Raw genomic sequence first — 57,671 nt, forward strand, 5'->3', positions numbered from 1 at the left:
TCGTTGAAAGGACTCGAGAGCCGTTTTTCTTCGACCCTGTCACGTCTTTCGCGTTGCCGCTGTGCCGTGTCAGTGGGAGCGCATTATAGGGAGCCTGAACTTTTGTGCAAGGGCTTTTTATAAGAAAACTGCTGTTTTTGGCTTATTTGCCGAGAATTTGTCCTGACCTGCCACTTTTTAATCTTTATAATGGCGAAAACCATTCATATAAGGACTTTTTATGGCCAATTCTCTCAGATCTTACCAAGGTACCAAGCCAAAGTTGGCCGAAGGCGTCTATGTTGATGAAGCTGCGGTTCTGGTAGGTGACATCTTTTTGGATCAGGACGCCAGCGTTTGGCCTATGGTGGCTGCCCGGGGTGACGTCAATCATATTCGCATAGGCAAACGCAGCAGTGTTCAGGATGGCACTGTCCTGCATGTTACCCGTAAGTCGCCGGCCAACCCAGAGGGACACCCGCTGCTCATCGGCGATGATGTCACCATAGGGCACAAAGCCATGCTTCATGGTTGCAAGGTAGGTAATCGTGTATTGGTTGGCATGGGAGCCATTATTTTGGATGGCGTCATCATCGAAGACGATGTGATTTTAGGTGCAGGTTCGTTGGTGCCTCCCGGCAAGGTGCTAAAGAGTGGCTTTCTCTATATAGGCAGCCCGGCCAAGCAGGCGCGCCCCTTGACCGAGGCTGAACGCCAATTTCTGCCACAATCGGCAGACAACTATGTCCGCCTTAAAGATGAGTACCTGGCCGAGCAAAGTAGTACTGACTAAGGTAACTCTATCTCACCGGCTCCATTGAAGCACTCCTGCTCAATCAGCGCCTCGGCTTCATCTTCGAAGTCGAAGCGCCACTGTTCAAACATGCTCAGGATCTCTTGCTCTTCAAGAACAACCTTGCCACTTAGTTGCTGCATACGTTGTAAGCCAACATAACAAGGAATATTGACCCCTTGCTGCTGTGCCATAAACATGAGCCTGTTTGATTCGGCTTGCCACTGACACAAGTCGCTGAAGATGATCCCCTGATTCATGAGGCCTCTCCTTTTAATTCTTGTCGCAAACTCTCGAGTACAGGCTCAACTTTGGGCATGACACCTCGCCATAAATAGAAACTTCTAGCCGCCTGCCCCACTAACATTCCTAAGCCATCCAGTGTTTTTGCCGCCCCTTGCTCGGCAGCCCAGCGATTGAACGCAGTTGTATGTGCCGAATACATCATGTCGTAGCAATAGCTATGATTGGCAACCACGGTTACGGGAATATCCGGTAGCTCACCATGCAAACTGGCAGAGGTGGAATTGATAATGAGATCATAACCCTCATAGAGCTCATTTCGCCTCAACGCCTGCAATTGCTGTGGCGCAATAGCCGCCAACACTTCGGCCTTACTGTATGTTCTGTTGTAGATATCAATATGGCCGACACCGGCCGCCAGCAGAGAAAGCAGCCCCCCCCTGGCAGCCCCACCAGCGCCGAGCAGCAAGACCTTTTTATCTTGCAGCGCCAGGTAACGACTGAGATCGGCCACCAAGCCGTAGCCATCGGTATTGTCGCCCCGAATTCTGCCATCATCCAGTTTAATCAGGGTATTCACCGCGGCGGCGGTTTCGGCTTCCTGGCTCAACTCATCACAGAGTTTAAAGGCTTGTTCCTTGAAAGGCACAGTGACATTGGCGCCCTTCCCCCCGGCAGCAAAAAAAGCCGTGACACTGCCGCTGAAGTCATCGATTGGTGCCAGAATCGCTTGATAGCTTAGGGCTTGCCCAGTCTGAGCGGCAAAGGCTGCATGGATAGCGGGTGATTTACTGTGATGAATGGGATTGCCAAAGACGGCATAGCGGTCGGTCATCTGTGCTCCAGAGCAATGGAAGAGATATCAGTCTACTCAGCGGCCCAAGGCCAGGCAAGGCTGCCGACCTATGGGGCTTTCAGTGTATACTGACACCAAAATCGACAACAAGATTCAACACAAAAATGAACTGGCTAAAGAAAATTATCAATCGCAAACCCGAGGCCGAACGGGACCCCACCCAGTCCAACGCCTATGATCTGATTGGTGGCGACGAGACGATACGCGCCATAGCCAAGAGCTTTTATCAGCAAATGCAAACGCGGCCGGATACTCAGGAACTCCTGTCCATACATCAGGCTCCGCTGGCACAATCGGAACAGAAACTATATGAATTTCTCAGCGGTTGGTTGGGAGGGCCTCAGCTGTATCAAGCCAAATATGGCCACCCGGCGCTGAGAGCCAGACACATGCCGTTTGCCGTTGATGAAAGAATGCGCGATCAGTGGCTGTTATGCATGAGGGCCTCGCTGGAGGCCAATCTGAAGGATCCTGAACACAGGAAGGTGATTTTCAATGCTATCGCTCAGTTAGCTGACCATATGCGTAACCAATAAGCCAAAGAAAGGCTTATTGGTTACGCTCACTAACTATTCAGTGAGCCAATCCCTGGGGTGCAAAAAGTCACTGTATAGCTTGGCTTCGGCAGAGCCGGCTTCAGGTTCATAGGCATATTGCCAGCGAACCAAGGGCGGCATCGACATGAGTATTGACTCGGTTCGGCCGCCGGTTTGCAGCCCAAACAGCGTTCCTCTGTCATAGACCAGGTTGAACTCTACATAGCGACCTCGGCGATACAGTTGGAACTCGCGCTCACGCTCGCCATATTCGGTATCCTTACGCCGCTCAACAATGGGGGCATAGGCAGGTAAGAAGCCATTTCCGACAGCTTGCATGAAAGCAAAGCAGTGCTCAAAGCCACCTTCATTGAGGTCATCGAAGAAAAGGCCGCCGACACCTCGGGTTTCGTTTCTGTGTGGCAGGAAGAAATACTCATCGCACCATTTTTTGTACTCGGGATAAACCGCTTCGCCGAAGGGCTCACAAATCGCTTTGGCTTGCTGATGCCATTCGCGCACATCCTCGAGGAAAGGGTAATAGGGGGTCAGGTCGAAGCCACCACCAAACCACCAGACGGGATCGGCACCTTCTTTACGGGCGATAAAGAAGCGCACATTGGCATGGGTGGTTGGGATATAGGGATTAAGCGGGTGGATAACCAGTGAAACCCCCATAGCTTCAAAGCTTCGTCCGGCCAGCTCAGGCCTGTGTGCCGTAGCCGAGGCCGGCATGGCTGCGCCTTCTACATGGGAGAAGTTCACCCCGGCCTGTTCAAACACGCCACCGCCGTTAAGTACCTTACTGATCCCGCCACCGCCCTCGGCCCGTTTCCAGGAATCGGTAGCAAACTCAGCTTTGCCATCCAGTCGTTCCAGTCCTTCACAAATCTGTTGTTGCAGTTGCATCAAGAATGCTTTTACCTGGTGGGAATCAGGTGCCGTCATGCTCGCTCCTTCTTGCTTGGAATTATTAGCCATTACGCAGGATCTGGCCGCTGCGAATATCTATGATGGTGGAAGGCTGGCGCTGCTGCCCCAACTCCCCTTCGATAAGGGCATCTATCTGCCCGGCAAAAGTTGTTTCAATATCATTCACAGTCAGTGCCGGCGGCTCACCCGCCAAATTGGCACTGGTGGATACCAACGGCTTACCCAAGGTATCACACAATTCCCTGACAACCGGATGGGCCGACACCCTGACGGCTATAGAGTCAAAATGGCCACAAAGCAGTTGGCTCATTCCCTGACGCACCGGCATGACAAAGGTAAAAGGTCCGGGCCATTTGGCAAAAGCCTGCTGCAGTTGCTCATCACTCAGTTGAGACTCGTCCAGATAGGGTTGCAACTGCCGATAGTCACTGGCGACCATGATAAGCCCCTTGTGCCAGGGGCGCTGTTTGATGTCGAGAATTCGGGAAACGGCGGCTTCATTATCGGGATCGCATCCCAAACCATAAACAGCTTCGGTGGGATACGCTATGACCCCTCCATCCAGAAGCAGTTGCTTACTCCCGGCGGCGAGCAAGTGCAGCATTGAGTGTACCTTTTATAGAGACAAAGACGGCTGGGCGCCCTCGGCGACAGCGGAGGTGATTATAGTCACATATTGAGCCGGATCACAGAGTTCGCTTGTACTTACATTCCTTACGGGGACATTCCAGTCTGTCGCCTGCAGCGCCCTTACGTTCTACCAGAATACCGAAACCGCATTCAGGACAAGCCTCTGCCCGAGGAGGAAAATTCACCAGAAACTTGCACTTGGGGTAGTTGCTGCAAGCATAAAAGCTCTTGCCGAACTTGCTGGTCCTATGCTCAAGCACTCCGCTATTACACTGAGGACAAGGCACTTTTTCAGCCTCTTCCTGCTGATCGTGTCGCTCGATATGAGTGCATTGTGGATACTGGGTACAACCAATAAAAATACCAAAGCGCCCCGACTTGACCGCTAACTCGTGGCCGCACTGGGGACACTCGGAGCCGGGAATAGGCTGAGAGTCGATGGATTCGTGCTGCACCAAAGGCCGGGTGTAATCGCACGCTGGATAATTATTACAGCCAATGAAGCCACCATGCTTACTGTGGCGTACGGAGAGCTCACTGCCGCACTTGGGACAAAGTTCATATTCTTTTTCGAGCGCGTGCGCCCGAGCATTGAACAACTGCTGGTCTATCTTGGCCATGACACATCTCGCTATTAAAAGAGTTAGGCGAACATTTTACCAGCGCCACACGGATAAAGGGAGCCTGCAACTGGAGTCATCAAACAGCAAAGGCAAATGGGGCTGGGATCTCAGCACGGATGAAGATATATTGTATCCAAAATAACAAAAAGGACCCTCTCTATGCCTCTGCTCACAACTCCAGGAAAATCTCTCGCTTCCATACTGATGACGCTAATGATCAGCGCCTGCGCTGGCCACACACAGACCACGAATCTGTCCCCCGCCATAGCGACAGCTTCCCATGAACAATTACTGCAACACTCGGATGCCCTCTATAACCCAGTGCAATTGCAGCATGTGCTCGCGTCACTACAAAACACAACGGATATGACACAGTGGCAGCAAGGGCTGTTTTATTTGAGGGGATACAGTTATTTCGGTCCCTTCGATAAATTGACCGATACAGATTTTCAGGCCATAGCCGACGCGTTGGCAAGGTTGCCGCAACAGGCAAACTTTTCTATGGATGAGCAGTTTGCCGTAACCCTCTATCTCTATTTCACCAGCGACCAGCAAGCCGGAAAACTTGCACCACTACTGCCGAGGCTCGCCCGCCAGCTGTCTCGATTGGGTAAACAAACTGCCAGTGACGCCAGAGACTATGCATTATGGGAGACAATTCGAGCCTATGGATTTCTACTTAATCAGAGCCGACAGCGGCTCGATGGCCAGTTGAACAAGCTGCTGTTGCAACAGCGCCTCGACGCAGATCTTTTGGGTTTTGTAGCTGGCGACAGATCACCATGGGAGCGGGAAAACGCATATTGGGCCCTGGCCATGTATCGCCTGGCACTGACCCCCAGCAAAGGCAAACAAGCTGACGATGCCCCGACTCCAGAACAACTGGCTCTGGATAAACAGCTCGAAGTCCTGGCACTCAAAGATATTGCCACCAGAGGTGATGCCGGTAAAGACAGCTACACCTTGGGATACCATGTAAACCACTTTGGTGGTCAACTGAGTTGCCAAGAGAAGACTCAGCTTTGCCGCATACCGGACTTACTCTCTGTACTACCGCAAAGACATAAATGTTCAGAGTCTCTATTTATCGTCGCCCAGGATCTCAGCACCGCTGAATTTGCCGAGAGCTGCCAGCGACTAACGTCCCAGGAAAGCCATTTCCACTCTTTGCTCAAAACAGAGCAACAACCTACAACCAACGATCACAACCAGGCGCTGCAAGTCGTAGCTTTCAAAAACTGGAGCCAGTACAACGCCTATGGGCAGTTGCTGTTTGATATAGGTACAGACAACGGCGGCATGTATATAGAAGGTACACCACAGCAACCGGGCAACCAAGCCAGCTTCTTTGCCTTTCGCCAATTCTGGATCGCTCCCGAGTTCGCCATTTGGAACCTGAACCATGAGTACGTCCACTATCTGGACGGACGTTTCGTCAAATATGGTGGCTTTGGCCATTTTCCAGGCAAAATGGTGTGGTGGGCCGAAGGCTTGGCGGAATATATCTCCAAGGGAGAAACCAACCCCAAGGCTATTGATTTGGCCACTGAAGCCCTGGAACAGAAAAAGGCTTTGGACTTGGCGAGTATTTTTGCCACCGAGTACCAGGACGGCCAAGATCGTACTTACCGCTGGAGCTACTTGGCTATCCGCTTCCTGGCTGAGCAAGAACCTCAGGCGCTCGTTCGCCTGAGCCAAGCCTTGAAAATGGATTATTTTGCCGGTTATGAGCAGGAATTGACGGCCTTAACATCAAAGGAGCCTGCTTTCCAGCAATGGCTGCAACAACTGGCCCAAACAGCCAAAAACAATGACGCGGATACTACCCCATCAATACGCAAGCTCAATAGGTACAGCTATCGTGACTACCTGCAGCCGGCACACTTGAGCAGCAGCGGCCGTCATCAACACTACTGACAATGTCGTAATCGGATGCTTGATTCAGATAAGAAAGTGTTTGGGAAGGTGCCGGCAAGTCTGGCGCCTGTATTGCCAAAACATAAGAATATGAACAAAAACCGGCTTAGTTGCGGAATGGTAGAAATAAAAAGGGTCGCTTAATGAAAGCCAAACCGGGCAGCTAAATCCGGAAATTAAGCTGCTGCGGCATAGCTAAAACAAATCAGGAGTGTAATCGACCTTCTTCGGGTTGCTCGAAGATAAGATCTTCCATCTGCTCATAGGCAGACTCATTACCGGGAGCATTGAACAATACCATCAGAATCACCCACTTGAGGTCTTCCAACACCATGGCTGGCTCGTCCAATTCCATCACCCTATCAATAACCATCTCCCGGGTTTGCACATTCAGCACCCGAATCTGCTCCAGGAACAACAGGAAACCACGGCACTCGACGTCCAGTTTGTCCATTTCATCTTTGGTGTAGATGCGGAAGGAATGTTGAGTATGCCCTCTAAGGTAAGGAGTATCACTCTCTTGCAGTTCGGCCAACCGCTCAAGCCAGGAAAGCGCCTTGATGATTTCGGACTGATGGAAACCGGCACGGGTGAGTTCTTTGGTCAACTCATCTTCGTCGACCAGCATTTCAACTTCACTATGAACATAGTTTTCAAACAGATACATGAGGATATCAAACATGGCTATTTCCTCTTAAGTCTAACGTAACCACCGGGTACTGCGGCAACCCAACCTTGCAACTCAAGTTCAAGCAATTGTTCCAACACCAGATCCAACGTTATTCCACTATGCTCAACCACAACATCCAAAGGTGTGGTCTCATAATCTACACTAGCTAACAGCGTTTTAAATGGCAACTCAGAGTTATCACTTGGTTTTATATGGTGACTCTTGTGCAAGTCTTCAAGGTGGCAGCTACATAAAGGCGCCAACTCTTCCACTATATCGGCCACAGACTCCACAAGTTTTGCCCCATTGCGAATTAAATCGTGGCATCCCTGGTGTTCATCGCCCATAACGGAACCCGGAACCGCAAAGACTTCTCTGCCTTGTTCTGCCGCCAAACGAGCGCTGATCAGTGAACCACTGCGCCGACGAGCTTCTACCACCAAGGTTCCCATTGCAAGGCCGCTGATTATACGGTTTCGTTTGGGGAAATTCCCGGAAAATACACCGACAGAAGGCCAAAGTTCACTGATAACAGCGCCATGTACTTGAATATCATCATAAAGGGCTCTATGCCTTCGAGGGTAAATTTCGTCAATTCCGGTTCCCAGTACTGCGATAGTCTTGCCGGTTGACGATAAGGCTCCCCGGTGAGCAGCGCCATCTATGCCGGCAGCCATACCACTGCATACGCTGATGTTCAAGGCATCCAGTTCGGCGCCCCACTGCCAGGCGAGCGACAAACCGGCGCGGCTGGCATCGCGGCTGCCGACCATGGCCAGCGCGGGTTGCAGCAGGGTTTCAACCTGTCCTTTGACGAACAAAATCGGAGGAAAATCTGGGATATGTTTCAACAATGGCGGGTAAAAGGGATCATCGGGGCAGATTAGATATCTGCCCTCTGCACCCTGCTGCCATTGCAAGGCTTGGTCAACTTTTTCAGGAGCCAACTCCAAGCGTTGGAGCTGTGTCTGGTTTATTGGCAAAGACTGGGGTTCATGTTCCAGCCTCTGTCTCAACTCAGCCACATCCATGTGCAAGAGTAATTGCCTTATCCGGAGGGGTCCCAGTCCAGATACCGCAGCGACAACCAGCCAATCAACCAGACTATTATGCGTCATTCACCTTTCAGTAATATGTCAGGCTTGACCAAAAGGTCATCAACCCTGACAGGGCTCTCGTTCACCATGATGAGCCCGAGAGCTGTCTTGTCGAATACCTTGAACACCATTACCTGACCGCGATAGAGGTCGGGCAGTTTAACGGCATTGTCTGAGCCCATCTTGGCCATCAGGTTGTCGTAAGCAGAGCGTTCGGTCGGCGGCACGGGGATACCATCGCCGTTGATCACCACTTCGGCACCGTCCTTGTAGATAGAGAACACATCGCCAGGCTCTACGCCTTCACGGCTGCCCCGATCCAGATAAAACACATCCAGTTTCCCCATGGCGCGAATTTTACGTTCAGATGCCAACACCTTGGCGCCCTCGGTATCGCTGGCCTTGGGAATAAAGTAGGCAGACAACAAGGAGTCATCTTCTATCGCCAACACTCTGAAACCGGCTTTGGTTTCGCGGAAATTGTTGAGCAGCTTCACCTTGGAAACCTCACCCGACTCCACCACTCGGCCGCTGGCACTGAGGATCACTTCCTGACCCAGCAACTCACCGGTTTCCTTATTGGTAAATTCGCGCCCGGGCTGATACATCCCGACTTTATCGCCTTGTGGCAGATTGGCCTGGATATAGATGATGTCGTCCATCACATGGTGACGGGAATCTCTTTCTCCCCCCAGCACCATAGGTTGTTCCTTGAACCACTCGGGGTCGACCACCCGGTTTTGCACCAGGTAGGGTTGAATCAAGGCCAAATCGACCGCGGGAATGGCACCGCCTTTGGGTTGAACCCTTCCGGCCGGGCTCTTGCGAACATGAGGTTTATTGACCAGCCGGGGTTCTCCGTCGATAAACACCAGTGTTAATCGATCGCCGGGATAAATAAGGTGTGGATTGGCTATCTGGGGATTGGCGCCCCAGAGTTTGGGCCAACGCCATGGGTCTTTGAGAAACAATGCTGATATATCCCAAAGGGTATCGCCTTTCTTGACCACATAAGTATCAGGATGACCGGGTTTTAATGTCAGGGTATCTGCTGCAACGAAGGCGCAATTAAATGTCAGTAACGCGAGTAAAATTAACCGTTTCATGGGGGCTTCCATGTTGTCTGGCTCATTAGTGAGAGCTTTTGCTGTTATTGATAGCCGCTAAGGATTAAAATTAACGCAATAGCACAAGTCAGTATAACCAACTGGCACGGATTTGACAGACTTGTTAAGAGTTTATCTATGGCCCTGTTAAAAGTATTACGATTCCCAGACGAGAGATTACGCACGATTGCCCAGCCCGTGACAGAATTTGATTCTGCACTGCAGACGCAAATCGATAATATGTTCGAGACCATGTACGAAGAAAAGGGTATTGGTCTGGCTGCAACTCAAGTCGATTTTCATAAGCAATTGATTGTGATGGACTTGCAGGACGATGTCGAACGTCCAAAAGTCTTTATCAACCCCCAAATTATCAGCGCAAGTGGCGACTTCTGTAATGAAGAGGGTTGTCTGTCTGTACCCGGTATTTATGCCAAGGTGGATAGAGCCGAATTTATTACCGTGACGGCGCTCGACCGTGATGGCAATGAATTTACTATTGAAGCAGACGGTTTATTTGCCATCTGTATTCAGCACGAGATGGATCATCTAAAGGGCAAGCTTTTCGTTGATTATCTGTCACCACTGAAACGTCAGCGGATCAGACAAAAGCTGGAAAAAGCGGCACGTCAGGAAGCTAAAGCCTGAATTAATCCCGAATAATTAGGATCTATTTTGAAACCACTGAAGATCATTTTTGCCGGTACTCCGGACTTTGCAGCGCGCCACCTGCAGGCGCTGCTGGACTCAGAGCATCAAGTCATTGCCGTCTATACCCGAGTGGACAAGCCAGCAGGACGAGGCCACAAGTTAACCCCCAGCCCGGTCAAGGCACTGGCGTTGGAACACGATATTCCCGTCTATCAACCCAAGTCGCTGCGCCACGAAGAAGCCCAGCAGGAGCTGGCAGCTCTGGGAGCCGATATCATGGTGGTGGTCGCCTATGGCCTGATCCTGCCATTGGCAGTGTTGCAGGCTCCCCGCCTGGGATGCATCAATGTTCACGGCTCTATTCTGCCGCGCTGGCGCGGTGCGGCGCCTATCCAAAGGGCATTGTGGGCCGGGGACAAAGAAACCGGGGTCACCATAATGCAGATGGATGTCGGTTTGGATACCGGAGACATGCTGCTCAAGACCTCGCTGCCGATAGCCGATGACGACACTTCAGCAACCCTGTATGAAAAACTGGCCCAACAGGGACCGGTGGCACTGATCCAAGCTCTGCAAGGTCTGTCCGAAGGCAAACTCACCGCCGAGCCACAGGATGAATCACTGGCCAACTACGCCGAAAAACTCAGTAAAGAGGAAGCCCGTATCGACTGGCATAAGGCTGCCCGCAATCTGTGGCAGGAGATCCGCGCCTTTAACCCATGGCCGGTGAGCTACTTTGAATGCCAAGGGCAAAATATCAAGGTCTGGCAGGCCGAAGTGGAAGAGTCAGCCGAGCAGTTTGAGCCGGGCACAGTGGTGCGCGCCGACAAGCGAGGGTTAGCCATTGCCACTGCCGATGGCTTATTAGTGTTGAAAAAGGCGCAACTGCCAGGGAAAAAACCGCTGGATATCGCCGATATTCTCAACGCCAGGGGCGAATGGTTCCAGCCCGGTAAGAATTTGGCTCAAGCATCATGAGGCAGAATCTCAGAGCCCTTGCCGCCAAGGCCATCTTTCAGGTACTGGAACGGGGCATGTCCCTCTCGGTTGCCCTGCCCGAACAACAGCAGCAGCTTCACAGCGGCAAAGACAAGGCGCTTTTGGCCGAGCTTTGCTATGGCGTAATGCGCACCCTGCCACAACTGGACAAGAGAGTCAGCGACTGCCTCAGTAAACAATTCAAAGGGAAACAGCGTATCGTCCACCAACTGCTTCTTGTGGGTTGTTACCAATTGTATTTTACCCGGATACCGGCCCATGCAGCCATTTCGGAAACTGCCGAAGCCTGTCGTCAGCTGAAGTTTGAAAACCTGGTCAAGGTAGTCAACGGCGTTTTACGCAATATCCAGCGAGACAATAGCCCACTGGCCACAGATAACCCTGTGCTGGAACACAATACGCCCAACTGGATCCTCAAGGCGCTCACTTCAGCCTATCCGGAAAACTGGCAACAAGTGGTGCAGCAGAGTCACCAGCGGCCGCCACTGTGGCTGCGCAACAACCGTTTATCCCAAAGCCGTGAGCAATATCTGCAACACTTGGCAGAAGCCGAAATTGTCGCCACTCCAGGTCAGGGGGAAGACAGTATATTGCTCGAGCAAGCCTGCGATGTCACCACTCTGCCCGGCTTTGGCGAGGGCTCAGTGTCTGTGCAGGATGGTGCTGCTCAATGGGCCGCCGCCCTGCTGGCACCTCAAGCGGGCGAAACCATTCTCGATGCCTGCGCCGCTCCGGGAGGCAAGAGTTGCCATCTGCTGGAGCTGTGTCCGGACATAGAACTGGTGGCGGTCGACAACGACAACAAACGGCTGCAGAGAGTTGCCGAGAACCTGCAAAGGTTGCAACTGAATGCCAAGTTGGTGCACGGCGATGCCGCAAATATTGCTTCATGGTGGCAGGGTGGCAAGTTTGATCGCATATTACTGGATGCTCCCTGCTCGGCTACCGGCGTTATTCGGCGCCATCCGGATATCATGTGGCTGCGTAAGCCGCAGGATATTGAGGAGTTGGCCAAGGTGCAGCAACAGATATTGGATCACTGCTGGCAGTGGTTGAAGCCAGGCGGTGTACTGTTATACGCCACCTGCTCTATCCTGCCACAGGAAAACCGCGATCAAGTTGTCGCCTTCCTGGAGCGTACGCCGGATGCCCGGTTGGAAGCTATCACTCAGGCAGACCAGCCAGATGCGATAGGCTGGCAAATCTTGCCCGGACAGGACAATATGGACGGGTTTTATTACGCGCGAATCGTTAAGTCGAAACTTCAGGGATAAGACGAGGCCATGAAAATAATCATCTTGGGCGCAGGTCAGGTCGGTGGCACCCTTGCAGAAAACCTGGTGGGTGAAAACAACGATATCACCATAGTCGACAGTGACAGAAACCGCCTTAGGGCACTGCAAGACAAATATGACTTGCGGGTGGTTGTCGGTCACGGAGCCCACCCCGGCGTCTTGAAAGAAGCCGGCGCCGAAGATGCCGATATGCTGATCGCTGTAACCAACAGCGACGAATGCAACATGGCCGCCTGTCAAATTGCCTATACCCTGTTTGGCACACCAACCAAGATAGCCCGTATTCGCTCAGAGCAGTACTTGGGGATGCAGGATAAGCTGTTTATCGACAGTGAAACCAAGAGTAATGAGCCTCGGACACGGGGTGGTTTCATCATAGATGAGCTGATTGCCCCCGAACAGTTAGTAACCGCTTACATACAACGCCTGGTAGATTACCCAGGGGCTTTACAGGTTCTGGAGTTCGCCGAAGGAAAGCTGAGCCTGGTGGCTGTTCGTGCCTATTATGGCGGCCCCTTGGTGGGTAACGCGCTGGCCGCGCTGCGCGAACACATGCCGAATATTGATACCCGGGTAGCGGCGATTTTCCGTCAGGGACGACCGATTATGCCTAGGGGAACCACTATCATAGAAGCCGATGATGAAGTGTTCTTTGTCGCCGACAGTCGCCATGTGCGGGCAGTAATGAGTGAGATGCAGAAGCTGGATAACAGTTACCGCAATATCATGATCGCCGGTGGCGGTAACATAGGTTTGGGACTGGCCAAGAAGCTACAGCGTAATCACTCGGTCAAGTTGATAGAACATCGTCAGGACAGAGCCGAGGCGCTGTCGGAAAAGCTGGAAAATACTACGGTATTCTGCGGTGATGCTTCCGATCAGGAACTCCTGATGGAAGAGCACATAGATCAAACCGATGTGTTTATCGCCGTCACCAACGACGACGAGGCCAATATCATGTCGGCACTGTTGGCCAAACGTATGGGTGCCAAGAAAGTGATGGTGCTTATTCAGCGTGAAGCCTATGTCGATATTGTTCAGGAAGCCAATATCGATATCGCCATTTCGCCGCAGCAAGCCACCATCTCGGCCTTGCTGACCCATATCCGCCAGGGAGATATCTGCAACGTATATTCACTGCGCCGAGGCGCTGCCGAGGCGATTGAAGCCATTGCCCACGGTGATTCCAGCACCAGCAAAGTCGTCGGCAAACAGATAGGCGAAATCAAGCTACCACCGGGTACCACCATAGGCGCCATAGTCCGCGATGATGAAGTCTTGATGGCCCACGATAAGACAGTTATCGAACAGGGAGACCATGTCATTCTCTTCCTGGTGAACAAGAAGTTTATCGGCGAAGTGGAAAAACTGTTCCAGCCGAGCGCTTTCTTCTTCTAAGGCTCTGGCCATGCTGAATTTTCGCCCGCTACTATTCATCCTAGGCCTGTTTTTGTCCATGCTGACGGCCTTTATGTTTATTCCACTCTTCTTCGCCCTGTTTTACGGCGAAGAAACAGTGGCAGCCTTCATGGCATCGGCGCTGGTCACAGGTACTGTCTCCAGTATCTGTATGCACAGGGGCCAAGGGCAGCAGCTTAATCTGAATATCCGCGACATGTTCCTGCTGACCAGTCTCACCTGGTTTATTGTCAGCTTGTTCGCCGCCATGCCCTTTACCCTGTATCACGGTATTGGCTATACCGATGCCTTCTTTGAAACCATGTCGGGGATCACCACCACAGGCTCCACTGTACTATCCGGGCTGGACGGCATGGATCACAGCATTCTTGTCTGGCGTTCGCTGTTGCAGTGGCTCGGTGGCATAGGCTTTATTGTGATGGCGGTGGCCATTCTGCCGTTTCTCAACGTAGGGGGGATGCGGCTGTTCAGAACAGAATCCTCAGATTGGTCCGAGAAGGCCATCCCCCGCACCCAGAGCCTGGCCAAATACCTGTTTCTGGTGTATCTGGGGCTGACAGTATGCTGCGGTTTGGCTTATCACCTGGCGGGGATGAACTGGTTTCAAGCGCTCAACCATGCCATGACCACGCTCTCCACTGGGGGCTACTCGACTTCGGACAGTTCCATGGCAGCCTTTCCCAAGGCGGCGCACTGGGTCGGGGTGGTATTTATGGCGGCCGGTGGCCTGCCGCTGCTGATGTTTGTTCAGAGTCTGCAGCAACGTAGTATCAAGGTCTGGAATGATGCCCAAGTGAAAGGCTTTATTCTTTTTCTGCTGCTGGTGTCTTTCTCTCTGGCTTATTGGCTCTACAGTTCGCGTGAAATAGCCTTTATTGACGCCCTGCGGCTCTCGAGTTTCAACGTGGTTTCCGTGGTCACTACCACAGGCTATGGCCTGACCGACTATGGCAGTTGGGGGGCGCTGGCAAATATCGCTTTTCTGTTCCTGATGTTTGTCGGCAGCTGTTCAGGTTCAACCTCCGGCGGAATCAAGATATTCCGCTTCCAGATCGCCGGCGCCATCATGCGCGAACAGTTGAAGCAGCAGTTTCATCCCAACGGCATTTTCCGCGAGCGCTACAACAACCGACCTATCAATGAAGAGATTGTGCGCTCCTTGGTGACCTTCGCACTGCTGTTTATGTTGGTTATCGTGATGCTGACGCTGGTGTTGGTGCTTTGTGGTCTTGACCCTGTCACCAGCCTGTCCGGCGCAGTCACGGCAGTGACCAACGTCGGCCCAGGGCTTGGCCCTGTTATCGGCCCAGCAGGCAACTTTTCCAGCCTGCCGGACTTGGCCAAATGGGCACTGTCGATAGGCATGTTACTGGGCCGCTTGGAGATCCTGACTGTCGCCGTCTTGTTCCATCCCAGCTTCTGGAAATACTGATATTATCTATGGGTGAATTTTATTCAGCTGTAGATAATCGGCCTGCAGGACATACATGCGTTTGACATCCGAGTATTGGCCGTTGATAAAGATCTCCTGCACCAGATGGCCTTCCTCTTTAAAGCCGCACTTCTGATAGAGTTGTAACGCCTTGTCATTCTCCAAGGCCACATGCAGATAAACCTTGTATAGGTTCAGTATGGTAAAGGCATAGTTTAGCGCCTTGTTAACCATGGCCCTGGCGTAGCCTCGCCCCTGAAACTCAGGCGCTATGATTATCTGAAACTCGGCATTGCGATGAATGTCATTGATCTCCACCAGCTCAACCAGACCTATGGTCTGCTGCTGAGCATTTTCTGCGATAAAGCGCCGCTCTGTCTTGTCGTGGATATGCTTGTTGTAGAGCTCTTCAAGCTCATCGAACGATTCATAGGGCTCTTCAAACCAGTAAGCCATAATGATGCGGTTGTTATTCAGCTGATGAATAAATCTCAGGTCTGTTCTTTCCAGCGCCCGTAGGCGAATCTCACCGTCATTCATGACACCTCCTAAAGTCGTGCCAATAAAGCCAGCCATATTAAGCGGACAACAGGCACACAGATAGTGAAAGTTAGTTTACCTTGCAGCCCTTTTCCACACATACAAAAAAGCGCAGTACCAGGACTGCGCTTTGAAAACATTGCCTCTATCAGGAAGCCAAGTCACTCAGGTACTCGGCATAGTGCTTTACGTCTTCCCAGTCCGTGTAGTCGATAACCGTCTTGGGATCGGTTGGCCCCCCCGTCATCTTCATGATCAGCCGGATCATAAAGCTGTCCAGCCAGCCCCAAGAGGGGTAATCCACCTTACCGGCGATAATCTTCACATCCTTGGGCTTCCAATCCGACAGGGCAATAAACTTCTGCAGATACTTGTTGTTTTCCGGGATCCGTTTCTCCGGCTTGCGAGCCACCACATTGACGGAAAAGAAACTGAGTCCTTTCTCTGCCAGCACCTGTTGGTGTTTGCTGCAAAAAGCGAACACGCTCTTGTCGTAGGTACCATAAAGCACACAAGCACCGAGGACCACGACATCATATTTTTGCCAGTCGATGTTTTCCGCCTCAGCCGCAGCCAAATCCATGCTGTCACACTCATGGCCCAACTGCTGTAGCCTTTCGGCAATACAGCGACTGATCTTGGCAGTGTGGCCACCACGGGAGAAGTAGAGCACAAGAATGGATTTCATAAGTTCGCCTATTGAGTGTCTGTAACTTAAATTGTGTGGCTTATCGCCCGGATTGAACAAGTTGAAAGATCACATAATCGGCTTCAACCCGTGAGAATATTGCCGCAAATTGCGCTGTATCGGTATTTTTCAGGCTAGAATTGCGATCCAGATAAAAGACTGATGATTGTGCTCATCTCCCCATTCAATTAGAATAACCTAATCAAAAGGCGAAGAGGTTCCAAGCTGATGCAAAAAGATATTGATGTCGCAGCCATGCTTTCCAATGCGGAAAACGCTGCCAAATGGCTCAAGGCCATCGCCAACCCTTACCGCCTGATGATCCTCTGCCTTCTGCTGGATCAAGAGCTGAGCGTCACTCAGCTGAATGAAACCGTGCCTCTGAGCCAGTCCGCTCTGTCACAACATCTGGCGGTACTGCGTGCCGAAGATCTGGTGGCGACCCGCAAGAGTTCGCAGGTTGTTTACTACTCGCTCAAGAACCAGCAGGTCACTGAGGTCATCTCTATTCTGCACCGCAAGTACTGCGCTTAGGGAAGGTGCGAATAAGTCCCATGTGTGCTCTGCGTCGGCTTACGGGCCTGGATGCAAGGCGTGGTTCGCAGCAAATGGCCCTAGTCCTTTGCAAGAAGCACAACACAGCAGGCAGGCTTGTAAGCCACGCCCTTAGGGGCTTGCACAGCAACCGGCTTTCTGCGTTATCCAACCTCGACAGGCCCCGGCATGCCTTCAGTCAGATGCCTTGAACGCCAATTGCTGTGCAAGCCACTCTCTACAAAAGAGAGGGCCACGAGGACTTATTCGCACCTTCCTTATTAAAGCTCGGCAAACTCGGCAGCAAATGTCTTCACCCGCTGCCAATCGGTGAATTCATAAGTACCGCTGGTATCTGTTGGCCCCTTGGTTATCCACATAATCAGCCGAATCATGCTACGGTCAAATAAACCGTAGTTGGGATAGGCTATCTTGCCGGCAAACACGCCTTGCAACTGTGGCTGCCACAGGGATAACTGCAAGAACTTCTGCATATAAGGGTTGGTTTCCGGTGTATTCTTTTCCGGCTTGCGGGCCACAACATTCACGGTAAAGAAGGCGTTCTTCTTGGCGTTCAGCAGCGCATGATGGTTATTGACGAAACGATACAGCTCAGGCCTGTGCTTACCATAACGTATGCTGGCACCCACCAAGATTTTATCGAATGTCGGTAACGTATCGGTTTCCACCTCAGCCAGCGATACCATAGAGACTATCTCACCCGCTTGGCTCAATTCATCGGCCATGATCTGGCATATTGTCTTGGTCTGGCCATCAACGGTCGAGTAAATAATCAGAGTCTTGCTCATCAGTTCTTCCAGAAAGTCGGGGTAAACAACACCAATAAGGTAAAGATTTCCAAGCGCCCAAACAACATGGCAACCACAAGCACGTATTTGGCTCCGTCACCTATGCTGGCGTAGTTGCTGGCAACTTCGCCAAGGCCTGGCCCCAGGTTGTTGAGGCAAGCTGCAGTGGCGCTGAAGGCCGTAATAGCATCCATCCCCATGGCCATCAGAACCAGCATACAGATGACAAACACCAGAGCATAGGCGGAGAAGAAGCCCCAAACAGCGTCTATCACCCTATCCGGCAACGCCTTGGAACCGATACGAATGGAGAACATGGCCCTGGGATGAATTAGACGCTTAAGCTCGCGCGAGCCCTGCAGTAACAGTAGCACCACGCGGATAACCTTGATCCCGCCGGCAGTAGAACCACCGCTGCCGCCAATAAAGCTGGAAAACATCAACAAAATAGGCAGAAACAGCGGCCAAACATGGAAGCTCTCGGTACCAAAACCGGCTGTGGTGGAAATGGATACCGCCTGAAACAGCGCATGATCCAGAGTTTGTTCCGGTGAGTCGTAGATACCCGAGTGATACAAGGTGGCGAAACAGATAGCGGTCAGCAGTAACTGAATACCGATAAGCGCCTTGAATTCGGCATCACGAAAGTAAACCTTGAAGTTGATCCCCCGGCGGGAAAACGCCGCAAAGTGCAGGCTGAAGTTCACGGCCGCAATCAGTAGAAATACCACACAAATTAAATTGATGGTCGGGCTTTGAAAGTAGCCCATGCTGGCATCATGGGTGGAGAAGCCGCCAATGGCGATAGTAGAAAATGAGTGGCTGATCGCATCGAAGGCACTCATACCGGCGAGCCAGTAAGCACCGGCACAGGCCAGGGTCAACATCAGATAGATATACCAGAGCGTCTTGGCAGTTTCAGCAATCCTGGGGGTCATCTTGGAATCTTTTACGGGCCCGGGGATCTCAGCCCGGTAAAGCTGCATCCCCCCGATCCCCAACACCGGCAGAATAGCCACCGCCAGCACAATGATTCCCATGCCACCAAGCCATTGCAGCAAGTGACGATAAAAGAGTATCGCCTTTGGCAGGTTATCCAGGCCGACAATCACAGTGGCCCCTGTGGTTGTCAGTGCCGAAAAAGATTCAAAAATACTGTCGGCCAGCGACAAGTCCGGCTGTTTCGATAGCAAAAAGGGCAAGGTACCTATGGCACCAAGTACGGTCCAGAACAGCACAACAATCAAAAAACCCTCTCGGGTCTTGAGTTCTGCCTTATGGTGGCGATTGGGATACCAGAGCCAGAAACCGATAAATAGACTGATAAAGAAGGCCTTGATAAAGGCTGTACCACCGCCGTCTTCATAGATAAGGGCCACCAATGCCGGAGGCAGCATAGTGATGGAGAAGAGCCCTATCAGTAACCCGGTAATACGGGTAATTGTTCGGTAATGCATGCCGTTTTTCAATCAGTCCATTGGCCAATAAAACCCAGCATTGTCGCACAAGTTATCAGAGTGTTCACTGTGAAAAATCTATCTTTAACTGGCCTTGGCTCATGGGAGCCAGCTCTTTATTGATGCTTCCGGTAACAGATAAGGGCACGGCCAGTGTCAGCCGAATCTGCTCTGAAAACTCCCGCTCCTCTATCAACACATCAAGCCTCTGCAGCAGATGTTCGACATCGGCCAATTGGTCGTAACGGCAAACCAGATAGCCTTTTTCCCTGAGCATTTTGGTCTTGGTCGCCAGCTTGGGCAACATCTGCTTGAGCCCACTACTGTAGGCACGAACCAGCCCACCCACGCCCAACTTGGTGCCGCCATAGTAACGCACGACAACCGCGCCAATCTCGCCTATGCCAGCCCCCTGCAATACCGCCAACATGGGGCGACCGGCACTACCACCCGGCTCGCCATCATCACTCGAACCCATGGCCGACTGCCCCATGGGCGCACCACAAATAAATGCCTGGCAATAATGACTGGCACCGGGATAACGCTGCTTTATCTGTTGTAGTTGCTGTTTAAACTCTTCCGGCGAATGACAGGGAAATACCAGAGAGAGAAAGCGGCTGTGCTTTATCTCCTCTTCATATTCCAACTCCTCGGCCGCAATGGGATAACTTTCAATCAATGAGACCAGACTCTCGAGTCATATTTTCGTTGCCATGGGCGTGAATTATGACATTGTCTTCGATGCGGATCCCACCAAACGGGCGCAAACTGGCGACCATGTCCCAATCCACTAACGCCTTGCGGCCATCTTGTTTGAGTGGCGCCAACAGGCTGTCGATGAAGTAGAGCCCGGGTTCTATGGTTACTACATGCCCGGGCGCCATAGTCCTGGTGCAGCGCAGAAACGGGTGCTCTTCCGGAGGGGCCACATGAGTGCCGCGTTCGTCATTGAAGAAACCACCTACATCATGCACCTGCAATCCCAACATATGCCCCAGCCCGTGAGGGAAAAACGCCCGGGTAATGCCCTGCTCCAGCAGCGTCTCTTGTGAGCCTTTGGCCAGGCCGGCTTCAAGTAACAGAGTCGCCAGCTGTTGATGAGCCAGCAGATGCAGCTCGGTATAACGTTTGCCGGGTCGCAAGTGCTCAATCAGTTGAAGCTGCAGTTGATTCATCGCCTGGATAAGATCGTGGAACCGATTTTTTTCAAAAGCATAGGTACGGCTGATATCGGCGGCATAGCCGTGGAAAGAAGCACCTGCATCGATCAGAAAAGACAACCTCTGCTGTGGGCTTTCATGCTCCAACGCAGTGTAATGCAAAATGGCAGCATTTTGGTTGAGGGCTATGATGTTGCCATAAGGAACCTGATTCTCCCCTTGTGCTATGGCACTTAGATATTGCTGCTGGATTTCAAACTCACTGGCACCACTGTAGAAGGCGTTCTTGGCCGCGCGATGGCCCTTGACCGCAATGCGGTTAGCCTGACGCATACATTCCAACTCGTAATCGGTCTTACAGGCACGATAAAAGTGCATGTAACTCATTACGGCTTCGGGATTACAGTTGTTAAACCCGAGCACAGAAGCCACTTCCAGGTGTTCACCTACATAGGCCCAGCGACCTTCGGCCACAGGCAGGAGGTCCGCCACCTTATCGGCCTTGGTCAAAATACGGATATCAAAACTGTCACACCAAAAACTTTGCGGCAGATCTGTCACCTTATGCCAGAAGTCTTCGGGACGGTAGAAGATCAGTACAGGCTTGTCACGACCATTGACCAGCAGCCAACAGTGAGGTGTTTCCAGTAAAGGCACCCAGGCCTTGAAATGGGGATTCACCTTGAAGGGGTAATCGATATCGTCCAGAAACTGCCTGTGTGGTTGACCCGAATGAATTGCCAATCCAGACAGTCCCTCACGGGCACAAATCTCGGCAACCCTTTGATTAAGAGTGTTTATATGTGATTGATAATGCTGAGCCAGTTGCATAATAAGCCGTTCCTGTTATCTGAAATCAAGGTTCCCCTTGCTATTGGAAGCTGTTCACAGTTACAACAAAAGCCAGTGTGCAGTGTATCACAAAGCTGAAATTTGCAGCTAACCGGTAAGCAATTAAACGATCGTTTAAATTGGGTGTTGTATTTTTCCTTTTTTCGAAGCACACTGAGCAACAACTGGTCAAATGATGGCCTGAGCTGCCCTACTCCTAAGCAATAAGGATGCAAGCAATGATCTACCAAAATTCGATGATTCAGGTTGAGTTACTCGAGAATAATATCGCCCGCCTTTGCTTCAATGCCGAAGGATCGGTAAACAAATTCGACCGCGCCACCCTGACCTCTCTGGATGAGGCACTGGACGCCATCAAAGCAGAATCCAGCGTTAAGGCACTGCTGCTGACATCGGCCAAAGATGCCTTTATTGTCGGTGCCGACATTACTGAGTTCCTTGGGTTGTTCGCCCAGGAAGATGAAGTACTCGTGTCATGGTTGCAGCAAGCCAATGCGATATTCAACAAGCTGGAAGACATGCCTTTCCCAACTGCTTCTGCTATCAATGGTTTTGCCCTGGGCGGTGGTTGCGAAACCATTTTGGCCACAGACTTCCGCATTGCCGACACCAGTGCCCGAATCGGCCTGCCGGAAACCAAGCTGGGGATCATCCCGGGATTCGGTGGCACAGTGCGCCTACCCAGAGTGATAGGTGCAGACAATGCACTGGAGTGGATCACTACAGGCAAAGACCAACGCCCGGAAGCCGCTCTCAAAGTAGGCGCTGTAGACGCAGTAGTGGCTCCAGAGCAGCTCCAGGCCGCAGCACTACAGATGCTACAGGACGCGCTGGCTGGCAAACTTGACTGGCAGAGCCGCCGTCAACGTAAACAGTCGCCACTGACACTGCCCAAGCTGGAAGCCATGATGTCGTTCACCACAGCCAAGGGCATGGTGTTTTCCGTTGCCGGCAAGCACTATCCGGCACCAATGGCGGCGGTTAACGTTGTGGAAAAGGCAGCCGGTCTGGGGCGCGAAGAAGCCTTATTGGTAGAGCATCAAGCCTTTATTCAACTGGCCAAAACTGATGTGGCCAAGGCGCTGATCGGCATCTTCCTCAATGACCAACTGGTCAAAGGCAAAGCCAAGAAGGCCGCCAAACAAGCCAAAAACATTGAACAAGCTGCAGTATTGGGCGCAGGCATTATGGGCGGCGGTATCGCCTACCAAAGTGCCAGCAAGGGTACGCCGATTGTTATGAAGGACATAGCGCAGAAGGCGCTGGATCTCGGCCTTAACGAAGCAGCCAAGCTACTGACGGCCCAGGTAGAGCGTGGTCGCTCCACCCCGGCCAAGATGGCCAAAGTGCTCAACAACATCACCCCATCGCTCGACTACAGCGCCGTCAAAGACGCCAACATAGTAGTAGAAGCGGTAGTAGAACATCCCAAGGTTAAGGCGACTGTGCTGGCCGAAGTAGAGCAGCAGCTGGCTGCCGATGCCATCATAGCGTCCAACACCTCAACCATCTCGATTAACCTGCTTGCCAAGAGTCTGAAAGACCCTTCCCGCTTCTGCGGTATGCACTTCTTCAACCCCGTGCACAAGATGCCACTGGTGGAAGTGATCCGTGGCGAACATAGCTCGGAAGAAACCATCTCCTCTGTAGTGGCCTATGCCAGCAAGATGGGTAAGACGCCGATAGTGGTCAACGACTGCCCCGGCTTCTTCGTTAACCGGGTACTCTTCCCCTATTTCGCCGGTTTTAACGGCCTGCTGGCCGATGGTGCAGACTTTATCGCCGTCGACAAGGTGATGGAGAAACAGTTTGGTTGGCCTATGGGCCCGGCTTATCTGCTGGATGTAGTCGGTTTGGATACCGGCCATCACGCCCAGGCCGTCATGGCCGAAGGCTTCCCGGACCGTATGGGCAAAACAGGTAAAGACGCCATAGATATCATGTTTGGCCATGAGCGCCTGGGGCAGAAGAACGGTAAAGGTTTCTACCAGTATTCTGTGGATAAGCGTGGTAAGCCGAAGAAAGACAAGGATCCTGTCAGCTACGAATTACTGCAGACCGAATTCGGTGAACTCAAAGAGTTCAGCAGCGATGAAATCATCGCCCGCACCATGATCCCCATGATTATTGAAACCGTACGCTGCCTGGAAGAAGGCATAGTAGCCACCCCGGCCGAAGCCGACATGGGTCTGGTATATGGTCTTGGCTTCCCACCATTCAGAGGCGGTGTGTTCCGTTATCTGGATACCATGGGCGTTGCCAACTTTGTCGCCCTGGCTGACAAATACGCCCACTTGGGGGGACTCTACCAGGTGACCGATGGCATGCGTGAACTGGCAGCCAACAACGGTTCTTACTATCAGGCCTAATTTGCGGAAAGGATTTTAACCATGAAACAAGCAGTTATCGTAGATTGCATTCGTACACCCATGGGCCGTTCCAAGGCCGGTGTATTTAGAAATGTTCGTGCAGAGACACTCTCTGCCGAGTTGATGAAAGCCCTGCTGGTACGTAATCCCCAGTTGGATCCCGGCACCATAGAAGACGTTATCTGGGGCTGTGTGCAGCAGACTCTAGAGCAAGGTTTCAATATCGCCCGTAATGCCTCTCTGCTCGCGGGTATCCCCAAGCAGGTTGGTGCTGTTACCGTAAACCGTCTCTGCGGCTCCTCCATGGAAGCCATTCACCAGGCAGCCAGGGCCATCATGACTGGCATGGGTGACACCTTCATCATTGGTGGTGTTGAACATATGGGTCATGTTCCCATGAGTCATGGGGTCGACTTCCACCCTGGCCTGGCAACCCGGGTTGCCAAGGCAGCCGGTATGATGGGACTGACGGCGGAAATGCTCGGTCGCATGCACGGTATCAGCCGTGAAATGCAGGATGAGTTTGCCGTGCGCTCGCACAAACGTGCGCATGCAGCCACAGTTGAAGGCCGTTTTGCCAGAGAGATCCAGGCTATCGAAGGCCATGATGCCAATGGGGCCTTGATCAAAATCGATTATGACGAAGTGATCCGCCCTGAAACCAGTATGGAATCACTGGCGGGCCTGCGTCCCGTGTTTGACCCGGCCAACGGCACTGTTACCGCTGGTACCTCATCGGCCCTGTCCGATGGCGCATCTGCCATGCTGGTGATGGAAGAAGAGAAAGCCAAGGCGCTGGGACTGCCTATCCGAGCTCGTATCAAGTCGATGGCGGTTGCCGGTTGTGACCCATCAATCATGGGCTATGGCCCGGTTCCAGCCACACAAAAGGCGTTGACTCGCGCAGGCCTCAGCATAGCGGATATCGATCTGGTTGAGCTGAATGAAGCCTTTGCCGCGCAATCTCTGCCTTGTGTGAAAGACCTAGGTCTTATGGAGTTGGTCGATGAGAAGGTTAACCTCAATGGTGGAGCCATCGCTTTGGGTCACCCTCTGGGTTGCTCGGGAGCCCGAATCTCTACCACTTTGATCAATCTGATGGAGAGTAAAGACGCGACTTTGGGTCTGGCAACCATGTGTATTGGTCTCGGCCAAGGTATTGCCACTGTGTTTGAGCGTGTCTGAGTAAATATCGCCAAGGCTGAGGGCGTATAAAGCAGCCCCTTTCAAGCGAACTCAAACGAAAACCGCTGCCTGGTCAGTTAAAGCCAAGCGGCGGTTTTTTATTGCCGTCAAATACTCAAGATTCCCCTCGTGATAGTTTGCTCTTAGTCCATTCTTCATCTTTACTTTCAGTAACTAATAACGGTGAAGAGAACATCATGCTCCAGACTGAACAGACACTGTTCGAGCAGATGCGGATCACTGAGCTGGAAATTGACTTCCGCAAATCCCTTTTTAATCTCGGCAGTCAGGACATCAAGGCTCTGCTTTCCTGCAAACCCATTATCGAACACAACATAGACAGGGTCGTAGACAGTTTTTATCAATTACAGACCAGTGTTTCCGAAATAGCCCTTCTAATTGGCGACTCAGACACTCTCGCTCGGTTGCGTACGGCACAAAGAAGGTATGTTATTGATTTATTTAGTGGTGTTTATGACCTTGAGTATGTTAACAACCGTCTGCGTATTGGTTTGGTACATAAACGTATCGGTGTGGAGCCCAAACTCTACTTGTCGGCGGTTCATACTCTAAAGTCGCTGCTCTACGAAGTATTGGCTACATCCATGACTAAGGAGCAAGAGTTTCAGGAAGCGAGAGTCGCCCTGGACAAGTTAATGTTGTTTGATGTGACCCTGGTATTCGATACCTACATTCGCAGCCTGGTTTCCGAAATAGAGAATGCTAAGTACAAGGCGGAGCAATACGCTCTCAGCATGGAGACCAAGGTAAAGCAGAGAACACAACAGTTGGAGGAGCTTTCGCGAACCGATCCCCTAACTGGGCTACTGAACGTGCGCCATCTGCAGGAAATAGCCACCAGAATCCTCCGAGCGGCACAAAGGAGAGCCGAGCCGGTCTCCGCCATCTATATGGATATAGATGACTTCAAAAACTTCAATGACACCCAAGGCCATAGACTAGGGGATGAAGTTCTCTGCACCGTCGCCAATGCGATAAAAAATACAGCCAGATTGGAGGACTGCTGCTTCCGTTATGGCGGAGATGAGTTCTGTATCATACTGCCCAACTGCCGCGAAGATCAGGCCAGAGAAGTATTTATCGACCGACTCAGGCAGTATCTACAACAATCACTCAAAGAGGTTTCTCTTAGTGTCGGTATTGCCGAAACCGGTCCCTATGAATATATGGAGCCCATGGCATTAATCCATCTGGCCGACGAGCGCATGTATGCCTATAAGCGTTCCCGCAAGCAGAATACGACAGCAGAAACCGGCGGAGATCCGGAGACCGAAGATACAGTTAAGAGCTCAGAGTTGGATTAAGCACAGAACTATGTTCCACGTGGAACAATGCGGTAGAGCACAAAAAATAGCTGCCAACTTGGTTTGACCGCTGCCTTGGAGTAATATTAGCCACTTCTGTTGTTCTCGTTGTAAGAGGTTATATGAGTCAGGTCTTCGCCAGTGCCCAACATCAACTGGATGCTTTAGGTTTGAGGTGTCCGGAACCTGTCATGATGGTTCGTAAAAAAGTCCGTCATATGGCCGAAGGAGAAACGCTACTCATCATCGCCGATGATCCGGCTACCACTAGAGATATTCCCAGCTTTTGCCAGTTTATGGACCACACCTTGGTGGCCAGCCAAACGGATAGCCTGCCTTATCAATATTTGATTAAGAAGGGTCTCTAATTAACTCCATCAGGAAGGAACCTATGATTACCCTACTCGCTATCGCCCATAAAAAGCAAAGAAATGCCCCGATGGATTTATTGCCTTATGCCGAAGTCAGTTTGGCCCAGGGTGTAGAGGGCGACGTTTTCGGTAAACCGGGAAAGCGTCAGGTGACGCTGTTGTCTCAACAACAGTGGCAACAAGCCTGTGCTCAATTGCAGACAGAGCTTCCCTGGACGAGCCGCAGAGCCAACTTGCTGCTGGATGGTCTGGAGTTTGCACCTGAGTTGGTGGGTAAATACCTGAAGATTGGTGAGCAACTGGTACTTGAACTTACCGGAGAAACTGACCCTTGCGGCAAAATGGAGCAAGCACACCCTGGGTTGGAAGCAGCATTAATGCCTGGTTGGCGTGGTGGCTGTACCGCCAAAGTGATCAATCCGGGGAAAATCAGGCCTCAAGACCCGGCTCAGTTACTCGATAGCTGGCCAAATCGCAACTTAGACTTATAAAACATGGAAAACCAATTGATACAGTATTGAGGTTTTACTGTTAACAAATTTGTGAGATAACAGACAGTCGGTAACCGATAACTAAAATAAGGCCGCTGTCATGTTGAGACCTAAACTAACCCCTCTGTACACAGCTGTTTCATTGCTCTTTTCAGCTTCGGCATTCAGTGACGATCAAGCCCCCAAGTGGGATGTCAATGCCCCGCTGAACGCTCCTCTTGAACAAGCCAAAATTCAGGTATCTGAAGGTACCTGGATGAATCTGAGCCTGAGTCCGGATGGCAAATATCTGGTTTTTGATCTGCTGGGTGACATCTACAGAATTCCCGCTCAGGGCGGCGAAGCCAAACCTCTGGCACAAGGCATAGCCTGGCAGATGCAACCTGTCTATAGCCCAGATGGAAAATACATTGCCTTTACATCGGATCAAGATGGCGGCGACAACATCTGGGTAATGAATGCTGACGGCAGTAATCCGCGTCCGGTAACCAATGAAACATTCCGCCTACTCAACAGCCCGGCCTGGAGCCCAGACTCCCAGTATCTGGTGGCGCGAAAGCACTTCACAGCCAGTCGCAGTCTAGGAGCCGGGGAAGTCTGGCTTTATCATATTGCCGGTGGCGAAGGAGTTAAACTCACCGAGCGGCCAAATGATCAGAAAGATTTGGGTGAACCCGCCTATTCCCCTGACGGCCGATATATCTACTTCAGCCAAGATGCCACCCCAGGCAAGACCTTTCACTACTCCAAAGACTCGGTCAAAGGCATATACAAGATAAAGCGCTACGATACCCAAACCGGGGATATCGAAGTGCTTATCGAAGGCACAGGTGGTGCTATCAGGCCTACTCCGAGCCCGGATGGTAAACAGTTGGCCTATATCAAACGCGACGGTTTTCAGTCAACCTTATACCTGTTGGATCTGGCTTCCGGTAAAGAGCAAAAGCTCTATGGCAACCTTGACAGAGACATGCAGGAAACCTGGGCGATACACGGTGTCTATCCCACTATGGCCTGGAGTCCAGATAGTGCAGAGATCTATTTCTGGGCAAAAGGCAAAATCCACAAACTCGAATTGGCTTCCAAGCAAACGGCAGAGATCCCATTCAATGTCACCACAGAGCTTGCTGTGCAACCGGCGGTGCGCTTTAAGCAGGATATAGATCAGCAACAACTGGATGTCAAAATGCTGCGCATGGCTCAGGTGTCGCCAGATGGAACCAAAGTCATCTACGAAGCTCTAGGAAAAATCTGGATAAAACAGCTGCCGGACGGCAAACCGAAACGCCTGACCCGTTTGGATGAACAGTTGGAAGAGTTATTCCCTCAATGGTCCCGTGACGGTAAGCGAGTGGTGTTTACCACATGGAATGATCAGCAACAAGGCAGCGTTAGAACCATCAGTGCCCGAGGAGGAAAAACCACAACACTTACCCAAGAGCCGGGGAAATATATCGAGCCAACCTTCTCTCCCGATGGCAAACAGGTGGTGTTTCGTAAAATTGCCGGCGGCTATATTACCCCAAAAACCTGGAGTCAGGATCCCGGCCTCTACTTGGTTGACAGCAATGGTAAAGAACTAAAGAAACTCTCAGCTCAGGGCTTCCAACCACAGTTTGGTGCCGACAATGACAGAGTCTACTTTATGGAGAGTGGTGAAACGCCGCAGCTAGCCTCGATATCACTTAGTGGTTTCGATAAACGGGTACACTACTCCGGCAAACACGCCACAGAATTCAGGGTATCTCCCGATGGTAAACAGCTCGCGTTTGCCGAGCGTTTCCGGGTTTGGGTCACCCCATTCGCCAAGCATGGTGAAACCGTTGATATCGGGCCTAAGGCGACTAATTTACCGGTAACACAGCTCAGTACCCGCGCCGGTGAGAGTATCAGTTGGGGCGCCAACAGCGATCAACTCTATTGGACCCTTGGCCCAGAACTCTATCAAGTGAGCCTGGATAACGACTATCGAGAGAAGAATGCTAAGGACAAGGTCCAAGTTACTGAGATTGGTTTTCAGACAGAGATGGATGTTCCACGTGGAACAATCGCTTTCGTCGGCGGTAAGATCATCACAATGGAGAATGATAGGGTCATAGATAAGGGTGTGGTGTTGGTGAAAGATAACCATATCCAAGCCGTGGGTGAAGCCGGCATGGCTATTCCGGATGATGCCATGCTAGTGGATATCTCAGGTAAGACACTGATGCCGGGTCTGTTTGACGCCCATGCACATGGCGCTCAAGGAGAAAACGAAATCATCCCCCAGCAGAACTGGCAGCTATATGCCGGCTTGGCCTTGGGGGTTACCAGCATCCATGATCCCTCCAATGACACTACAGAAATTTTTGCTGCCAGCGAGCAACAAAAAGCCGGAAAGATTGTTGGTCCGCGGATCTTCTCTACCGGCACCATACTCTATGGTGCCAACTTACCTGGCTACACCAGCCACATAGACTCATTGGATGATGCCAAATTCCACCTCGAACGACTTAAAAAAGTCGGCGCTTTCAGCGTCAAGAGCTATAACCAACCCAGACGCAATCAGCGTCAACAAGTCATAGCCGCCGCCAGAGAACTGGAGATGATGGTGGTTCCAGAGGGAGGAAGCCTGCTGCAGCATAATCTCACCATGATTGCCGATGGCCACACCACAGTGGAACACTCCCTGCCGGCTGCAGCAATCTACGACGACATTAAGCAGTTCTGGAGCCAAACCCAAGTTGGTTACACCCCCACCCTGGTAGTGGCCTATGGTGGCATTTCGGGTGAAAACTATTGGTACGACAAGACTGATGTCTGGGCTCATCCACGATTGTCAAAATATGTTCCAGCCGATCTGTTGCGGGCTCGCTCCATGAGAAGGCCTACTGCACCGGATGAACATTACAACCACTTCAATGTAGCCAGAGTCGCCAATGAGGTGAATCAATTGGGGATTCATCCCAACATTGGTGCCCATGGTCAACGCGAAGGCTTGGCTGCTCATTGGGAGATGTGGATGTTTGCCCAGGGCGGTATGAGCAATATGGAAGTGCTGAAGACAGCAACGCTTTATCCCGCCAAGACCTTCGCTATGGACCATCAACTTGGTTCGATAACGCCGGGCAAATTAGCCGACCTTATTGTTATCGACGGTAACCCACTGGAGGATATTAGGGTCACAGACAGGGTCACTCATACTATGGTCAATGGCAAACTCTATGATGCCGAAACCATGAATCAACTCAATGGTGATAAGAAGCAGCGTCAGCCCTTCTTCTTTGAAGAGATTAAAAAAAAGATTAAGCCCGACGTAAATACGGAAGGATGTTCCACGTGGAACATCCTTTTATTTTATAAGCAGTAGCAGTACCAAAGATAACAGTAGGTAGCTAACAAGCGCCGGCAACAGGAAGCGGATGAGTGTAGGCATGATGGCTTGTTTGCCAAAGCTGAGTCGCAGTAAAGTATCACCCACCCGAACGGCCCACAAGTTCACCAGCGCCAGAGTTGGCAATGTAAATAGCGCTCCAATAAACACACTAACGCCATCACTAAGCGTCAATAATCGACCCAAGGCAAATGCGATAAACATCCAGAATAGCATGCACAATGGCAGATAGATTATCGTCGCAAAGGGCCCAGGCCCCGGACCAGAACTGAACAGTAGCAGCAAAAAACGGCGACGCCGGGAAAATTTAATCATGGGGATAACAACAGCAATCCAACAGATGATCGTTGACCATGCCTACAGCCTGCATAAAGGCATAGCAAATCGTCGGGCCACAGAAGTTAAACCCCAGTTTTTTCAGCGCCTTGGACATAGCCTCCGACTCGGGTGTCTGAGCAGGAACCTGAGTCAGGGTTTCAAAGCGATTCACTTTGGGTATCCCGCCGACGAAACCCCAAAGAAATTCTGAAAAATCATTACCTTGTTCCACAAATGCCAGATATGCCTTGGCGTTTCGAACTATGGAATTCACCTTGGCTCGATTGCGCACTATCCCTGGGTCTTGTAGCAATTCCTCTATCTTGGCTTGGTCGAACCCGGCAATGACTTGGGGATCAAACCCGGCAAAGGCGCGTTCATAGTTAGCCTGCTTTTTGAGTATGGTCAGCCAAGACAAACCAGCCTGCTGACCATCGAGACAGAGCTTGGCAAACAGTTCTTTGGCATCGTAAACCGGCCTTCCCCATACCTTATCGTGATATTCCTGATAGAGAGGATCATCAGTCACCCAGCCACAACGAACTATATCCATTACTCAAAATCCCTTAAATCGTTAAATCCGATAAAAAATAACCTACATAAGCCTATATCGACAAGGTATAATCGAAACCATTTTCTATTAATAGCTGACAGCAGTAGATATGACGACGAAACACGACGTGAAGACATTCCAGGGTTTTATCTTAACCCTGCAAGAATACTGGGCGCAGCAAGGTTGCGCCATAGTTCAACCCCTGGACATGGAGGTCGGTGCCGGCACCTTCCATCCACAAACCTTTTTGCGTTCATTGGGCCCAGAGCCGATGAGCAGCGCGTATGTCCAACCATCGCGCCGCCCTACCGACGGCCGCTATGGTGAAAACCCCAACCGTCTTCAGCACTACTATCAGTTTCAGGTCGTATTGAAACCTTCACCGGATAATATTCAGGAGCTGTACCTGGGCTCACTGCAGGCCCTGGGTGTAGACCCAAGTATCCATGATATCCGTTTCGTTGAAGACAACTGGGAATCACCTACCCTGGGTGCTTGGGGCCTGGGCTGGGAAGTTTGGCTCAACGGTATGGAAGTCAGCCAGTTCACCTATTTCCAACAGGTTGGTGGCCTCGAATGTAGCCCGGTAACCGGCGAAATCACCTATGGTCTAGAACGTCTTGCCATGTATATTCAAGGCGTAGACAGCGTCTATGATCTGGTGTGGACCGACGGCCCAATGGGAAGGATCACCTATGGTGACGTGTTCCACCAAAACGAAGTGGAGCAGTCGACCTACAACTTTGAACATGCCGATGTCAACTTCCTGTTCGGTCTGTTCGATCAGTGCGAAAAAACCTGTCAGCATCTGCTTTCACTGGAAAAACCTCTGCCTCTGCCCGCTTATGAGCAAGTGATGAAGGCCTCACACGCCTTCAACCTGCTCGATGCCCGTCACGCCATCTCTGTGACCGAGCGTCAGCGCTATATCCTGCGGGTGCGCACCATGGCCAAGGCGGTAGCCGAAGCTTATTACCAGGCGCGTGAAGCCCTGGGCTTCCCAATGTGCAAATGAGGTAGAACTAATGAATTTTGACAACTTACTCATAGAGATAGGTACCGAAGAGCTGCCACCAAAAGCTTTGCGCACTCTGGCAGAGTCTTTTGTAAACAACTTCTGCGAAGAGCTGGACAAGGCCGAACTCAGCTATAGCAAGGCACACTGGTATGCCGCTCCGCGCCGTTTAGCGCTCTACGTAGAGCAACTGGCCCTGGCACAACAGGATAAAGTGGTTGAGAAAAGAGGCCCAGCAGTCAGCTCGGCCTTTGATGCCGACGGCAAGCCAACCAAGGCCGCCGAAGGCTGGGCCCGCGGCAATGGTATCAGCGTTGCCGAAGCCGAGCGTCTGGTGACAGACAAGGGGGAATGGCTGCTGCACCGCGCCAAGGTTGAAGGTGTGACCACTGAAAGCCTGATCCCGGCCATGGCCCAGCGCGCCCTGGACAAGCTGCCTATCCCCAAGCCTATGCGCTGGGGCAGCAACAAGACTCAATTTATTCGCCCCGTGCATACAGTTACCATGTTGTTGGGTGACAAGCTGGTTGCCGGTGAGCTGTTGGGTGTCACCTCGGCACGTACCATTCGTGGTCACCGCTTTATGGGCGAAGCCAGCTTCGAGCTGGATCATGCCGACAACTACCTCAGCAGCTTGAAAGAGCGCGGCAAGGTGATTGCCGACTATCAGGCCAGAATGGATATCATCAAGACAGACGCCGAAAAAGCCGCTGCCGAGTTGGGTGGCCGTGCCGATATCGCCGACGAACTGCTTGAAGAAGTCGCCTCCTTGGTTGAATGGCCTGTGGTACTGACAGCGGCTTTCGAAGAGAAGTTTTTGCAGGTGCCCGCCGAGGCTCTGGTCTACACAATGAAAGGCGATCAGAAATACTTCCCGGTATTTGATGGCAACAATAAGCTGATGCCCAACTTCATCTTTGTGACCAATATTGAGTCCAAAGATCCGGCGCAAATCATTGCCGGAAATGAGAAAGTTGTCCGCCCCCGCCTTGCCGATGCCGAATTCTTCTTTAACACAGATAAAAAGCAATCACTCGAGTCACGCATTGCCAGCCTGGAAACCGTGGTATTCCAGAAGCAATTGGGCACCCTTAAAGACAGAGTGGAGCGCATCTCCTGTGTGGCCGAAGCCATTGCGGCCAAAATCGATGCCAACCAAGCCGATGCCAAGCGGGCCGGTCTGTTGTCCAAGGCCGATTTGATGACCAATATGGTTATGGAATTTACCGACACCCAAGGCACCATGGGTATGCATTACGCGCGCCTCGAAGGGGAAACCGAAGCCGTTGCACTGGCATTGGAAGAACAGTACAAGCCCAAGTTCTCCGGTGATACTGTGCCTACAGCGCCGGTATCCTGCGCCGTTGCACTGGCAGAGAAGCTGGATACCCTGACCGGGATATTCGGTATCGGCCAGGCTCCTAAAGGCGCTGCCGACCCCTTTGCCCTGCGCCGCGCGGCCATAGGTGTACTGAGGATCATTGTTGAGAACAAACTGCCACTGGATCTGGTCGAACTGATTGGCTGCGCCATCAAGGCTCACGGCAGCAACCTCAGCAATCAGCACTGCGCCGAAGAGGTGCTGGAATTCCTGATGGGCCGTTTCCGCGCCTGGTATCAGGATAAAGGCATCAGTACCGATGTGATTCTGGCGGTTCTGGCCCGTCGGCCGACTCGTCCGGCCGACTTTGACAGCCGTATCCAGGCCGTCAGCCATTTCCGCAGCCTGGAGCAAGCCGCCTCTCTGGCCGCAGCCAACAAGCGGGTTTCCAATATTCTCGCCAAGGTTGAAGGTGAATTACCAAGCGAAGTCGATACTGCCCTGCTGCAGGAAGATGCCGAGAAGGCCCTGAATCAAGTTCTGAGCTCACTTCAGCCACAACTTGAGCCCTTGTTTGCCAAAGGGGAATATCAACAAGGATTGACCCTGCTATCGACGCTGAAAGAGCCGGTAGATACCTTCTTTGAAGATGTGATGGTAATGGCCGACGATGAGGCGCTGCGCCGCAATCGTCTGGCACTGCTGAACCAGCTGCGGAATCAGTTCCTGCGAGTGGCCGATATATCACTGTTGCAGTGATGGCAGTTGCAGTGATGCCAAACAGCTAAAAAACGCGCCGAAAGGCGCGTTTTTTCATTTTATTTCAAGCAGTTTCTGATGCCACTGTTCAAACATTTCCCGGCTGACATTGGCTTCCTTCAACAAGGCATCCAGCAATTCCGGGGGCAACTTATCCTCTTCCACCAGCATAGAGCATTCACTGATCAGATTGGCTTGCCAAATCAGCTGGCTTAAACGATTTTCCGGCTTGGCACCGACATTGGCCAGAGGTTGCAGTACAATCTCAAATGCCTTGGGTAACTGCCAGCAACTCACCAGCAGGCTACTCAATGACAAGGAGCGCGCCGTCATCACCTGACGGAACAGCCAGGACTTGGGCTGCTCGCCAGGGTCGGCCTGATTGAAAGCATCGAGCAACAGCTTGAAGATAGCTATCTTGCCAACATCGTGCAGCAGCCCCACCATAAAAGCTGTATCCGGTTCTTCGGTTTCCAGTTCTCCGGCCAGGAAAGCCACCTGTAGTGAATGGCGCCACAAATGGGCCCCAAAACGGCGAAAGTAGATGGGTTTGATATCTATCATCTCTTTCATCATGCAGGTAGTCACTATCCGTCTTAGTCTGTTGCTGCCCAGTTGAACCAGAGCCTGCTGGAGACTGGTTATCTGCCGCTCGCTGCGGCGAAAAGCCGCCGAGTTACAGATGCGGATCACCTCGGCACTCAATACGGGATCTTGCTGAATCAGTACCACTATATCCTGACTATCAAATTCTGGATCGCTGAGTTTGTTGTCCAGCTCCAGTATACGACCAGGGATCTGCAGTACAGAATCGGCAATCTGCTGCGGTGAGGCCAGTGCCTGCTCAATGTCGCTCATGACTCGCTTTTCGAGTTTATTGGCAACGCCACCGCTATTCTGGCTGCTGACGGAGAACAGTAAACTGTAAAACAGTGCAGTAGCATCGACGGCAGCCACCAGCTCGTCAGCCTCAGTCTCCCGCGAGCGGCTCAATGCTTGCTGCTCATGCTGGATATTGGGCGGGGCTTCGTTGAAGCTTTTTGGTCGCTCTACTTCAACGTTTTCCCTGACATTAAACAGTTTCCTGAAGATTCCTATCACTTGATTTCCTGCGCAATTATTCCACCCCAGATGGTTCAGTATAATCGCTATTTCCTAAAGTTAACGCGGTAAACACCCAATAAAAAAGGAAGGCCTGAGGCCTTTCTTTTAAAGATAACAAGCTGTTTGATTAAACGTCGAGGTTAGCCACGTTGAGGGCGTTGGCTTCGATAAAGTCGCGTCTTGGCTCAACCTGATCGCCCATCAGAGTGGTAAACAGCTGATCGGCCGCTATCGCATCTTCAATAGTGACCTGCAACATGCGGCGGCTCTCGGGATCCATGGTGGTTTCCCATAGCTGCTCTGGGTTCATTTCACCCAGTCCTTTATAGCGCTGGATATAGAGACCGCGCTTGGACTCAGCAATCAGCCAGTCAAGTGCTTCAACAAAACTGCTGACCTCTTTGACCCGCTCACCGCGTTTAACATAGCCGCCGTCTTCAATCAGATCACAGATCTGCTCACCCAGCTTGGCGATACGCTCATAATCGCTGGAATGGAAGAAGTCATAACCAAACAGATAATGGGTATCTATACCGTGTTTGCGCACAATGAGCTGCGGCAGATACACCTTACGCTCTGGGTCCAGCACAGTTTCCATCTTGTAGATAACGCCGCCATTCTCTTCATCTTCAAGATCCTGCAGCAGGCCTTTGCACCAAGTGGTCATAGCGGCCTCATCGGCCAGCATTTCGGCGGTCACCCGTGGACGATACAGCATGCGGTTGGTCACATTGGTTGGGTAACGCTTTTCCAAGCGCTCAATGATGGCTTCCACTTCGCGATACTGATTAACCAGACGCTCCAAGCCTTCACCAGACATGGCCGGTGCATCCTTGGACGGATAGATGCAGCCGCCATCAAGAGCCTGAGTGGTCAAGTATTCAGTCAATGCCGGCTCATCTTTCAGATACTGCTCCTGCTTGCCTTTCTTCACTTTGAACAAAGGAGGCTGGGCAATATAAACAAAGCCACGCTCGATCAGCTCAGGCATCTGACGGAAGAAGAAGGTCAACAGCAGCGTACGAATGTGCGAGCCGTCGACGTCAGCATCCGTCATGATGATGATGTAGTGGTAACGGGTTTTTTCCGGATCATATTCATCACGGCCGATACCGCAGCCAAGGGCTGTGATAAGAGTCGCCACTTCCTGAGAAGACAGCATCTTGTCGAAGCGAGCCTTCTCTACGTTAAGAATTTTACCCTTGAGTGGCAAAATAGCCTGGTTCTTTCTGTTTCGGCCCTGTTTGGCACTACCGCCGGCCGAATCACCCTCCACTATGTAGATTTCAGAAAGACCAGGGTCTTTTTCCTGACAGTCCGCCAATTTACCCGGTAAACCACCCAAATCCAGGGCACCTTTACGACGTGTCATCTCGCGGGCTTTACGGGCCGCTTCACGGGCGCGGGCAGCGTCGATAATCTTGCCAACAATCATCTTGGCATCGGCTGGGTTTTCCAGCAGATAGTCATTCAGCTTCTCACCCATGGTCTGTTCCACGGCGCCTTTGACCTCACTGGAAACCAGCTTGTCTTTGGTTTGGGAGCTGAACTTGGGGTCAGGAACCTTCACAGAAACCACAGCGGTCAGGCCTTCACGGGCATCATCACCTGTGGCGTTGGTCTTGCCCTTCTTGTTGAAGCCCTCATTCTCCATGTAGTTGTTCAGGTTACGGGTCAATGCCGCCCGGAAACCTGCCAGGTGAGTACCACCATCACGCTGGGGAATGTTGTTGGTAAAACAGAAAATGCTTTCCTGGAAACCGTCATTCCACTGCATGGCCACTTCAACAGTGATGCCATCTTCCCGCTCTTGGGAGAAGTGGAATACATCCTTATTCACCGGAGTCTTGTTACGGTTCAGGTACTCTACGAAGGCCTTGATACCGCCCTCATAGTGGAAAAACTCATCTTTGTTGTCGCGCTCGTCAATAAGACGGATACCCACGCCTGAGTTCAGGAATGAAAGCTCGCGAATACGTTTGGCCAGCAGCTCATAGTGAAACTCGGTATCAGTAAAGGTTTCATGGCTGGGCCAGAAACGAATTTCAGTACCTGTCTTGGTTGCTTCACCGATTTCCTTGATAGGCTCTTGCGGCTCACCGTGCTTGTAGAACTGCTCATAAACCTTGCCATCGCGGCGAATGGTCAACTGCAGCTTTTCCGACAGGGCGTTAACCACTGACACACCCACACCGTGCAAACCACCGGAAACTTTATAGGAGTTGTCGTCGAACTTACCGCCGGCGTGCAGCACTGTCATAATAACCTGGGCAGCCGATACCCCTTCTTCAGGGTGAATGGCGACCGGAATACCACGACCATCATCTTTGACAGATACAGAGCCATCAACATGGATGGTGATCACTATGTCACTGCAGTGGCCCGCCAAAGCTTCATCGATAGAGTTATCGACGACTTCGAATACCATGTGATGCAGACCCGTGCCATCGTCGGTATCACCAATATACATCCCAGGTCTTTTACGTACCGCATCAAGGCCCTTAAGGACCTTGATACTCGAAGAATCGTAACTGTTCTCTGACATATTATTCTCTCATCGGTTATTCAATGACCGTTACCCGCCCCTGTTCCACCTGAAAAATCCGGCTTGGGGGCGTGCTTAATGAATCTGATATTGCTGCCGGGTCAATCGCAGTGACAAACACTTGCGCCCCGGTTTCGCTCAACTGCCGCAGCAATAACTTCCTGTGTTTCGCATCCAACTCTGACGGCAGATCGTCGACCAGATAGATACTATTCTTATCTATTTGTTGTTTAAGCAACTTTCCTTGTGCTATTCGCAGTGCACACACCAACAACTTCAGCTGACCACGGGACAAAGCATCCTGAGCGGGTAGATTACCCACTCTGAGTCTCAAGTCGGCTTTATGGGGGCCACTGACGGTGTGCCCCATGGATAGATCCCGGGAATAAGACGCCTGTAACAGGGTCGAAAACTCAGTTTTACTATCCCAACCACGGGTAAAGGAAACCTTGATATCAACCTGTGGTAAAAACTCCCCGATTATACCCTTAAGTAGCTCATTTAACGAGTCTACATATGCCTTTCGTATCTCGGTGACCAACTCGGTATAACGGATAAAATCCCGGTCCCAGTATGCGATTTGCTGGTAGGCTGCACCATCCTTAAGTAATTGATTACGTTGCTTGAGGATCCGCCTTACATTGACCCAGGCCTGATAAAACTGGGGATCGCAATGAAACGCGCCCCAATCGATAAACTGGCGCCTGGCCTTGGGGCCTTCAAACAATAGCGAAAAGCTCTCTGGGGTTATTACCTGAATAGGCAAGGTGTCGGCCAGCACAGACAGGCGTTTTATCTTCTCGCCATCCATTCTGACCTCGGTTTCGCCGCTGCGAAACCGCCGTAGCCCCAACTTACTGTCACCGGATGGCAGGCTCAAATTGGCAAACAGGGTCAACTGTTCCTGTTGGTTATTGATCACCCTCTGAGACAGATGACTGCGAAACGAGCGCCCCATCCCCAGAAAGTAAATCGCCTCCAGGACACTGGTTTTGCCACTGCCATTTTGGCCGTAAATAAGATTCAGCCCAGTGCCGGGGAGCAGTTGGGCTGAATCGATATTACGAAAAGCTTGAATATTGAGACGAGTTAGACTCATTTATGGCCCAAAGTCGCCCCTAGAGGCGCATCGGCATCACCACGTACATGGAGTCTTCCTCGACGTGGTTTTCAATCAAGGCACTGGAGTTACCGTCACTGAGAGTGATCCTCACTTCATCGGCCTTGAGACCATTGAGCACATCCAGCAGATAAGAGACGTTGAAGCCGATTTCGAGCGGCTGACCGGCGTAATCCACATCGATTATCTCTTCGGCTTCTTCCTGCTCAGGGTTATTGGCGGTGATCTTGAGCAGCGCATTTTCCAGCTGCACCCTGACACCACGGAATTTCTCATTGGACAGGATAGAAGCCCGCAATAGTGCTTGCTTAAGCTGATTGCGACTGGCCAGCACTATCTTGTCGCCGCCTTTGGGCAATACCCGGCGATAATCCGGGAAGCGGCCATCCACCAGCTTACTGGTGAACACGGCGCTGGCGGTGGTAGCACGAATGGCGTTATCACCAATGGCAATATGGATATCCTGCTCTTCACTGTCCAGCAAGCGAGCCAGCTCCATCACCCCTTTACGAGGCACGATCACCTGATTTTCCGGCAAAGAGGCTGCTATTTCTCTGTGACTCAGAGCCAAGCGGTGGCCGTCTGTTGCAATGGCGCGCAGTACATTACCCTCGGTTTCCAGCAGCAAACCGTTGAGATAGTAACGCACATCCTGGTTGGCCATGGAAAACTGAGTGGCGTCTATCAGTGACTTGAGTGTGCCCTGCTTGAGGTTAAATTCGATGGCGGGCTGGAAACTCTCGACATTGGGGTATTCTTCCGCCGGTAGCGTCGCCAACGAGAAACGGCTGCGACCGCTGCGAAGCAGCCACTTGTTTTCCTGCTGTTCGATTTTGATTTCGCTCTGCTCAGGCAGTGACTTGACGATATCGAGCAGTTTCTTGGCCGGCACTGTGGTGCGACCTTCCTGCACTTCGCCACTGACCTCGGCACTGCCGACCAGTTCCACCTCAAGATCTGTACCCGTCATCTTGAGTGAGTGATTACTTACTTCCACCAGGAGGTTTGCCAGAATAGGCAAGTTATGGCGTCTTTCCACCGCGCCACTGACCAACTGGAGCGGCTTTAATAGGGCATCCCTATCGATCGAAAATTTCATGGTCCTGTTCCCTGATTAAGAAGATAAGGTTCTAATCAAGTTGGCATAATCTTCTTTAATGTCGTGACTCTCTTCCCGCAGCTGTGCAATCTTGCGGCAGGCATGCAACACAGTTGTATGGTCACGACCACCAAAAGCATCCCCTATCTCAGGTAAGCTCTGATTGGTTAATTCTTTAGATAACGCCATGGCCATCTGCCTCGGTCTCGCCACACTGCGGGAACGGCGCTTGGACAGCATATCGGCCATCTTGATCTTGTAGTATTCAGCCACTGTTTTCTGAATGTTGTCTATAGTGACTAATTTTTCCTGCAGAGCCAAGAGGTCACGCAAGGCTTCGCGCACAAAATCAATGGTTATTGGCCGACCGGTAAAGTTGGCATTAGCGATAACCCGGTTCAATGCCCCTTCCAGTTCACGCACGTTGGAGCGTAAGCGCTTGGCGATGAAGAAGGCCACTTCATCCGGCAAGTTGATCCCACTCTCCTGCGCCTTGCGCATCAAAATGGCGACCCGGGTTTCCAGCTCAGGCGGCTCGATGGCCACGGTAAGACCCCAGCCAAAGCGCGACTTGAGCCGATCTTCCACACCGTCGATCTCTTTCGGATACCGATCCGATGTCAAAATGATCTGGTGATTGCCTTCCAGCAAGGCATTAAAGGTGTGGAAAAACTCTTCCTGGGATCTGTCTTTATTGGCAAAAAACTGAATGTCATCGATAAACAGAGCATCAACACTGCGATAGTAACGCTTGAAGTCTTCGATGGCATTGTTTTGCAACGCCTTGACCATGTCCTGCACAAAACGCTCTGAGTGCATATAAACCACTTTGGCGTTAGGATTATTCTTGATAATGCCGTTGCCTACGGCGTGCAGTAGGTGAGTCTTACCCAAACCGGTACCGCCATATAGAAACAGAGGGTTATAGGCACCACCCGGGTTTTCAGCCACCTGCAATGCGGCCGCCTTACCCAGTTGGTTGGACTTACCTTCAACAAAGTTGTCGAATTGGTAAGTGGGGTTAATATTGCTGCGATAGCTGTGGTTTACGGCCGGTTCAGCGGCAGTATTAAAGGTTGCACCTTTACCGGCCGCACTCTTGGGGGCACTGACAGAGGCCTTGGTCGCAGTTGGGGTCTGAACTTGGGGCTTGGCCGACGGACGACTACCGATATCAAACCTGAGTTTTGGCGCATCATTGCCCAAATGCTCAGTAAAAAACTGATTGATAATGTTGAGATATTTATCCCGAACCCAATCAAGCACGAACCGGTTTGGTGCATAGATCACCAGGGTATCCCCATCCATTTCGGCCTGTAACGGTCTGATCCACATACTGAATTGTTGAGCAGAAAGCTCATCTTGCAGTCGTCCGATACATTGTTGCCAAAGTGAAACCGCCACTTACTTATCCCCAAAAGATCGCCTCGAAAGGAGGGTATTCTATAGTGAGATCTGAATAATCGCTATCCTTTAAGTGTAATTATCCCCAGCCGGATCCCAATCATCAGATCCACCGGATCCGGATCGATCCACCAAGATCCACTATTTGGTGAAGCGGTTAAAATCCCGCTTTATAAAGCGATCCACCCTGATCTATAATCAGCGACCGCCGATCTGCCAAGAGATCAATGGATCCACAAGATGTAGTGTCCGTACACAGAGTTATCCACATCCTGTGGTGAACTCTGCTCTACAGATCGCGAAAATGCCGAGATAAATTACCTTGAGAAGGGCTGCGCGTGTTGACTGCTCTGACTAAAGTGATTACAATTCGGCCTCTTTTTTGCCCTTACCTCGTACGAGAGATAAGGTAAATTCACTAACAAAGACGGATTGCCATCATGAGTAAACGTACTTTTCAACCTAGCAACCTGAAGCGCAAGCGTTCTCACGGCTTCCGCGCTCGTATGGCTACAGCGAACGGCCGTAAGGTACTGGCTCGTCGCCGTGCCAAAGGTCGCGCTCGTCTGTCTGCTTAATTGCGAGTAGACAACTAGGTGACTCGTTACACCTTTACGCGGGAGTTACGCTTGCTAACTCCCGCGCAATTCAAAACTGTATTTACCAACCCCATTAAAGCCTCCTCAGCTGAAATAACCCTGCTTGCTGTACCCAATGAGATGCAACATCCGCGTCTTGGACTTACTGTGGCCAAACGCCATGTAAAGAGAGCCAATCAACGCAATCGCATCAAGCGGGTGATCCGAGATAGCTTCCGCCTTAATCAACATGATTTACCTCCACTGGACATAGTGGTGCTGGTTCGCGGCGGTGTGCTGGATATGGATAATGAACAGCTCAGAAAGCTGGTAGAAAAGTTATGGCGCAAACTCAGTCGCCGTTTCAATGGCTGATAATCAAGGCTATCAGAGCCTATCAACTCCTTATCAGCCCACTGCTGGGGCCTCGCTGTCGCTTTAATCCAACCTGCTCTCACTACGCCATAGAAGCTGTGCGAGTGCACGGAACGATTAAAGGGAGTTGGTTTGCAATCAAACGCATATTAAAATGTCACCCTTTACATCCGGGCGGCAGTGATCCCGTCCCCCCTAAAAATGACAGGTGTAATAAATAGGCTATGGAATCTCAACGCAATTTACTGCTTATCGGCCTGCTGTTTGTCAGCTTCTTGCTGTGGCAACAGTGGCAAACCGATAAAGCACCCAAACCCGCTGTAACTGAAAATACAGTTGCCACTTCCGTTCAAGAGACAACTCACAGCGCTGACGTTCCGGTTGCCAAATCAGGCATGCCAGGAGAAACGGCCGTGGCGTCCAAAGATCTTATCAGGGTCACCACAGATCAACTGGATGTACTGATCAACCCTGTCGGTGGTGACATAGTGCATGCTGCTCTGGTTTCTCACAAACTGGAACTGAACAAAGATGAGCCGTTTGTCCTGTTGGAACAGAAACCCGGTTTTGTTTACATAGCCCAGAGTGGCCTGATGGGCACCGGCGGTACTGACAGTGTCAATAGCCGTGCCACCTATTCTGCCAGTGCCAAGGAATTCACCCTTGCCGATGGCCAGGATACACTGTTGGTTCCTTTGAGTTACACCGCAGCAAACGGCGCCAAGTACACCAAGATCTACACCTTCCACAAAGGCCAGTTTGCCGTGGGAGTTGAATACAAAATTGACAACACCACTTCTGAGCCGCTGCAGGTTCAGATGTACGGTCAGATTAAACAGACCATCAAACCTTCAGACAGCAGCATGATGATGCCAACTTATCGTGGTGCCGCCTTCTCAACTGCCGATATCCGCTACGAGAAGTACAAGTTTGACGATATCCAGGAAAAGGATCTGGAGAAGGAAACCAAAGGTGGCTGGGCCGCCATGCTGCAACACTACTTTGTGTCAGCCTGGGTTCCACCAAAGAATGAAACCAACACCATATTCACCAGAGAGAGCTCAGGAACCGCCAACATTGGCTACCTGGGTGAGCCAAAGACAGTAGCCCCGGGCACTGAAATGACCCTGAGCGCCGACTTCTACGTAGGTCCAAAGGATCAAGCCGCCCTGTCCGAGCTGTCTGATACCCTTAACCTGGTTGTAGATTATGGCTTCCTCTGGTGGCTGGCTGTACCCATCTACAAGCTGCTGATGTTCTTCCAGTCAATAGTGGGTAACTGGGGCTTGGCCATCATACTGATCACCCTGACGGTGCGCGGTATTCTGTTCCCGCTGACCAAGGCGCAATACACCTCCATGGCCAAGATGCGTAACCTGCAACCAAAACTGCAGGAGCTGAAGGACAAATTCGGTGATGATCGCCAGAAGATGGGCCAGGCTATGATGGAGTTGTACAAGAAGGAAAAAGTGAACCCTATGGGTGGCTGTCTGCCTATCTTGCTGCAAATGCCTATCTTTATTGCCCTTTACTGGGTACTGATGGAAGGTGTGGAACTGCGCCATGCGCCGTTCATGCTGTGGATTGACGATCTGTCGGTACAGGATCCTTACTACATTCTGCCGCTGCTGATGGGTGTTTCCATGTTCCTGATGCAAAAAATGCAGCCAATGGCACCGACCATGGATCCTATGCAGCAGAAGATGATGCAATGGATGCCGGTAATCTTTACTGTGTTCTTCCTCTGGTTCCCATCCGGTCTGGTACTCTACTGGTTGGTGGGTAACATAGTTGCCATTATCCAGCAGAAGATTATCTATGCCGGCCTGGAGAAAAAAGGCTTAAAATAAGCCGATTTTGGGTCAAATGATCAAGGGCGGCCTAAGGGTCGCCTTTTGCTTTTATAAATACGTTTTCAAGGGTTAATGCAGTGACAACAGATACTATCGTGGCGCAGGCCACCGCTCCAGGCCGCGGTGGTGTAGGCATAGTCAGAGTCTCGGGGCCCAAGGCCCAATCCGTTGCACAGGCATTGCTGGGCCACCAGCCCAAGCCAAGATATGCCGATTACTGTGACTTCAAGGGAAGTCAGGGAGAAGTGCTGGATCAGGGGATCGCCCTGTTCTTCAAAGGCCCGAATTCTTTTACCGGTGAAGACGTACTGGAACTTCAGGGCCATGGTGGTCAAATCGTCATGGACATGCTGATTAAGCGAGTCCTCGAAGTCGAGGGGATCCGCTTGGCACGCCCTGGGGAGTTCAGCGAACAGGCCTTTATGAATGACAAGCTGGATCTGACCCAGGCAGAAGCGATTGCCGATCTTATCGATGCCACCAGTGAACAGGCCGCCAAGAGCGCACTGCAATCACTCCAAGGCGAGTTTTCCCGCGAAGTGCATGAGTTGGTGGAACAGGTTACCAATCTGCGTCTTTATGTCGAGGCCGCCATCGACTTTCCCGATGAAGAGGTGGATTTCCTCTCCGACGGTAAGATTGCCAATGCCCTTTATCGCATCATAGATAAACTGGACTTGGTACAGGCCAGTGCCAAACAGGGCGCAATCATCCGCGAAGGGATGAAAGTAGTGATAGCCGGCCGCCCCAACGCCGGTAAGTCCAGTCTGCTCAACGCCCTGGCGGGAAAAGAGTCGGCGATTGTCACCGAAATAGCCGGCACCACAAGGGATGTATTGCGGGAGCATATCCACTTGGATGGCATGCCACTGCATGTCATAGACACAGCCGGCCTGCGTGACACCACTGACACAGTGGAACAGATAGGGATAGAAAGAGCCTGGGCCGAAATCGCCACCGCCGACAGAGTGCTGTTTATGGTAGATGGCACAGAAACCCAAGCGATTGATCCCCATGAAATCTGGCCGGACTTTATTGATCGCCTGCCGAAAAACCTCGGCGTCACTGTGGTACGTAATAAGGCGGATCTGACCGGTGAGTCACTGAGTCCCAGCGAAGAGAAAGGCTATGACGTCTTTAGGATCTCAGCCAAAACCGGGCTCGGGGTCGATGCGCTGAAGCAGCACCTCAAGAACCTGATGGGCTATCAGAGTAACCTGGAAGGCGGTTTTATCGCCCGTCGCCGTCACCTGGAAGCCTTGGAAGTCGCCGGTGAACATCTGCAGCAGGGCAAAGTACAGCTGGAAGTCTATCAGGCAGGTGAGCTGCTGGCCGAAGAACTGCGCATGACTCAACAGGCTCTGGCCGAAATCACCGGCCAATTCACCTCGGACGATCTGCTGGGAAGAATTTTTTCCAGCTTCTGTATCGGGAAGTAAAATAGTAAAACGCATCAAACGAAATCAAAACAACATTATGATTTTAAAATAATTTTGTTTTAATTGGTGGGAAGTGATTTGAAGGGTTTTGTCGATTATTGCTCCGTATGTGCTCCGAAGATAAATTCTGGAGCGCAAGATGAGAAAAATCTATGAAAATCAATATACAAAATCGAGAACCAGATAAGAATGGCCTGCACCCCATAAGGCTTGTGTACTATTACGGCTCAAAGACCTCGGAAGACGGTTCAAGTGTAATGGTCAATTTAAATTGACCATTACACTTGTGACAGCAATCCCCCCTATAGGCAAGCAACACCAGCTATATCTCCTCTCGAATAATTTCACTTCAACTCTAATTTTTAACCACTGGCTGGCATTTCTGTTATAGTTGCGCTTACGTTCAGAATGCCTGCATGGATAGGAACACATGATCAAATGCCACCTCGCCCGTTTGATGGGAGAGCGCAAATTAAGAATAGCGGATGTCATTCGTGAAACGGGTTTAAGCCGCAACACAGTGACACTTCTGTACAAAGAAACAGCACAAAAAGTGGACTTAGAAGCCATCGACAAACTGTGCGTGCTATTTAATTGTCAAGTTGGTGAGCTCTTAGAACAGTCACCAGAGAATGATCAATAAAAACAATAACGAAGGACTGATATGAGCTTCACAGAAGATTCAAGAGTAAAAATACCAACGATCCTACATCTCATGCGTTTAGGTTATGAGTACCTATCCCTGAAAGGAACACACTGGGACAAGGATACAAATATCTTCCCGGAATTATTCTCCTCAGCGGTCAGCCGTATAAATCCTGACATGACATCTGATGACGTTGGCCGTTTGCTCGAAGAAGTGAAACTCTCTCTGGATAACGAAGACTTAGGCCGAGCTTTTTTCAATAAGTTGAAGGCTCGATCTGGCACTAAGCTGATCGATTTCGAGAACTTTTCCAACAACAGCTTCCATGTTGTTACTGAGCTAACCTACAAGAACGGAGACGATGAATTTCGTCCTGACATTATCTTGTTAATCAACGGCATGCCGCTGGTGTTTATTGAGGTGAAAAAGCCTAACAACCGGGACGGTATCATCGCGGAAAGAGAACGCATCAATAAACGTTTTCAAAACCCGAAATTCAAGCGCTTTGCTAACATCACTCAGTTCATGATTTTTTCCAACAACATGGACTACGTCGATGGTGATTCAGAGCCGGTACAAGGTGCGTTTTACGCGAGCAGTTCATATGACAAGCCAGTGTTTAACTACTTTCGTGAAGAAGAGGTGTTAGATCTCACTGCGCTTTTAAAACCACTGACTGATGAACAAGAACTGGCAGTACTCAAAGACAACAACTTAGAAGTGATCCGCAGCAACCCTGAGTTTTTGAGCAACAAAGAACCCAGCCGCCCAACCAATCGAATCTGTACCTCTTTACTCAGCAAAGAACGTTTGTCCTTTGTTCTACGCTATGCATTGGTCTACGTATCAGAGAGTGATGGCCTGCAAAAACACATCATGCGTTACCCACAGATGTTTGCGACCAAAGCTATTGAGAGAAAGCTAAACGAAGGGGTTCGTAAAGGGATTATTTGGCATACCCAAGGAAGTGGTAAAACCGCGTTAACCTATTACAACGTTGGGTTCTTAACGGATTACTTCCAAAAACGAGAAATCATTCCAAAGTTTTATTTTATCGTCGATAGACTAGACTTGCTGCAACAAGCACAGAGAGAGTTCACTGCACGCGGCTTGATTGTTCATACCATAAACTCCCGTGAAGCGTTCACACGTGACATCAAAGCCACACAAGTGATTCACAACCACTCAGGCAAAGCCGAAATAACCGTCGTCAACATTCAGAAGTTTAAAGATGACCCCGACGTTATTTCAACGCAAGACTATAACGTCACCATCCAACGCGTTTACTTCCTGGATGAGGTTCATCGCAGTTACAACCCGAAAGGTAGCTTTCTAGCCAATCTGACTCAGTCTGATACCAACGCTATCAAGATAGGCTTAACGGGTACGCCATTACTGGGTGAAGACTATAACTCGCGAGTTCTTTTTGGCGATTACATTCACAAGTATTACTACAATGCTTCCATTGCCGACGGCTATACCCTGCGCTTAATTCGTGAAGAGATCGCGACCAATTACAAAATGACGCTTCAGCAAGCGCTGGAAGAAGCTGAAGTAAAAATGGGCGATGTAGATCGCAAAGAAATATACGCACATCAAAGTTTTGTTGAGCCAATGCTGGACTACATCATTAGTGACTTCGAAAAGAGTCGCGGCACGCTAAATGACGCAACCATAGGCGGTATGATCATTTGCGATAGCTCAGACCAAGCAAAGAAAATGTTTGAGCTGTTTAATGCTGTGTACGCCTCAAAGCCCCTATTCAGCAGTGACAGCGCGGAACCTCAGCAAGCAACATCGGTAGCAGAACCGATCCCGACTTATGTTCAAACGGCAAGCATGGAGCCAGCCAAGCAAGCCCACAAAGTGAGCAATGCTGCGCTGATTTTGCATGATGTCGGCACAAAACAAGAACGCAAATATTGGGTTGAAGATTTCAAAGCAGGAAAAATCGACTTACTGTTTGTTTACAACATGCTACTCACAGGCTTCGATGCTAAACGCTTGAAGAAACTCTACCTTGGCCGCGTGATCCGCAAACATAACTTGCTACAAGCACTGACACGCGTCAACCGCACATATAAGGACTTCCGTTATGGCTATGTGGTTGATTTTGCAGACATCCGCAAAGAGTTTGACGCGACTAACAAAGCTTACTTTGACGAGCTGCAATCTGAGCTGGGCGACGAAATCGAAAGCTACTCCAAGCTATTCAAATCACAGGAAGAGATCAAACAAGAGATAGAACACATTAAAGATGTGTTGTTCCGCTTTGATATCGACAACATGGAGACCTTCTGTGATCAAATCAGCCAGATACAAGACAGAGAAACTGTCTTAGCACTGAAAAATGCCCTAGCTGATGCACGAAGCCTGTATAACTTAATTCGCCTGCAAGGTGAGTACGACTTCCTTGATGAACTGGATTTTGCCAAGCTAAACGTGCTTTACCGCGAAACCAGCAATCATTTGGACTTGCTCAACCTCAAGCAAGATCTTGAACAAGGTACAGACACCACACACCTGCTTCACAGAGCCTTAGAAGATGTCATCTTCAAGTTCGTTAAAATCGGTGAAGAAGAGCTGGTTTTGGCTGACCAGTTGAAGAATACACTGCGCCAAACACGCGAAGCACTGGCAAGTAACTTTGACCAACAAGACCCGAAATTCATCAACCTGAAAGATGAACTAGAGCGATTGTTTAAGAAAAAGAATCTCAGTGAAGTAACACAAGATGAAATGGTCGCCAACATCGATGCACTCAATAAAATTCACCAACGAGTGAAAGAGTTGAACCGACAGAACAACCAATTGCGTCAGAAGTACCTAGGTGACACCAAGTATGCGCGTTTACACAAGCGTTTATTTGAGCGCCAACAAGAACGACGCGACATTACTGACTCTGAAAGAAAGATTTTTGAGGCCCTGCTCGGAGTCAAAGAAGACGCCGATAGCCAGGTACTCGACAACAAGTCCGTTCTCGATAACGAAAGCTATTTTGAGCGGCATCTGCTACCAAAGGTTCATAACCGCTTTATCAAACAACAGAGCATTCCTTTGAATGCGGAAGCGGTTCGTTATGTAAACCACCTTGTCGTAGCAGAATATTTAAAAGAATTTAATACAGGTAGCCAATCCTGGTAAGAACACCAACTAAGGCAGTACACAAACCATGGTCGAACTCGAATTTAGAGAAAAAACAAAAGCCCTTATCGATAGCCTGAAAAGCATCTGTGCAACCAATGGCTTAGGTAACAGTACTGGGGAATTTGAGATCATCACTCAGGTCTTTTTGTATAAATTCCTGAACGATAAGTTCGCCTATGAAGCAAAAAAAATAGACGAAAAAATCGCCAGCGCGGCAAAATGGGAAGAAGCGCTGATTGAAATGAGTGAAGAGGATCTAGAGATGCTCCAGATCCAGATGGGTGCTGACACTGCTCGTCTCAAGCCACATCATTTCATCAGTCACTTGTTCAACCAGCAGGACAAACCTGGGTTTGCTCAGCTGTTTGATGATACCTTGATGGACATAGCCATCACCAATAACGATGTATTTGCGGTAATGACGGACACAGGCGAGAAAGTACAACTGTTTACCCGCATCAGCGAGAACGTGACAGTTTCCAAGCGTGATGCTTTCTGTAAAGCGATCATCAACAAACTGATTGATTTCAGTTTTGAGCGTATCTTTAACCAGAAGTTTGATTTCTACGCCACCATCTTTGAATACCTGATCAAAGACTACAACAGCAACTCAGGCGGTAAATACGCCGAGTACTACACCCCTCATGCGGTAGCACGCATTATGGCCGCAATTTTGGTGCCTGAAGACCAGAAAGGCACCGTACGCAATGTTAGCTGTTATGACCCATCAGCGGGCTCTGGTACCCTGCTTATGAACGTCGCCCATGCCATCGGTGAAACGCGTTGTAGCATCTACACGCAGGATATTTCGAAGAAGTCATCAAACCTACTGCGTTTGAACCTGATTTTGAACAACTTAGTGCATTCAATCCCTAACGTGATTGAAGGTAACACCTTGCTGCATCCACACCACAAGGAAAATGGTGGGCTACGCAAATTTGATTACATTGTCTCTAACCCACCATTTAAACTGGATTTCAGTGATTTTCGTGATGAGTTGGATAGCAAAGAAAACAAAGACCGCTTTTTTGCTGGTATTCCTACTATTCCTAAAAAGAAAGTGGAGTCAATGGCTATTTATCAATTGTTCCTTCAACACATTATCTATTCGTTAAAGCCTGGTGGAAAAGCAGCGGTAGTATTACCAACGGGATTTATCACCGCTCAGCCGGGCATTGATAAAAAGATCCGTCAGTACTTGGTTGACAACAAGATGCTGGCGGGTGTGGTGTCTATGCCATCCAATATTTTTGCCAATACAGGCACCAACGTCTCTATTCTGTTTATTGATGACAGCAACAAAGACAAAGTGGTGCTGGTTGATGCATCCAACCTGGGTCAAAAGGTCAAAGAAGGTAAGAATCAGAAGACGGTTCTGACACCAGAAGAAGAACAGCAAATCATTGATGTGTTCAACAATAAGTGGACAGAAGAAGATTTCTCCGTCGCTGTTAGCTATGACGAGATCACAACGAAGAACTACAGCCTCAGTGCAGGGCAGTATTTCGATGTGAAAATCGAATATGTTGATATAACAGTAGATCAATTTACTGAAAAAATGCAGACATTTACCCATAATTTGGAAAGCTTGTTTGGTCGTTCTCGTGAGCTAGAGGTGGAGATTAAAAAGCAGTTGGCAGGTTTGAAGTATGATAACTAAATCTTTGCTTGATCTTTCTGTAAGCATTTCTAGTGGACTAACGCCTTTAAGAAGTAATTCTGAGTTTTGGGAAAAAGGAACAATACCGTGGTTGAAGACTGAACAACTTGGTGAGAAGTATATATATGAAACAAATGAGCATATATCTACAAAGGCATTAGACCAAACTAGTATTAAGATTTTTCCTGAAAATTCTCTTTCTATCGCAATGTATGGTGAAGGTAAAACTCGTGGAAATCTCTCGATATTAAGAAAGCCTATGGCAACAAATCAAGCTTGTTGCAACGTTGTAGTTGATCATCAAAAAGCTGATTTCGAATATGTTTACTACTTCTTGAAAACACAGTATGAGGAACTTAGAAATCTCTCTTCTGGGGTTAGAAAGAATCTAAATTCGAATGATATCAAGGGATATCCTATTCGATTGCCAGAAAAGTTGAGTGAGCAGAAGGCAATTGCGAACGTATTAAAATCATTGGATGATAAAATAGAACTCAACAACCGCATTAACGCTGAATTAGAAGCGATGGCGAAAACGCTGTACGACTACTGGTTCGTGCAGTTTGATTTCCCCGATGTGAATGGAAAGCCCTATAAAGCTTCTGGCGGAAAGATGGTTTACAACGATACCTTGAAGCGGGAAATACCGGAGGGGTGGAGCGACAAGACACTCTCTCAGATAGCTAACATTACGATGGGGCAATCACCAGCGGGAAGTTCCTATAACGAAGAAGGTACTGGAACCATTTTTTATCAAGGTTCCACAGACTTTGGCTGGTTATTTCCCAGCACCCGACAATACACTACAGCTCCTAGCCGCATGGCAAAGAAAGGTGACATTTTGTTAAGCGTTCGTGCACCTGTTGGCGATATGAATATTGCCAACACCGATTGTTGTATTGGTCGAGGCTTAGCTGCACTAAACAGTAAAGCTGGATCTGATGGCTTCCTATTTTATGTGATGAAGTATTTCAAACAGATTTTTGATCGCCGAAATTCAGAAGGCACAACATTCGGTTCGATTACAAAAAACGATTTACATTCACTTACATTAGCTTATCCAACAGCGGATTTGCTTGAAAAATATGATGAAGTTGTCACGAATTACAACAAAATGATATTTGAGCGAAGCCTAGAAAATCGTGAACTTGTAAATCTTCGAGACTGGCTTCTTCCCATGCTAATGAACGGCCAAGTAACGGTAAAACCAAGCACTGAATCACAGGAGACTCTGCATGGCTAAAGATCTCACTGAGTCTTTGCATGACCGACAAAACATTCTAAATAACCGTTACGCCTTGCAAAAAGCAGAGCAACACCTCGCATTAGGTGGTGTTCAGTTTAATGGTGAGGCGGTGTTCACTAAGCAACAAGTCATAGAATTGTTTGAAATCAGTGAACGTACGATTGAACGCTATTTATCCAGCCATGCAGATGAGCTGAAAAACAATGGCTACCAAATATTAAGAGGATCAAAACTTAGAGAATTCAAAGCCTTAAGCCATGGTACCGACATCGATGACGGTACCAAAACCAGTGTGCTAGGAGTTTTCTCTTTTCGCGCTATTTTGAACTTGGGCATGCTGCTCACTGACAGTGAACGCGCCAAAGAACTGCGCTCTCGTGTACTCGATATTGTGATTGATGTACTCGCTGAACGCGCAGGCGGTCACACCAAGTTCATCAACCAGCGCGATCAAGATTACTTGATGGCGGCGTTCCAAGAGGAAAACTACCGCAAACAGTTTACCGACGCCTTGGACAAGTACGTAGACGGCAATAAGTGGAAGTATGGCCGCTTTACTAACCTGATCTACCAAAGCATTTTCCATGAGAATGCAGCGGAGTATAAGAAAATACTCAAGCTGGCCGAAAAGGATAAGATCCGTGAAACCATGTACTCTGAAGTGCTCACGCTTATCGCAAGTTTTGAATCAGGCATCGCTCACGAGCTAGAGCGTCAGAGTACCAGCCTGGGCCGTCCATTGACGCAAAAAGAAGCTGAGCTGCTGTTTGCCAGTTTTGAGCAGCATCCACTCTTTAGGCCGCTGATAACCGATGCCAGAACAAAAATGGCCAGCCGAGATTTATGCTTTCGAGATGCTTTGCATGAAAAGCTGGAAGCCTATATTAAATCGGTTCCAGAAGCTGACTTTGAGCGTTTCCTTGGTGAGAAGAGTAAATCCCTTGAGGAGCAGCTCAGCGATCCTGAAACACTTGACGTATTTAAACGCTTGAAGGACCGCTGATATGACCGACGACGCTCAACCACGGTACTTTTACTTCGATGTGAAGTACGCAGTGAGTACCCACGATTGGATCATCGAAAAATCAGGTGGTTTAACGGGTACAAAAGATATCGGTCAACTTGAAAGCCCATTAGAGCATATTCAAAACGACTGGTATTACCCAGAAATCGAAGACAAGCTCACGCACTTAGTGTTTTCCATCAACAAAAACCATGCCTTCAATGATGGCAATAAGCGCTCATCTCTGGCACTCGGAGCCTACTTTTTAGAGCTCAACGGATTTGACTACATCGTGCAGCATTTCGTTCGCGAAATGGAGAACATCGCCGTTTGGGTCGCCGATAACGTTATTGATAAAGAGCTACTGCATAAAATCATTTACTCAATTCTGTATGACGATGAGTATTCTATAGAGTTGAAACTGGAAATTTATGAGGCAGTTCAACGAGCTGAGGAAGATCACAGTGATAATCGTTGAGCATAATCTTGAGATGATAGCCAATGCCGACCACGTAATAGAAATGGGCCCGGGAGCCGGAAAATATGGCGGAAAGATAATCTATCAGGGCCCTCCGTTAGGAATGCTGACTTCCGCGACTTCGGTTACAGGCCCTTTTTTTGGAGGAACAGATGTCAGGGAAACATGAGTTACTTAGGGCCTAGCGCTCGGCAATCACAAAGCTGGCGACCATAGGATTGTGATCCGACACATCTGTTTCCGGCACATACAGCTCTTTGGGTTTCAATCCTCGATAAAAGAGATGATCCAAAGGATACCCCAGAACTCTCACCCTGTTATCCTCACCAAAATGAGCCTCATTCAATCCCAAAGAGGAAGCGAAGGCGGCCAGCAGCATACTGCGTTCCTCACTCCAGGTATTGAAATCACCCGCCAGAATAATAGGCCCCACTACTCTTTCCTCAGCCAGGGCTTCAGTCAAAGACTTAAGTTGCTGCCGATATTCCTCGATACCGACACTGAAGTTAATTCCATGGACATTGACCACAGTCAATAATGAGCCATCAGACAAAGGATATTCAGCGACCAAGGCCGTCTTGGGCAACCGCAACCAGGGCTCAAGAGTGCGGTAGCCACAACTGCTCAAGGGAGCGCTGCGTGACAGATTCATCACTCCGGCCGGGGTATCCAATACACTGAAAGCATTGGCGAAACGCCAAAACCACTGCGTAGCACTCAAATAAAGGTACATGCCGGGATCCAGACTGGCTTCCTGCAGCAGCACCAACTGCCTGCCTGTTGTAAAATCATCAAGACGAGAACGCCACAGGCCGTTTTGCTGCTTCTGAATATTCCAGATCAACACGCCAAACTCACCATTCTTATCCAGCGCCTTTGCCGTTGGCGTTTGGATACAGGCCGCGCCGATATTGGAGTCAACCCTGTCAGATTGCAGTTGAACATTTGCCGGTACGGTAAACAACCAATGCCATCCCCCTAGTATCACCAGCAAAGAAAGCAACGGGAAGATCAACAACCACTTCAGTTTCATATCAGCCTCAAGCGCAGAAAAAGCCTACAACAGGATCAATGCAATAGTGCTCAAACTCAGGTTACCCAAGGCTGTCTGTCACCGCAAATTGGATTAATATGGGCCGATTAAATCAAGGCGCCAAGCGCTACATACAGAGAGGATTATCATGGCGAAAGTCGAAGTATTAGTTGGAACCACCTTGGGAGGAGCCGAATATGTCGCCGAAGAACTCATCAATAAGCTTGAACAAAACGGCCACCAGACAAGCCTGTACTTAACCCCACAGTTGGAGCAACTGGATCCCAAAGCCCTTTGGTTGATCGTTTCCTCCACCCATGGGGCCGGCGATCTTCCGGACAATTTGCAGCCCTTCTATCAGGAATTACTCCAGTCAAACCAAAACCTGCAGGACTGTCGGTATGCTTTATGTGCGATCGGCGACTCGAGTTACGACACTTTCTGCCAAGGCCCGGAAAAGCTGCTTCAGCAACTGAGCGCCAAGGGAGCCAAGCCCTATGTGGATAAGATCCAGATCGATGTTCAGTACGATCCCGTACCGGAAGATCCAGCATTGACATGGCTCGACGGCTGGCTACCCGAGTTATAAAATGCTTTCCAACCTGAATAAAGCATCAAGTACTCACAATTTAGATCTAACTTACCCACAGATTAAGTCTAAAAAACATAACTCTGTGGATAATACTTTATTTTGATCTGATCAATCTTTGTATGAATCAGATCCTCGATACGGCCCAGATCCACCTTGTGGATAAGATCGCGATCTATCCCCAGCTTTAATGGAGATAGATCGCCAACAGATCACAGGATCATTTTAATTTAAGCTGTTGTTTTAAATAAACAATAATCCTTACCCACAGCAAAATGCGATCCTAATAGTAAACACAATAAGAAGATCTATATAAAGATCTTAAGATCTATAAGCCTGCTCCCCTGCGATCCAAGAGCACAAAATAGAGCATTCACCTGCATCATTACAGATGCTAAAATGATCGGCTGATATTCCTTTTTCATCCCTTACCCAGCCAAAGGTAAATCTATGCGTTTTCATGAACGGTTTGATGTAATTGTTGTAGGTGGTGGTCATGCCGGAACTGAAGCCGCATTGGCTGCTGCCAGAATGGGTGTCAATACCCTACTCCTGACCCACAATATTGACACTTTGGGTCAGATGTCCTGTAACCCGGCTATAGGGGGTATAGGTAAAGGGCACTTGGTTAAAGAGATAGATGCCTTGGGTGGCGCCATGGCAACAGCAACTGACTATGCCGGGATCCAATTCAGAACCCTGAATTCAAGTAAGGGTCCAGCGGTAAGAGCTACCAGAGCCCAAGCGGATCGCGCCTTGTATCGGCAAAAGATCCAACAAATATTACAAAACCAACCTAACTTAAGGATCTTTCAACAGGCTGTTGACGATCTGGTTGTTGAAAACAACAGAGTCATAGGGGTTATCACCCAAATGGGGCTGGCTTTTGAAGCTCCTGCCGTGGTGTTGACTGCCGGCACTTTCCTTGGTGGCAAGATCCACATAGGTCTGGAAAACTACAGTGGTGGTCGTGCCGGTGATCCTCCGGCGATCGCCCTGGCCCACAGACTCAGAGAGTTGCCTATTCGGGTTGGCCGCCTTAAGACAGGTACGCCACCGCGTATCGATGCCCGCAGCGTCGACTTCCAACAGATGACTGAACAGCAGGGGGATAACCCTCTTCCCGTGATGTCTTTTATCGGAGATGTGAGTCAGCATCCACAGCAAATTTCTTGCTATATCACTCATACCAATGAGAAAACCCATGAAATCATTCGTGGTGGCTTGGATCGAAGCCCCATGTATTCAGGGGTTATCGAAGGTATAGGTCCGAGATACTGTCCATCGATTGAAGACAAGATCCATCGCTTTGCCGACAAGAGTTCTCACCAGATCTTTATTGAACCCGAGGGGCTCAATACCAATGAGTTATACCCCAATGGTATCTCCACTAGTTTGCCATTCGATGTACAAATTGCCTTGGTCCGTTCGATCAAGGGGATGGAAAATGCCGAGATCATGCGTCCTGGCTATGCCATCGAATATGATTATTTTGATCCCCGAGATCTGAAAAATTCGCTGGAAACCAAAACCATAGATGGGCTGTTCTTTGCCGGTCAGATCAATGGCACCACAGGTTATGAAGAGGCCGGAGCTCAAGGTTTACTGGCCGGCATGAATGCGGCTTTACAGGTACAAGGTAAAGACGCTTGGGCACCTAGACGGGATCAGGCTTATCTTGGCGTGTTGGTGGACGACCTCTCGACTCTGGGCACCAAAGAGCCCTATCGCATGTTTACCAGTCGCGCCGAATACCGCTTGCTGCTGCGTGAAGATAATGCTGACCTGCGCCTGACCGAGAAAGGTCGCGAGTTGGGCTTGGTTGACGATCAACGCTGGGCCAAGTTCTCTGCCAAGGTTGAGGCGATTGAATCTGAGCTGCAACGCCTGCGCAGTCAATGGATCCATGTGAATTCACCTCTGGTTGAAGCGCTGAATCCGCATCTCAATACGCCAATATCTCGCGAAGCCTCGTTTGAAGAGCTGTTGCGTCGTCCTGAGTTGGATTATGACAAGCTTATGGGGATCGAAGGCTTTGGACCGGGTCTTGAGG

51 protein-coding genes (1 of these 51 running past the window's edge) are annotated in these 57,671 nt (G+C 50.1%); 30 read left to right on the forward strand and 21 right to left on the reverse strand.

Annotation, left to right across the window (positions count from 1 at the left end):
- The first annotated feature begins 220 nt into the window (after positions 1-220).
- Positions 221-772, forward strand: a complete 552-nt coding sequence (locus ACMHXI_RS12460; RefSeq protein WP_025011812.1) for a gamma carbonic anhydrase family protein — start codon at positions 221-223, stop codon at positions 770-772.
- Here ACMHXI_RS12460 and ACMHXI_RS12465 read toward each other — a convergent pair.
- Entirely contained in the window at positions 769-1,032 is a 264-nt protein-coding gene (locus ACMHXI_RS12465) for a DUF1488 domain-containing protein (protein ID WP_208184311.1), read from the reverse strand. The two genes, ACMHXI_RS12460 and ACMHXI_RS12465, sit on opposite strands and share 4 nt — an antisense overlap.
- Positions 1,029-1,850, reverse strand: a complete 822-nt coding sequence (gene aroE / locus ACMHXI_RS12470) for a shikimate dehydrogenase (protein ID WP_208184310.1) — start codon at positions 1,848-1,850, stop codon at positions 1,029-1,031. The genes ACMHXI_RS12465 and aroE overlap by 4 nt, the downstream gene beginning before the upstream one ends.
- A 125-nt stretch (positions 1,851-1,975) precedes the next feature.
- Between aroE and ACMHXI_RS12475 the strand changes: the two genes are divergently transcribed.
- The gene (locus ACMHXI_RS12475; RefSeq protein ID WP_025011814.1) at positions 1,976-2,407 is read left to right on the forward strand and encodes a group II truncated hemoglobin; all 432 of its coding nucleotides are present in this window, start codon (positions 1,976-1,978) and stop codon (positions 2,405-2,407) included.
- A 33-nt stretch (positions 2,408-2,440) separates the two neighbouring features.
- Here ACMHXI_RS12475 and hemF read toward each other — a convergent pair whose 3' ends face one another.
- From hemF to ACMHXI_RS12490, 3 genes are all read right to left on the reverse strand, one after another.
- Complete coding sequence (gene hemF / locus ACMHXI_RS12480; protein WP_107006258.1) at positions 2,441-3,355, reverse strand: oxygen-dependent coproporphyrinogen oxidase; 915 nt, start codon at positions 3,353-3,355, stop codon at positions 2,441-2,443.
- Positions 3,356-3,380: 25 nt separating this feature from the next.
- Positions 3,381-3,944, reverse strand: coding sequence for an L-threonylcarbamoyladenylate synthase (locus tag ACMHXI_RS12485; RefSeq protein ID WP_107006259.1), 564 nt, complete (start codon positions 3,942-3,944; stop codon positions 3,381-3,383).
- Between the two features lie 82 nt (positions 3,945-4,026).
- Positions 4,027-4,590 (reverse strand): type I DNA topoisomerase, encoded by a 564-nt coding sequence (locus ACMHXI_RS12490; RefSeq protein ID WP_025889805.1) that lies wholly within the window; start codon positions 4,588-4,590, stop codon positions 4,027-4,029.
- A 162-nt stretch (positions 4,591-4,752) separates the two neighbouring features.
- On the opposite strand from ACMHXI_RS12490, the gene ACMHXI_RS12495 reads away from it, so the two are divergent.
- Positions 4,753-6,510, forward strand: coding sequence for a collagenase (locus ACMHXI_RS12495; protein WP_208184309.1), 1,758 nt, complete (start codon positions 4,753-4,755; stop codon positions 6,508-6,510).
- A 205-nt stretch (positions 6,511-6,715) separates the two neighbouring features.
- Here ACMHXI_RS12495 and ACMHXI_RS12500 read toward each other — a convergent pair whose 3' ends face one another.
- The 3 genes from ACMHXI_RS12500 to ACMHXI_RS12510 form a co-directional block, all read right to left on the reverse strand.
- Positions 6,716-7,192 (reverse strand): DUF494 family protein, encoded by a 477-nt coding sequence (locus ACMHXI_RS12500; RefSeq protein WP_208184308.1) that lies wholly within the window; start codon positions 7,190-7,192, stop codon positions 6,716-6,718.
- A gap of 2 nt (positions 7,193-7,194) precedes the next feature.
- Entirely contained in the window at positions 7,195-8,211 is a 1,017-nt protein-coding gene (gene dprA / locus ACMHXI_RS12505) for a DNA-processing protein DprA (protein WP_025889801.1), read from the reverse strand.
- Positions 8,212-8,294: 83 nt separating this feature from the next.
- Positions 8,295-9,395: a LysM peptidoglycan-binding domain-containing protein gene (locus tag ACMHXI_RS12510; RefSeq protein ID WP_025889800.1), complete on the reverse strand. Its 1,101-nt coding sequence runs from the start codon at positions 9,393-9,395 to the stop codon at positions 8,295-8,297.
- A 126-nt stretch (positions 9,396-9,521) separates the two neighbouring features.
- On the opposite strand from ACMHXI_RS12510, the gene def reads away from it, so the two are divergent.
- The 5 genes from def to ACMHXI_RS12535 are packed head-to-tail and all read left to right on the forward strand — an operon-like array spanning position 9,522 to position 15,179.
- Complete coding sequence (gene def, locus ACMHXI_RS12515) at positions 9,522-10,031, forward strand: peptide deformylase (RefSeq protein ID WP_025011820.1); 510 nt, start codon at positions 9,522-9,524, stop codon at positions 10,029-10,031.
- 27 nt (positions 10,032-10,058) lie between these two features.
- On the forward strand, positions 10,059-11,012 hold the full coding sequence (gene fmt / locus ACMHXI_RS12520; RefSeq protein WP_107353448.1) for a methionyl-tRNA formyltransferase: 954 nt from the start codon (positions 10,059-10,061) through the stop codon (positions 11,010-11,012).
- The gene (gene rsmB / locus ACMHXI_RS12525) at positions 11,009-12,307 is read left to right on the forward strand and encodes a 16S rRNA (cytosine(967)-C(5))-methyltransferase RsmB (RefSeq protein WP_107353449.1); all 1,299 of its coding nucleotides are present in this window, start codon (positions 11,009-11,011) and stop codon (positions 12,305-12,307) included. The genes fmt and rsmB overlap by 4 nt, the downstream gene beginning before the upstream one ends.
- A gap of 9 nt (positions 12,308-12,316) precedes the next feature.
- Positions 12,317-13,726, forward strand: a complete 1,410-nt coding sequence (trkA, locus tag ACMHXI_RS12530) for a Trk system potassium transporter TrkA (RefSeq protein WP_025011823.1) — start codon at positions 12,317-12,319, stop codon at positions 13,724-13,726.
- Between the two features lie 10 nt (positions 13,727-13,736).
- Positions 13,737-15,179 (forward strand): TrkH family potassium uptake protein, encoded by a 1,443-nt coding sequence (locus tag ACMHXI_RS12535; RefSeq protein ID WP_101058710.1) that lies wholly within the window; start codon positions 13,737-13,739, stop codon positions 15,177-15,179.
- 6 nt (positions 15,180-15,185) lie between these two features.
- Here ACMHXI_RS12535 and speG read toward each other — a convergent pair whose 3' ends face one another.
- Positions 15,186-15,719 carry a spermidine N1-acetyltransferase gene (speG, locus tag ACMHXI_RS12540; protein WP_025889793.1) on the reverse strand — a complete coding sequence of 178 codons (534 nt, stop codon included), beginning with the start codon at positions 15,717-15,719 and terminating at the stop codon, positions 15,186-15,188.
- Between the two features lie 148 nt (positions 15,720-15,867).
- Positions 15,868-16,407: a menaquinone-dependent protoporphyrinogen IX dehydrogenase gene (gene hemG, locus ACMHXI_RS12545; RefSeq protein WP_054745270.1), complete on the reverse strand. Its 540-nt coding sequence runs from the start codon at positions 16,405-16,407 to the stop codon at positions 15,868-15,870.
- 228 nt (positions 16,408-16,635) lie between these two features.
- Between hemG (ACMHXI_RS12545) and ACMHXI_RS12550 the strand changes: the two genes are divergently transcribed.
- Positions 16,636-16,941 carry an ArsR/SmtB family transcription factor gene (locus ACMHXI_RS12550; RefSeq protein WP_025011827.1) on the forward strand — a complete coding sequence of 102 codons (306 nt, stop codon included), beginning with the start codon at positions 16,636-16,638 and terminating at the stop codon, positions 16,939-16,941.
- 281 nt (positions 16,942-17,222) lie between these two features.
- Here the strand turns inward: ACMHXI_RS12550 and hemG (ACMHXI_RS12555) are convergent, their stop codons facing one another.
- The 4 genes from hemG (ACMHXI_RS12555) to pepQ all read right to left on the reverse strand — a co-directional run bounded on the left by hemG (ACMHXI_RS12555) (position 17,223) and on the right by pepQ (position 21,201).
- Positions 17,223-17,750 (reverse strand): menaquinone-dependent protoporphyrinogen IX dehydrogenase, encoded by a 528-nt coding sequence (gene hemG / locus ACMHXI_RS12555; RefSeq protein ID WP_208184307.1) that lies wholly within the window; start codon positions 17,748-17,750, stop codon positions 17,223-17,225.
- Positions 17,750-19,207 (reverse strand): TrkH family potassium uptake protein, encoded by a 1,458-nt coding sequence (locus tag ACMHXI_RS12560; RefSeq protein WP_025011829.1) that lies wholly within the window; start codon positions 19,205-19,207, stop codon positions 17,750-17,752. Before ACMHXI_RS12560 ends, hemG (ACMHXI_RS12555) begins: the two co-directional genes overlap by 1 nt.
- 64 nt (positions 19,208-19,271) lie before the next feature.
- A complete protein-coding gene (locus tag ACMHXI_RS12565; RefSeq protein WP_107006263.1) occupies positions 19,272-19,886 on the reverse strand; it encodes a YigZ family protein in 615 nt (204 codons plus the stop codon).
- Positions 19,879-21,201, reverse strand: coding sequence for a Xaa-Pro dipeptidase (gene pepQ, locus ACMHXI_RS12570; protein ID WP_208184312.1), 1,323 nt, complete (start codon positions 21,199-21,201; stop codon positions 19,879-19,881). The genes ACMHXI_RS12565 and pepQ overlap by 8 nt, the downstream gene beginning before the upstream one ends.
- 236 nt (positions 21,202-21,437) lie before the next feature.
- Between pepQ and fadB the strand changes: the two genes are divergently transcribed.
- The 6 genes from fadB to ACMHXI_RS12600 all read left to right on the forward strand — a co-directional run bounded on the left by fadB (position 21,438) and on the right by ACMHXI_RS12600 (position 30,309).
- Positions 21,438-23,588, forward strand: coding sequence for a fatty acid oxidation complex subunit alpha FadB (fadB, locus tag ACMHXI_RS12575; protein ID WP_208184306.1), 2,151 nt, complete (start codon positions 21,438-21,440; stop codon positions 23,586-23,588).
- A 21-nt stretch (positions 23,589-23,609) separates the two neighbouring features.
- A complete protein-coding gene (fadA, locus tag ACMHXI_RS12580) occupies positions 23,610-24,773 on the forward strand; it encodes an acetyl-CoA C-acyltransferase FadA (protein ID WP_044735608.1) in 1,164 nt (387 codons plus the stop codon).
- 197 nt (positions 24,774-24,970) lie between these two features.
- A complete protein-coding gene (locus ACMHXI_RS12585) occupies positions 24,971-26,098 on the forward strand; it encodes a diguanylate cyclase domain-containing protein (protein ID WP_025011831.1) in 1,128 nt (375 codons plus the stop codon).
- 122 nt (positions 26,099-26,220) lie between these two features.
- On the forward strand, positions 26,221-26,466 hold the full coding sequence (gene tusA, locus ACMHXI_RS12590) for a sulfurtransferase TusA (protein ID WP_054745266.1): 246 nt from the start codon (positions 26,221-26,223) through the stop codon (positions 26,464-26,466).
- A gap of 23 nt (positions 26,467-26,489) precedes the next feature.
- Positions 26,490-26,960, forward strand: coding sequence for an MOSC domain-containing protein (locus ACMHXI_RS12595; protein ID WP_144221316.1), 471 nt, complete (start codon positions 26,490-26,492; stop codon positions 26,958-26,960).
- Positions 26,961-27,060: 100 nt separating this feature from the next.
- Positions 27,061-30,309, forward strand: coding sequence for an amidohydrolase family protein (locus ACMHXI_RS12600; protein ID WP_413735085.1), 3,249 nt, complete (start codon positions 27,061-27,063; stop codon positions 30,307-30,309).
- A 331-nt stretch (positions 30,310-30,640) separates the two neighbouring features.
- On the opposite strand, the gene ACMHXI_RS12605 is transcribed toward ACMHXI_RS12600, so the two are convergent.
- The gene (locus ACMHXI_RS12605) at positions 30,641-31,204 is read right to left on the reverse strand and encodes a DNA-3-methyladenine glycosylase I (protein ID WP_044735603.1); all 564 of its coding nucleotides are present in this window, start codon (positions 31,202-31,204) and stop codon (positions 30,641-30,643) included.
- A 109-nt stretch (positions 31,205-31,313) separates the two neighbouring features.
- Here ACMHXI_RS12605 and glyQ point away from each other — a divergent pair, with 109 nt between their 5' ends.
- Both glyQ and glyS read left to right on the forward strand, forming a co-directional pair.
- On the forward strand, positions 31,314-32,219 hold the full coding sequence (gene glyQ / locus ACMHXI_RS12610; protein WP_208192635.1) for a glycine--tRNA ligase subunit alpha: 906 nt from the start codon (positions 31,314-31,316) through the stop codon (positions 32,217-32,219).
- 10 nt (positions 32,220-32,229) lie between these two features.
- Complete coding sequence (gene glyS / locus ACMHXI_RS12615; protein WP_117200133.1) at positions 32,230-34,299, forward strand: glycine--tRNA ligase subunit beta; 2,070 nt, start codon at positions 32,230-32,232, stop codon at positions 34,297-34,299.
- Between the two features lie 54 nt (positions 34,300-34,353).
- Here glyS and ACMHXI_RS12620 read toward each other — a convergent pair whose 3' ends face one another.
- From ACMHXI_RS12620 to dnaA, 5 genes are all read right to left on the reverse strand, one after another.
- A complete protein-coding gene (locus ACMHXI_RS12620) occupies positions 34,354-35,400 on the reverse strand; it encodes an HDOD domain-containing protein (RefSeq protein WP_372584257.1) in 1,047 nt (348 codons plus the stop codon).
- 130 nt (positions 35,401-35,530) lie between these two features.
- Positions 35,531-37,948: a DNA topoisomerase (ATP-hydrolyzing) subunit B gene (gene gyrB, locus ACMHXI_RS12625; protein ID WP_028780939.1), complete on the reverse strand. Its 2,418-nt coding sequence runs from the start codon at positions 37,946-37,948 to the stop codon at positions 35,531-35,533.
- 16 nt (positions 37,949-37,964) lie between these two features.
- Positions 37,965-39,047: a DNA replication/repair protein RecF gene (gene recF / locus ACMHXI_RS12630; protein WP_144133286.1), complete on the reverse strand. Its 1,083-nt coding sequence runs from the start codon at positions 39,045-39,047 to the stop codon at positions 37,965-37,967.
- Positions 39,048-39,066: 19 nt separating this feature from the next.
- On the reverse strand, positions 39,067-40,167 hold the full coding sequence (dnaN, locus tag ACMHXI_RS12635) for a DNA polymerase III subunit beta (RefSeq protein ID WP_107111426.1): 1,101 nt from the start codon (positions 40,165-40,167) through the stop codon (positions 39,067-39,069).
- Positions 40,168-40,182: 15 nt separating this feature from the next.
- The gene (gene dnaA, locus ACMHXI_RS12640) at positions 40,183-41,571 is read right to left on the reverse strand and encodes a chromosomal replication initiator protein DnaA (RefSeq protein ID WP_025011718.1); all 1,389 of its coding nucleotides are present in this window, start codon (positions 41,569-41,571) and stop codon (positions 40,183-40,185) included.
- 440 nt (positions 41,572-42,011) lie between these two features.
- On the opposite strand from dnaA, the gene rpmH reads away from it, so the two are divergent.
- The 11 genes from rpmH (at position 42,012) to ACMHXI_RS12695 (ending at position 53,996) form a co-directional block, all read left to right on the forward strand.
- Positions 42,012-42,149: a 50S ribosomal protein L34 gene (gene rpmH / locus ACMHXI_RS12645; RefSeq protein ID WP_011758135.1), complete on the forward strand. Its 138-nt coding sequence runs from the start codon at positions 42,012-42,014 to the stop codon at positions 42,147-42,149.
- A gap of 18 nt (positions 42,150-42,167) precedes the next feature.
- Entirely contained in the window at positions 42,168-42,524 is a 357-nt protein-coding gene (gene rnpA, locus ACMHXI_RS12650) for a ribonuclease P protein component (RefSeq protein WP_025889662.1), read from the forward strand.
- Positions 42,491-42,745 carry a membrane protein insertion efficiency factor YidD gene (gene yidD, locus ACMHXI_RS12655; protein ID WP_081737191.1) on the forward strand — a complete coding sequence of 85 codons (255 nt, stop codon included), beginning with the start codon at positions 42,491-42,493 and terminating at the stop codon, positions 42,743-42,745. Before rnpA ends, yidD begins: the two co-directional genes overlap by 34 nt.
- A gap of 3 nt (positions 42,746-42,748) precedes the next feature.
- On the forward strand, positions 42,749-44,374 hold the full coding sequence (gene yidC / locus ACMHXI_RS12660; RefSeq protein ID WP_208185287.1) for a membrane protein insertase YidC: 1,626 nt from the start codon (positions 42,749-42,751) through the stop codon (positions 44,372-44,374).
- A gap of 80 nt (positions 44,375-44,454) precedes the next feature.
- The gene (mnmE, locus tag ACMHXI_RS12665) at positions 44,455-45,816 is read left to right on the forward strand and encodes a tRNA uridine-5-carboxymethylaminomethyl(34) synthesis GTPase MnmE (protein WP_208185286.1); all 1,362 of its coding nucleotides are present in this window, start codon (positions 44,455-44,457) and stop codon (positions 45,814-45,816) included.
- Positions 45,817-46,246: 430 nt separating this feature from the next.
- Positions 46,247-46,459, forward strand: a complete 213-nt coding sequence (locus ACMHXI_RS12670; protein WP_000588506.1) for a helix-turn-helix domain-containing protein — start codon at positions 46,247-46,249, stop codon at positions 46,457-46,459.
- A gap of 21 nt (positions 46,460-46,480) precedes the next feature.
- A complete protein-coding gene (locus ACMHXI_RS12675) occupies positions 46,481-49,606 on the forward strand; it encodes a type I restriction endonuclease subunit R (RefSeq protein WP_208185285.1) in 3,126 nt (1,041 codons plus the stop codon).
- Between the two features lie 28 nt (positions 49,607-49,634).
- Positions 49,635-51,269 (forward strand): class I SAM-dependent DNA methyltransferase, encoded by a 1,635-nt coding sequence (locus ACMHXI_RS12680; RefSeq protein ID WP_413735091.1) that lies wholly within the window; start codon positions 49,635-49,637, stop codon positions 51,267-51,269.
- A complete protein-coding gene (locus ACMHXI_RS12685; protein WP_144160894.1) occupies positions 51,259-52,512 on the forward strand; it encodes a restriction endonuclease subunit S in 1,254 nt (417 codons plus the stop codon). The genes ACMHXI_RS12680 and ACMHXI_RS12685 overlap by 11 nt, the downstream gene beginning before the upstream one ends.
- A complete protein-coding gene (locus ACMHXI_RS12690; RefSeq protein WP_342173245.1) occupies positions 52,505-53,518 on the forward strand; it encodes a DNA-binding protein in 1,014 nt (337 codons plus the stop codon). The genes ACMHXI_RS12685 and ACMHXI_RS12690 overlap by 8 nt, the downstream gene beginning before the upstream one ends.
- A 1-nt stretch (position 53,519) precedes the next feature.
- Positions 53,520-53,996, forward strand: a complete 477-nt coding sequence (locus ACMHXI_RS12695) for a type II toxin-antitoxin system death-on-curing family toxin (RefSeq protein ID WP_208185281.1) — start codon at positions 53,520-53,522, stop codon at positions 53,994-53,996.
- A 181-nt stretch (positions 53,997-54,177) separates the two neighbouring features.
- Here ACMHXI_RS12695 and ACMHXI_RS12700 read toward each other — a convergent pair whose 3' ends face one another.
- Positions 54,178-55,029 carry an endonuclease/exonuclease/phosphatase family protein gene (locus ACMHXI_RS12700; protein ID WP_208143376.1) on the reverse strand — a complete coding sequence of 284 codons (852 nt, stop codon included), beginning with the start codon at positions 55,027-55,029 and terminating at the stop codon, positions 54,178-54,180.
- Between the two features lie 148 nt (positions 55,030-55,177).
- Between ACMHXI_RS12700 and mioC the strand changes: the two genes are divergently transcribed.
- Positions 55,178-55,618, forward strand: a complete 441-nt coding sequence (gene mioC / locus ACMHXI_RS12705; protein WP_107006276.1) for an FMN-binding protein MioC — start codon at positions 55,178-55,180, stop codon at positions 55,616-55,618.
- A gap of 450 nt (positions 55,619-56,068) precedes the next feature.
- Positions 56,069-57,671 carry the 5' portion of a tRNA uridine-5-carboxymethylaminomethyl(34) synthesis enzyme MnmG gene (gene mnmG, locus ACMHXI_RS12710; protein WP_107111419.1) on the forward strand. The gene runs 287 nt beyond the window's last position, so 1,603 of the gene's 1,890 nt are visible here — the first part of the coding sequence; its start codon is at positions 56,069-56,071; its stop codon lies beyond the right edge, outside the window.

It is taken from the genome of Shewanella sp. BJSY2023SW005 (genome assembly GCF_047314585.1).
GTDB classification, from domain to species: domain Bacteria; phylum Pseudomonadota; class Gammaproteobacteria; order Enterobacterales; family Shewanellaceae; genus Shewanella; species Shewanella algae.

Coding starts and splice junctions, on each gene's coding strand:
- fadA (WP_044735608.1), top strand. CDS start 23,610: ATGAAACAAGCAGTTATCGTAGATTGCATTCGTACACCCATGGGCCGT.
- ACMHXI_RS12600 (WP_413735085.1), top strand. CDS start 27,061: ATGTTGAGACCTAAACTAACCCCTCTGTACACAGCTGTTTCATTGCTC.
- glyQ (WP_208192635.1), top strand. CDS start 31,314: ATGACGACGAAACACGACGTGAAGACATTCCAGGGTTTTATCTTAACC.
- ACMHXI_RS12495 (WP_208184309.1), top strand. CDS start 4,753: ATGCCTCTGCTCACAACTCCAGGAAAATCTCTCGCTTCCATACTGATG.
- rpmH (WP_011758135.1), top strand. CDS start 42,012: ATGAGTAAACGTACTTTTCAACCTAGCAACCTGAAGCGCAAGCGTTCT.
- hemF (WP_107006258.1), bottom strand. CDS start 3,355: ATGACGGCACCTGATTCCCACCAGGTAAAAGCATTCTTGATGCAACTG.
- def (WP_025011820.1), top strand. CDS start 9,522: ATGGCCCTGTTAAAAGTATTACGATTCCCAGACGAGAGATTACGCACG.
- mioC (WP_107006276.1), top strand. CDS start 55,178: ATGGCGAAAGTCGAAGTATTAGTTGGAACCACCTTGGGAGGAGCCGAA.
- ACMHXI_RS12690 (WP_342173245.1), top strand. CDS start 52,505: ATGGCTAAAGATCTCACTGAGTCTTTGCATGACCGACAAAACATTCTA.
- ACMHXI_RS12595 (WP_144221316.1), top strand. CDS start 26,490: ATGATTACCCTACTCGCTATCGCCCATAAAAAGCAAAGAAATGCCCCG.
- ACMHXI_RS12535 (WP_101058710.1), top strand. CDS start 13,737: ATGCTGAATTTTCGCCCGCTACTATTCATCCTAGGCCTGTTTTTGTCC.
- ACMHXI_RS12700 (WP_208143376.1), bottom strand. CDS start 55,029: ATGAAACTGAAGTGGTTGTTGATCTTCCCGTTGCTTTCTTTGCTGGTG.
- ACMHXI_RS12485 (WP_107006259.1), bottom strand. CDS start 3,944: ATGCTGCACTTGCTCGCCGCCGGGAGTAAGCAACTGCTTCTGGATGGA.
- rsmB (WP_107353449.1), top strand. CDS start 11,009: ATGAGGCAGAATCTCAGAGCCCTTGCCGCCAAGGCCATCTTTCAGGTA.
- dprA (WP_025889801.1), bottom strand. CDS start 8,211: ATGGATGTGGCTGAGTTGAGACAGAGGCTGGAACATGAACCCCAGTCT.
- ACMHXI_RS12465 (WP_208184311.1), bottom strand. CDS start 1,032: ATGAATCAGGGGATCATCTTCAGCGACTTGTGTCAGTGGCAAGCCGAA.
- ACMHXI_RS12550 (WP_025011827.1), top strand. CDS start 16,636: ATGCAAAAAGATATTGATGTCGCAGCCATGCTTTCCAATGCGGAAAAC.
- ACMHXI_RS12560 (WP_025011829.1), bottom strand. CDS start 19,207: ATGCATTACCGAACAATTACCCGTATTACCGGGTTACTGATAGGGCTC.
- trkA (WP_025011823.1), top strand. CDS start 12,317: ATGAAAATAATCATCTTGGGCGCAGGTCAGGTCGGTGGCACCCTTGCA.
- glyS (WP_117200133.1), top strand. CDS start 32,230: ATGAATTTTGACAACTTACTCATAGAGATAGGTACCGAAGAGCTGCCA.
- aroE (WP_208184310.1), bottom strand. CDS start 1,850: ATGACCGACCGCTATGCCGTCTTTGGCAATCCCATTCATCACAGTAAA.
- ACMHXI_RS12475 (WP_025011814.1), top strand. CDS start 1,976: ATGAACTGGCTAAAGAAAATTATCAATCGCAAACCCGAGGCCGAACGG.
- hemG (WP_208184307.1), bottom strand. CDS start 17,750: ATGAGCAAGACTCTGATTATTTACTCGACCGTTGATGGCCAGACCAAG.
- recF (WP_144133286.1), bottom strand. CDS start 39,047: ATGAGTCTAACTCGTCTCAATATTCAAGCTTTTCGTAATATCGATTCA.
- fadB (WP_208184306.1), top strand. CDS start 21,438: ATGATCTACCAAAATTCGATGATTCAGGTTGAGTTACTCGAGAATAAT.
- ACMHXI_RS12490 (WP_025889805.1), bottom strand. CDS start 4,590: ATGGCCAAGATAGACCAGCAGTTGTTCAATGCTCGGGCGCACGCGCTC.
- ACMHXI_RS12605 (WP_044735603.1), bottom strand. CDS start 31,204: ATGGATATAGTTCGTTGTGGCTGGGTGACTGATGATCCTCTCTATCAG.
- ACMHXI_RS12695 (WP_208185281.1), top strand. CDS start 53,520: ATGACCGACGACGCTCAACCACGGTACTTTTACTTCGATGTGAAGTAC.
- ACMHXI_RS12500 (WP_208184308.1), bottom strand. CDS start 7,192: ATGTTTGATATCCTCATGTATCTGTTTGAAAACTATGTTCATAGTGAA.
- ACMHXI_RS12675 (WP_208185285.1), top strand. CDS start 46,481: ATGAGCTTCACAGAAGATTCAAGAGTAAAAATACCAACGATCCTACAT.
- speG (WP_025889793.1), bottom strand. CDS start 15,719: ATGAATGACGGTGAGATTCGCCTACGGGCGCTGGAAAGAACAGACCTG.
- ACMHXI_RS12510 (WP_025889800.1), bottom strand. CDS start 9,395: ATGGAAGCCCCCATGAAACGGTTAATTTTACTCGCGTTACTGACATTT.
- ACMHXI_RS12585 (WP_025011831.1), top strand. CDS start 24,971: ATGCTCCAGACTGAACAGACACTGTTCGAGCAGATGCGGATCACTGAG.
- tusA (WP_054745266.1), top strand. CDS start 26,221: ATGAGTCAGGTCTTCGCCAGTGCCCAACATCAACTGGATGCTTTAGGT.
- gyrB (WP_028780939.1), bottom strand. CDS start 37,948: ATGTCAGAGAACAGTTACGATTCTTCGAGTATCAAGGTCCTTAAGGGC.
- ACMHXI_RS12680 (WP_413735091.1), top strand. CDS start 49,635: ATGGTCGAACTCGAATTTAGAGAAAAAACAAAAGCCCTTATCGATAGC.
- ACMHXI_RS12460 (WP_025011812.1), top strand. CDS start 221: ATGGCCAATTCTCTCAGATCTTACCAAGGTACCAAGCCAAAGTTGGCC.
- yidD (WP_081737191.1), top strand. CDS start 42,491: ATGGCGCAAACTCAGTCGCCGTTTCAATGGCTGATAATCAAGGCTATC.
- hemG (WP_054745270.1), bottom strand. CDS start 16,407: ATGAAATCCATTCTTGTGCTCTACTTCTCCCGTGGTGGCCACACTGCC.
- yidC (WP_208185287.1), top strand. CDS start 42,749: ATGGAATCTCAACGCAATTTACTGCTTATCGGCCTGCTGTTTGTCAGC.
- ACMHXI_RS12670 (WP_000588506.1), top strand. CDS start 46,247: ATGATCAAATGCCACCTCGCCCGTTTGATGGGAGAGCGCAAATTAAGA.
- dnaN (WP_107111426.1), bottom strand. CDS start 40,167: ATGAAATTTTCGATCGATAGGGATGCCCTATTAAAGCCGCTCCAGTTG.
- ACMHXI_RS12685 (WP_144160894.1), top strand. CDS start 51,259: ATGATAACTAAATCTTTGCTTGATCTTTCTGTAAGCATTTCTAGTGGA.